The organism is Kitasatospora sp. NPDC094028 (genome assembly GCF_049543595.1).
In the GTDB taxonomy this organism is placed as follows: domain Bacteria; phylum Actinomycetota; class Actinomycetes; order Streptomycetales; family Streptomycetaceae; genus Kitasatospora.
The window spans coordinates 1-56,189 of the sequence record NZ_JBMVFA010000040.1 but is presented as its reverse complement, the minus strand read 5'-3'; the positions used below and the strand labels follow the sequence as shown (position 1 = coordinate 56,189).

General features: G+C 74.8%; 52 protein-coding genes (1 of these 52 running past the window's edge). 32 read left to right on the top strand and 20 right to left on the bottom strand.

The genetic code is table 11. The features are described 5' to 3' along the window. Positions 1–554, top strand: partial view of a uridine kinase family protein gene (locus ACPC54_RS36535; protein ID WP_498971040.1) — the 3' portion only. 7 nt of this gene lie to the left of the window's left edge; 554 of the gene's 561 nt are visible here — the last part of the coding sequence; the start codon falls outside the window, past its left edge; its stop codon occupies positions 552–554. A 202-nt stretch (positions 555–756) separates the two neighbouring features. Continuing rightward, complete coding sequence (locus ACPC54_RS36530; RefSeq protein WP_498971070.1) at positions 757–3,489, top strand: ATP-binding protein; 2,733 nt, start codon at positions 757–759, stop codon at positions 3,487–3,489. 512 nt (positions 3,490–4,001) lie between these two features. Here the strand turns inward: ACPC54_RS36530 and ACPC54_RS36525 are convergent. Then, complete coding sequence (locus ACPC54_RS36525; RefSeq protein ID WP_498971037.1) at positions 4,002–4,577, bottom strand: Rv1352/Rv1906c domain-containing protein; 576 nt, start codon at positions 4,575–4,577, stop codon at positions 4,002–4,004. 259 nt (positions 4,578–4,836) lie between these two features. On the opposite strand from ACPC54_RS36525, the gene ACPC54_RS36520 reads away from it, so the two are divergent. After that, positions 4,837–7,701, top strand: coding sequence for an AfsR/SARP family transcriptional regulator (locus ACPC54_RS36520; RefSeq protein ID WP_498971035.1), 2,865 nt, complete (start codon positions 4,837–4,839; stop codon positions 7,699–7,701). A 52-nt stretch (positions 7,702–7,753) separates the two neighbouring features. Here ACPC54_RS36520 and ACPC54_RS36515 read toward each other — a convergent pair whose 3' ends face one another. Together ACPC54_RS36515 and ACPC54_RS36510 are read right to left on the bottom strand one after the other, a co-directional pair. Next, on the bottom strand, positions 7,754–9,328 hold the full coding sequence (locus ACPC54_RS36515; RefSeq protein ID WP_498971033.1) for an FG-GAP-like repeat-containing protein: 1,575 nt from the start codon (positions 9,326–9,328) through the stop codon (positions 7,754–7,756). Positions 9,329–9,415: 87 nt separating this feature from the next. After that, positions 9,416–10,714, bottom strand: coding sequence for an FG-GAP-like repeat-containing protein (locus ACPC54_RS36510; RefSeq protein WP_498971031.1), 1,299 nt, complete (start codon positions 10,712–10,714; stop codon positions 9,416–9,418). Positions 10,715–11,001: 287 nt separating this feature from the next. Here ACPC54_RS36510 and ACPC54_RS36505 point away from each other — a divergent pair, with 287 nt between their 5' ends. Further along, positions 11,002–11,655 carry a hypothetical protein gene (locus tag ACPC54_RS36505; protein ID WP_498971029.1) on the top strand — a complete coding sequence of 218 codons (654 nt, stop codon included), beginning with the start codon at positions 11,002–11,004 and terminating at the stop codon, positions 11,653–11,655. Between the two features lie 37 nt (positions 11,656–11,692). On the opposite strand, the gene ACPC54_RS36500 is transcribed toward ACPC54_RS36505, so the two are convergent. Further along, entirely contained in the window at positions 11,693–12,886 is a 1,194-nt protein-coding gene (locus tag ACPC54_RS36500; RefSeq protein WP_498971027.1) for an alpha/beta hydrolase family protein, read from the bottom strand. Positions 12,887–13,139: 253 nt separating this feature from the next. Here ACPC54_RS36500 and ACPC54_RS36495 point away from each other — a divergent pair, with 253 nt between their 5' ends. Further along, on the top strand, positions 13,140–14,648 hold the full coding sequence (locus tag ACPC54_RS36495; protein WP_498971025.1) for an HNH endonuclease: 1,509 nt from the start codon (positions 13,140–13,142) through the stop codon (positions 14,646–14,648). 29 nt (positions 14,649–14,677) lie between these two features. Here the strand turns inward: ACPC54_RS36495 and ACPC54_RS36490 are convergent, their stop codons facing one another. After that, a complete protein-coding gene (locus tag ACPC54_RS36490; RefSeq protein WP_498971023.1) occupies positions 14,678–15,064 on the bottom strand; it encodes a VOC family protein in 387 nt (128 codons plus the stop codon). 101 nt (positions 15,065–15,165) lie between these two features. Between ACPC54_RS36490 and ACPC54_RS36485 the strand changes: the two genes are divergently transcribed. Further along, positions 15,166–16,155, top strand: coding sequence for a helix-turn-helix transcriptional regulator (locus ACPC54_RS36485; protein ID WP_498971021.1), 990 nt, complete (start codon positions 15,166–15,168; stop codon positions 16,153–16,155). Positions 16,156–16,219: 64 nt separating this feature from the next. Here ACPC54_RS36485 and ACPC54_RS36480 read toward each other — a convergent pair whose 3' ends face one another. After that, positions 16,220–17,188 (bottom strand): GlxA family transcriptional regulator, encoded by a 969-nt coding sequence (locus tag ACPC54_RS36480; RefSeq protein WP_498971019.1) that lies wholly within the window; start codon positions 17,186–17,188, stop codon positions 16,220–16,222. A 137-nt stretch (positions 17,189–17,325) separates the two neighbouring features. Between ACPC54_RS36480 and ACPC54_RS36475 the strand changes: the two genes are divergently transcribed. Then, positions 17,326–18,282: a proline dehydrogenase family protein gene (locus tag ACPC54_RS36475; RefSeq protein ID WP_498971017.1), complete on the top strand. Its 957-nt coding sequence runs from the start codon at positions 17,326–17,328 to the stop codon at positions 18,280–18,282. Positions 18,283–18,372: 90 nt separating this feature from the next. On the opposite strand, the gene ACPC54_RS36470 is transcribed toward ACPC54_RS36475, so the two are convergent. Both ACPC54_RS36470 and ACPC54_RS36465 read right to left on the bottom strand, forming a co-directional pair. Continuing rightward, positions 18,373–18,543 (bottom strand): hypothetical protein, encoded by a 171-nt coding sequence (locus tag ACPC54_RS36470; RefSeq protein WP_498971015.1) that lies wholly within the window; start codon positions 18,541–18,543, stop codon positions 18,373–18,375. Further along, the gene (locus ACPC54_RS36465) at positions 18,540–20,090 is read right to left on the bottom strand and encodes an MFS transporter (RefSeq protein ID WP_498971013.1); all 1,551 of its coding nucleotides are present in this window, start codon (positions 20,088–20,090) and stop codon (positions 18,540–18,542) included. Before ACPC54_RS36465 ends, ACPC54_RS36470 begins: the two co-directional genes overlap by 4 nt. 145 nt (positions 20,091–20,235) lie before the next feature. Here ACPC54_RS36465 and ACPC54_RS36460 point away from each other — a divergent pair, with 145 nt between their 5' ends. From ACPC54_RS36460 to ACPC54_RS36415, 10 genes are all read left to right on the top strand, one after another. Further along, a complete protein-coding gene (locus tag ACPC54_RS36460; RefSeq protein WP_498971011.1) occupies positions 20,236–20,913 on the top strand; it encodes a TetR/AcrR family transcriptional regulator in 678 nt (225 codons plus the stop codon). 121 nt (positions 20,914–21,034) lie between these two features. After that, positions 21,035–21,661, top strand: a complete 627-nt coding sequence (locus ACPC54_RS36455; protein ID WP_498971009.1) for a hypothetical protein — start codon at positions 21,035–21,037, stop codon at positions 21,659–21,661. A gap of 218 nt (positions 21,662–21,879) precedes the next feature. After that, positions 21,880–22,506: an ECF RNA polymerase sigma factor SigK gene (gene sigK, locus ACPC54_RS36450; protein ID WP_498971068.1), complete on the top strand. Its 627-nt coding sequence runs from the start codon at positions 21,880–21,882 to the stop codon at positions 22,504–22,506. A gap of 183 nt (positions 22,507–22,689) precedes the next feature. Continuing rightward, positions 22,690–23,724 carry a MerR family transcriptional regulator gene (locus ACPC54_RS36445; RefSeq protein ID WP_498971007.1) on the top strand — a complete coding sequence of 345 codons (1,035 nt, stop codon included), beginning with the start codon at positions 22,690–22,692 and terminating at the stop codon, positions 23,722–23,724. A gap of 278 nt (positions 23,725–24,002) precedes the next feature. Next, positions 24,003–25,265 (top strand): NAD(P)/FAD-dependent oxidoreductase, encoded by a 1,263-nt coding sequence (locus tag ACPC54_RS36440; protein ID WP_498971066.1) that lies wholly within the window; start codon positions 24,003–24,005, stop codon positions 25,263–25,265. 5 nt (positions 25,266–25,270) lie between these two features. Then, a complete protein-coding gene (locus ACPC54_RS36435) occupies positions 25,271–26,107 on the top strand; it encodes a DUF1365 domain-containing protein (protein ID WP_498971064.1) in 837 nt (278 codons plus the stop codon). Beyond that, positions 26,104–27,396, top strand: coding sequence for a class I SAM-dependent methyltransferase (locus tag ACPC54_RS36430; RefSeq protein ID WP_498971005.1), 1,293 nt, complete (start codon positions 26,104–26,106; stop codon positions 27,394–27,396). Before ACPC54_RS36435 ends, ACPC54_RS36430 begins: the two co-directional genes overlap by 4 nt. Beyond that, positions 27,393–28,232: a DUF1295 domain-containing protein gene (locus ACPC54_RS36425; RefSeq protein WP_498971003.1), complete on the top strand. Its 840-nt coding sequence runs from the start codon at positions 27,393–27,395 to the stop codon at positions 28,230–28,232. The genes ACPC54_RS36430 and ACPC54_RS36425 overlap by 4 nt, the downstream gene beginning before the upstream one ends. Then, positions 28,229–29,542 carry a cryptochrome/photolyase family protein gene (locus ACPC54_RS36420; RefSeq protein ID WP_498971001.1) on the top strand — a complete coding sequence of 438 codons (1,314 nt, stop codon included), beginning with the start codon at positions 28,229–28,231 and terminating at the stop codon, positions 29,540–29,542. The genes ACPC54_RS36425 and ACPC54_RS36420 overlap by 4 nt, the downstream gene beginning before the upstream one ends. Before the next feature lie 29 nt (positions 29,543–29,571). Further along, complete coding sequence (locus tag ACPC54_RS36415; protein ID WP_498970999.1) at positions 29,572–31,074, top strand: SDR family oxidoreductase; 1,503 nt, start codon at positions 29,572–29,574, stop codon at positions 31,072–31,074. On the opposite strand, the gene ACPC54_RS36410 is transcribed toward ACPC54_RS36415, so the two are convergent. Next, complete coding sequence (locus ACPC54_RS36410) at positions 31,037–32,026, bottom strand: SDR family NAD(P)-dependent oxidoreductase (protein ID WP_498970997.1); 990 nt, start codon at positions 32,024–32,026, stop codon at positions 31,037–31,039. The two genes, ACPC54_RS36415 and ACPC54_RS36410, sit on opposite strands and share 38 nt — an antisense overlap. Before the next feature lie 193 nt (positions 32,027–32,219). On the opposite strand from ACPC54_RS36410, the gene ACPC54_RS36405 reads away from it, so the two are divergent. Continuing rightward, positions 32,220–32,987, top strand: coding sequence for a hypothetical protein (locus tag ACPC54_RS36405; RefSeq protein ID WP_498970995.1), 768 nt, complete (start codon positions 32,220–32,222; stop codon positions 32,985–32,987). Positions 32,988–33,188: 201 nt separating this feature from the next. Further along, complete coding sequence (locus ACPC54_RS36400; RefSeq protein WP_498970993.1) at positions 33,189–33,623, top strand: CBS domain-containing protein; 435 nt, start codon at positions 33,189–33,191, stop codon at positions 33,621–33,623. A gap of 114 nt (positions 33,624–33,737) precedes the next feature. Here the strand turns inward: ACPC54_RS36400 and ACPC54_RS36395 are convergent, their stop codons facing one another. Beyond that, a complete protein-coding gene (locus ACPC54_RS36395; protein WP_498970991.1) occupies positions 33,738–34,697 on the bottom strand; it encodes a ketopantoate reductase family protein in 960 nt (319 codons plus the stop codon). A gap of 276 nt (positions 34,698–34,973) precedes the next feature. Between ACPC54_RS36395 and ACPC54_RS36390 the strand changes: the two genes are divergently transcribed. Continuing rightward, entirely contained in the window at positions 34,974–35,645 is a 672-nt protein-coding gene (locus ACPC54_RS36390; protein WP_498970989.1) for a GOLPH3/VPS74 family protein, read from the top strand. 64 nt (positions 35,646–35,709) lie between these two features. On the opposite strand, the gene ACPC54_RS36385 is transcribed toward ACPC54_RS36390, so the two are convergent. Together ACPC54_RS36385 and ACPC54_RS36380 are read right to left on the bottom strand one after the other, a co-directional pair. Next, positions 35,710–36,894 carry an alanine--tRNA ligase-related protein gene (locus ACPC54_RS36385; RefSeq protein WP_498970987.1) on the bottom strand — a complete coding sequence of 395 codons (1,185 nt, stop codon included), beginning with the start codon at positions 36,892–36,894 and terminating at the stop codon, positions 35,710–35,712. A gap of 300 nt (positions 36,895–37,194) precedes the next feature. Next, on the bottom strand, positions 37,195–38,025 hold the full coding sequence (locus tag ACPC54_RS36380; protein WP_498970985.1) for an MBL fold metallo-hydrolase: 831 nt from the start codon (positions 38,023–38,025) through the stop codon (positions 37,195–37,197). Positions 38,026–38,438: 413 nt separating this feature from the next. On the opposite strand from ACPC54_RS36380, the gene ACPC54_RS36375 reads away from it, so the two are divergent. From ACPC54_RS36375 to ACPC54_RS36365, 3 genes are all read left to right on the top strand, one after another. Continuing rightward, entirely contained in the window at positions 38,439–39,023 is a 585-nt protein-coding gene (locus ACPC54_RS36375) for a sigma-70 family RNA polymerase sigma factor (protein ID WP_498970983.1), read from the top strand. Continuing rightward, positions 39,020–39,763, top strand: a complete 744-nt coding sequence (locus tag ACPC54_RS36370; RefSeq protein ID WP_498970981.1) for an anti-sigma factor — start codon at positions 39,020–39,022, stop codon at positions 39,761–39,763. Before ACPC54_RS36375 ends, ACPC54_RS36370 begins: the two co-directional genes overlap by 4 nt. A 220-nt stretch (positions 39,764–39,983) precedes the next feature. Further along, positions 39,984–40,934 carry a molybdopterin-dependent oxidoreductase gene (locus tag ACPC54_RS36365; RefSeq protein WP_498970979.1) on the top strand — a complete coding sequence of 317 codons (951 nt, stop codon included), beginning with the start codon at positions 39,984–39,986 and terminating at the stop codon, positions 40,932–40,934. 77 nt (positions 40,935–41,011) lie between these two features. Here the strand turns inward: ACPC54_RS36365 and ACPC54_RS36360 are convergent, their stop codons facing one another. Genes ACPC54_RS36360 through ACPC54_RS36350 form a run of 3 tightly spaced genes read right to left on the bottom strand, consistent with a single transcriptional unit; the run spans position 41,012 to position 43,697 of the window. Continuing rightward, entirely contained in the window at positions 41,012–41,491 is a 480-nt protein-coding gene (locus ACPC54_RS36360; protein ID WP_498970977.1) for a GerMN domain-containing protein, read from the bottom strand. After that, positions 41,488–43,020, bottom strand: a complete 1,533-nt coding sequence (locus ACPC54_RS36355) for a sensor histidine kinase (RefSeq protein ID WP_498970975.1) — start codon at positions 43,018–43,020, stop codon at positions 41,488–41,490. The genes ACPC54_RS36360 and ACPC54_RS36355 overlap by 4 nt, the downstream gene beginning before the upstream one ends. After that, positions 43,017–43,697 carry a response regulator gene (locus tag ACPC54_RS36350; protein WP_498970973.1) on the bottom strand — a complete coding sequence of 227 codons (681 nt, stop codon included), beginning with the start codon at positions 43,695–43,697 and terminating at the stop codon, positions 43,017–43,019. Before ACPC54_RS36350 ends, ACPC54_RS36355 begins: the two co-directional genes overlap by 4 nt. A 158-nt stretch (positions 43,698–43,855) precedes the next feature. Here ACPC54_RS36350 and ACPC54_RS36345 point away from each other — a divergent pair, with 158 nt between their 5' ends. Next, positions 43,856–44,704 carry a polysaccharide deacetylase family protein gene (locus tag ACPC54_RS36345; protein ID WP_498970971.1) on the top strand — a complete coding sequence of 283 codons (849 nt, stop codon included), beginning with the start codon at positions 43,856–43,858 and terminating at the stop codon, positions 44,702–44,704. An 18-nt stretch (positions 44,705–44,722) separates the two neighbouring features. On the opposite strand, the gene ACPC54_RS36340 is transcribed toward ACPC54_RS36345, so the two are convergent. Next, positions 44,723–45,220, bottom strand: coding sequence for a hypothetical protein (locus tag ACPC54_RS36340; protein WP_498970969.1), 498 nt, complete (start codon positions 45,218–45,220; stop codon positions 44,723–44,725). A 227-nt stretch (positions 45,221–45,447) separates the two neighbouring features. Between ACPC54_RS36340 and ACPC54_RS36335 the strand changes: the two genes are divergently transcribed. The 3 genes from ACPC54_RS36335 to ACPC54_RS36325 all read left to right on the top strand — a co-directional run bounded on the left by ACPC54_RS36335 (position 45,448) and on the right by ACPC54_RS36325 (position 48,099). Next, the gene (locus ACPC54_RS36335; RefSeq protein ID WP_498970967.1) at positions 45,448–46,179 is read left to right on the top strand and encodes an SMI1/KNR4 family protein; all 732 of its coding nucleotides are present in this window, start codon (positions 45,448–45,450) and stop codon (positions 46,177–46,179) included. 124 nt (positions 46,180–46,303) lie between these two features. After that, positions 46,304–47,251, top strand: a complete 948-nt coding sequence (locus ACPC54_RS36330) for a GNAT family N-acetyltransferase (protein ID WP_498970965.1) — start codon at positions 46,304–46,306, stop codon at positions 47,249–47,251. 266 nt (positions 47,252–47,517) lie between these two features. After that, positions 47,518–48,099, top strand: coding sequence for a potassium channel family protein (locus ACPC54_RS36325; RefSeq protein ID WP_498970963.1), 582 nt, complete (start codon positions 47,518–47,520; stop codon positions 48,097–48,099). A 63-nt stretch (positions 48,100–48,162) separates the two neighbouring features. Here the strand turns inward: ACPC54_RS36325 and ACPC54_RS36320 are convergent, their stop codons facing one another. Next, positions 48,163–49,005, bottom strand: a complete 843-nt coding sequence (locus ACPC54_RS36320) for a universal stress protein (RefSeq protein ID WP_498970961.1) — start codon at positions 49,003–49,005, stop codon at positions 48,163–48,165. 10 nt (positions 49,006–49,015) lie between these two features. Continuing rightward, positions 49,016–49,408, bottom strand: coding sequence for a DUF302 domain-containing protein (locus tag ACPC54_RS36315; RefSeq protein ID WP_498970959.1), 393 nt, complete (start codon positions 49,406–49,408; stop codon positions 49,016–49,018). A gap of 186 nt (positions 49,409–49,594) precedes the next feature. Between ACPC54_RS36315 and ACPC54_RS36310 the strand changes: the two genes are divergently transcribed. From ACPC54_RS36310 to ACPC54_RS36300, 3 genes are all read left to right on the top strand, one after another. Beyond that, positions 49,595–50,227: an Rv1733c family protein gene (locus ACPC54_RS36310; protein ID WP_498970958.1), complete on the top strand. Its 633-nt coding sequence runs from the start codon at positions 49,595–49,597 to the stop codon at positions 50,225–50,227. A 176-nt stretch (positions 50,228–50,403) separates the two neighbouring features. Beyond that, positions 50,404–51,642 carry a hypothetical protein gene (locus tag ACPC54_RS36305; RefSeq protein WP_498970956.1) on the top strand — a complete coding sequence of 413 codons (1,239 nt, stop codon included), beginning with the start codon at positions 50,404–50,406 and terminating at the stop codon, positions 51,640–51,642. Beyond that, a complete protein-coding gene (locus tag ACPC54_RS36300) occupies positions 51,626–52,426 on the top strand; it encodes an alpha-ketoglutarate-dependent dioxygenase AlkB family protein (RefSeq protein WP_498970954.1) in 801 nt (266 codons plus the stop codon). Before ACPC54_RS36305 ends, ACPC54_RS36300 begins: the two co-directional genes overlap by 17 nt. A gap of 84 nt (positions 52,427–52,510) precedes the next feature. On the opposite strand, the gene ACPC54_RS36295 is transcribed toward ACPC54_RS36300, so the two are convergent. Continuing rightward, on the bottom strand, positions 52,511–52,945 hold the full coding sequence (locus ACPC54_RS36295; RefSeq protein WP_498970953.1) for a hypothetical protein: 435 nt from the start codon (positions 52,943–52,945) through the stop codon (positions 52,511–52,513). A gap of 218 nt (positions 52,946–53,163) precedes the next feature. Between ACPC54_RS36295 and ACPC54_RS36290 the strand changes: the two genes are divergently transcribed. Further along, the gene (locus ACPC54_RS36290) at positions 53,164–54,846 is read left to right on the top strand and encodes a GAF domain-containing sensor histidine kinase (RefSeq protein ID WP_498970951.1); all 1,683 of its coding nucleotides are present in this window, start codon (positions 53,164–53,166) and stop codon (positions 54,844–54,846) included. Between the two features lie 12 nt (positions 54,847–54,858). Here the strand turns inward: ACPC54_RS36290 and ACPC54_RS36285 are convergent, their stop codons facing one another. Beyond that, a complete protein-coding gene (locus ACPC54_RS36285) occupies positions 54,859–55,560 on the bottom strand; it encodes a response regulator (RefSeq protein ID WP_498970949.1) in 702 nt (233 codons plus the stop codon). A 318-nt stretch (positions 55,561–55,878) separates the two neighbouring features. On the opposite strand from ACPC54_RS36285, the gene ACPC54_RS36280 reads away from it, so the two are divergent. Continuing rightward, on the top strand, positions 55,879–56,189 hold a 311-nt coding region (locus ACPC54_RS36280), incomplete at its 3' end, for an amino acid permease (RefSeq protein WP_498970947.1).

The window sequence follows — 56,189 nt, the reverse complement described above, 5'->3', positions numbered from 1 at the left end:
TGACGCTGACCGGTGGTGCGGGGGCGGGCAAGACGACACTGGCCGATGCGCTCGTGTCGTTCGCTGCGGAGGGCCCGGCAAGCGTGCTGCACGGCGACGACTACTACTTCACTGCTCCGGGGCGAGGAATCTGGACGCGCGACGAGGCCGGGATTCCGCGCCTGGACGTCGGGGACCCGCGCTCGGTCGACATCGAGCGGCTCGACGCGGACACCGACGCCGCGCTCGCCGTCGCCCCCGTCGTGATCGTCGACGGCCTCTTCGCCCGCCGGGTCGCCCCGCGGCGGCCTTGTGGCCGGCTCGACGTCTTCATCGATCTCGCGGCGGACCTCCGGCTGGCCCGCAAGATCGACCGGAAATGCGTCAGGGGCGGCTTCCCGCTGGAGGTTCTCCTGCGGAACTACGTGGAGCACCGGCGGGCCGCCCACGAGCGGCACATCGAGCCGCTGCGGGACGAATGCGACGTGATCGTCGACGGCACACTGCCCCCGGAGACCTTGGCCGCGCAGATCTGGTCGGCGGTCGCCGCTCGTGAACTCGGCCACAGCTCCTGACAGTTGCTCACGGGTTCGGCCCGCTGCCGGGTCCGAGGGCGAGGCCGGGGGCGGCGGTCGGGCCGTCGATTTCCGCGCGTGGTGGCCGTCATGCCGGGCGGGTTTGTCAAGTCCGTTCCGGAGCAGGCTGATCGGCAGTAGCCTCGGGCCCTCTGCGACAACGGCCCTGGCGGGCGAAGGGGAGGCGGCGGTGGCCGAGGGGATGGCCGGGGGCGGCGGTGGGGCCGGGCGGGGCGAGGAGCCGCTGCACGAGCGCGAGGCCGAACTCCGGTCCGCGGCACAGGCGATCGGGGCGCTCACCCGGCCCGCCGGCACCGGGGTGGGGGAGCTGCTGCTGTACACCGGGGCGGCCGGGCTGGGCAAGACGGCGATGCTGACCGAGGTGCGGCGGGCGGCGAAACGCGCGGGCTGCACGGTGCTGTTCGCCCGGGGCGGGCAGCGGCAGTGCCACGAGCCGTTCCACGTGGTGCGCCAGCTGGTGCGGCCGGTGCTGTCGGCCCTGCCCGACGACGAGCGGGCCCGGGTCTTCGGGCCCTGGGAGGACGTCGTCGGCCCCGCGGCGGGCCTGCGGCCGCCCGGCGGGCAGCTCGACCCGCAAGGGGTGCGCGACGGGCTGGACTTCGTCCTGACCCGTCTCGTGCAGCTGCGCTCGCCGCTGGCCGTGCTGGTCGACGACCTGCACTGGGCCGACCCGGAGTCGCTCGGCTGGCTGGCCGGCTTCGCGGTGCGCGCCCGGGAGCTGCCGGCCCTGCTGGTGCTCGCCTGCCGCGACGAGTTCCCCGACGACGCGCTGGAGCTGCAGCGCGGCCTCGCCGACCGGGCCGACCGCCGGCACGACCTGCGCCCGCTCCAGCCCGCCTCGGTCGCGCACCTGGTCCGCGCCGCCCTGGGGGCGGAGGCCGAGGACGCGTTCTGCCGCCACGTCTGGGCGGTCACCGCCGGGAACCCGTACGAGACCGCCGCCCTGCTGCGTGAGGTGGCCGACCAGCGGCTCGATCCCGTCGAGGAGAGCACCGGGCTGCTGCGCGAGATCGCCGCCACCGCCCGGGGGATGACGCTGCGGCACTGGCTGGACCGGGTGGGGCCCACCGCGCTGCGCTTCGCCTGGGCGGCGTCGGTGCTGGACACCGACATCCGCCCCGAACTCGCCGCCGCCATCTGCGCGCAGGGGCCGGAGGCCGCCGCCCAGTCGGTCCGGGAGCTGCGCCGGCACCGGGTGCTGACCGGCACCTCGGCGGGCCGGCTGGAGTTCGTCCACCCGCTGGTCGCCACCTCCGTCTACCAGTCGATGCCGCCCGCCGCCCGCACCGGGATGCACGGGGTGGCCGCCGTCGAGATCGAGAACGCCGGCCTCGGTCTGCTCGCGGCCTCCCGGCACCTGCTGGAGATCCTGCCCGAAGGGGACGGCGGGATCGTCGCCAAGCTGCGCCTGGCGGCCCGCGAACACCTGGCCATCGGCGCGCCCGAGGCCGCGCAGCGGTGCCTGCGCCGGGCCATCAGCGAACCGCCCGCCGACCAGGACCGGGCCTCGGTGCTCTACGAGCTCGGCTGCTCGGCCCTGCTCACCGACCCGGCGACCACGGTCAACCAGTTGCGCCTGGCGCTCGCCGACCCGTACGGGCTGGACCCGGGGCTGCGGGTGGACGCGACCTTCCGGCTCGCCCAGGCCCTCGCCCACAGCAACCGGCTCGACGAGGCCGCCGCGCTGTGCGCCGAGGAGGCCGCGCTCGTCCCGCCCGGCCCGGGCCGGCTGCGGCTGGAGGTCGCCCACTTCATGTTCGCCGCGTTCCAGTCCGAGGACGCGGACGGCCCCGGCCGCTCCCGGCGGCTCGCGGAGTTCCACCGGATGCTGGACACCGTGGGCCTGGCCTTCACCGACGTCGACACGGACGCGGCCCCGGGCGAGGCCGTGTTCCAACGCGACGGCCTGGCCCACGCGGTGGCCGTGCTGCGCTGCTGGGACCTCACGCTGCGCGGCGCCGACCGCGAACGGGCACTCGCGCTGGCCGAGTCCGCGCTGCCGGGCGGCCGGCTGCACCCCAGCCTCGGCTGGACCAACACCACCTGGGGCTTCGAGCTCCCGGGGATCCTGGGCCTCAGCTACCTGTACGCCGACCGCGTCGACCGGGCGGAGGAGCTGTTCACCGAGGCGGTGCGCGCCTACGAGGTCGCCGGGTGGAGCGGCGGCCACCTCGGCTTCGCCTACTTGCTGACCGGCATGCTGCGGTTCCGCTGCGGCGCGCTGGCCGAGGCGGAGGACTACCTGCGCCGCGCCCTGCGCAGCGCGGCCCGGATAGGGCCGGGCACCCCGCTGCACTGGGACGCGGTCGGGGCGCTGGCCGAGACCCTGGCCGCGCGCGGCCGACTGGCGGAGGCCCTGGAGCTCGCCCGCGAACACGCCTTCGGCCCGCCGTTCCCGACCGTGATGGTGCTGCCCGACGCCCCCACGCTGTACGGCCGGCTGCTGCTGGCCCGGGGCGACGCGCCGGGTGCGGCCGAGGTGCTGACCGCCGCCGGAGCGGCCCTGGACGCGCGCGGGTGGCGCAACACGGTGTGGGCGCCGTGGCCGGGGCACCTGGCCCGCGCGGTGGCCGGCGACCAGCCGGAGCGGGCCCGTGAGCTCGCCGAGGAGGGGGTGCGCCGGGCCCGCGAGTCCGGGACCGACTCGGCGGTCGGCAGCGCCCTGCGGCTGTGCGCCGCCGTCCACGAGCCACCGCGTGCGGTCGGGCTGCTGACGGAGGCGGTCCGGCACCTGGAGCGCTCGCCGGCCCGCTACGAGCACGCCCTGGCCCTGGTCGACCTCGGCGCGGCGCTGGGCCCCGCCGCGGCCGGCCGCACCGCGCTCACCCGGGGCCTGGAGCTGGCCGTCCACTGCGGCGCGGACGGCCTGGCCGCCCGGGCCCGCGACCTCCTGCACCGGCCGTCGGGGAGCTGAGGCGCGGATCGGCCACTCCTCGCCGCGACGCGAGGCCCCGAACATGGTCGGCGCCGTCAACTCCGTTCTCCAGTACCCGCTCTGGCGCGGCAACTCGAACCGGACTTCGTCCGCGCCGTCGCCGCCGACCCGGGCCTGGCCCACTCGCTGGCCGACTTCGCGATCAAGCACAAGGACCTGATCGGCGGGCCCGACCAGATCCTCGACACCAACGCCGGCACCGCCCAGTCCCTCAACGTCACCAACCAGACGGCCGGCTACCACTACCTCGGCCTGTACGCCGTGACCGACTTCAGCGGAGTCACGGTCAGCACCGAGTTCTGAGCCCCGGGCCCACCGGAGGACGGCACGGCATGCGCTCGGCCGGGGTTTCCCGGCCGAGCGTCGTGCGTCGGCGGCAGCGACACACCGTCCCGCCCCGGCCGTGAGGGCGATCCGCGACGGTCCGGGCCGCGAATCAAGGCGCTACGACCGACTGCGAAGGCCGGGATCACCGCAGCGGGAACGGTCGATCAGCCGGTCTTGACCCAGGCCTGGCAGCCGCTGGACTTGAAGATCTTGTCGCCGGCCTTGATGGTGACGACGCCGGGGCCCTGCAGGTTGTCGTTGGCGATGATCGAGCCGACGCCGTCACCGCCGTTGTTGCGCTCCCAGTAGCACAGGCCCATGGCGCCAGGACCCTTGGTCTTGTAGGTGCCGGGCTGGACGTCCGTGCCGACCTCGTAGGTGCCGTCGCCGCCGATGGTGTTCTGCGGCTGAGCGGTGGTCGCGGCGGCCTGCGGGACGGCCGGCGGGGCAGCCTGCTGCGGCGTGGCCGGCGCGGCGGCCTGCTGCGGGGCCTGGGCGGTGACCGTCGCCGTCGCACTGACGGTGACCGTGGCGGCGGGCTTGGCCGCCGCATCCGAGCCGGCGGTCGAGGTCTTGCCGTTGTTGTTGCCGTTGCCGGAGGCCCCGATGCCGGCGCCGATGATCAGAGCGACGGGGACGAGGACGCGGTTCTTCCGGTACCAAGGGCGCTTGGGAGCCTGCTGCGCAGCGTGGGGCGGCTGGGGCTGGGGCTGAGGCGCGGCGAAGGAGGGGGTGGTCACGCGGGCTCCTAGGGAGAGCGGCTGATGGTGCAGATGCACGCGGCAGCAACTCTGGTGGATGACGTGCGGTGGCACCGGGCGTTATGGGTGTCTCGTGATCAGATTGTGTCGATCGGTCGGGCTCGGTGCGGTGACCGCGCCGGAGAACCGGCTGGGACGGGTGAACCTTCCTGTACATCCCATCCCCGCCTCCCCTACGGTGGTCGGTGATCATCTCGCTCGAACGAGTGGAGCGAGGTGAGGGATCGGGGGATCAAACATGAACTTCGGCCTACTCGGCCCGCTCGTCGTCACCACAGGCCCGACCGGGCGACTCGTCGAACGACCCGTCGGCGGCGCCAAGGTACGCACCCTGCTCGCCGTCCTCCTCCTGGAGGCCAACCGGCCCGTCCCGCCGGAGCGGCTCAAGGCCGCGCTCTGGGGCGACCGCCCGCCGGCCTCGGCGAACGCCTCGCTGCACAACATGCTGGCCCGCCTGCGGGCACAGCTCACCGAGGAGCACGACGAGCACGACGAGCACGACGAACGCGATGAACGCGACGAGCGCGCCGACCGCCTGCGTTCCACGCCGCTCGGCTACGTGCTGAAGGTGACGGACGGCGAGCTGGACGCCCGGCTCTTCGACCTGGGCGTCCAGCGGGCCCGGGACGCCCTGCGGCGCGAGGACTGGACATCGGTACGGCAGGAGTCGGCGGCGGCCCTCGCACGCTGGCGCGGTGTCCCGCTGGCCGAGTTCCCGGACCTGCCGCAGGCGCAGACGCCACGCCGGCAGTGGCAGGAGGCCCGCCTGCAGGCCCTGGAGTGGCGCATCGAGTCCGACCTGCGCCTCGGGCAGGTCGACGGCCTGATACCCGAGTTGACGGCCCTGACCGCCGAGCACCCGCTCCACGAGGCCTTCCACGCCCAGCTGATGCTGGCCCTGCACCGCCTCGGGCAGCGCTCCGAAGCCCTGGCCGTCCACCAGCGGCTGCGCCGCACCCTGGTCGAGGAACTCGGCGTCGACCCGGGGCCCGGAGTCCGGGAGGCCCACCGGCAGGTCCTGCGCGACACGACCGGTGCCGTGCGGCGGTCCGCCCCGGCGCGAGTCCGCCCGCAGTCCCAACTCCCTTCCGCCCTCGTCGACTTCACCGGCCGTCAGGCCGACCTGCAGAGCCTGACCGACCTCCTCACCAGCCCGCCCGCGGACGGCGTCCCCCGGGTCGTGGTGGTCTCCGGCATGGGCGGCATCGGCAAGACCGCCCTCGCCGTCCAGGCCGCCCACGCCGTCAAGCACCACTACCCGGACGGCCAGCTGTACGCCGACCTGCGCGGCTTCGGCGCCGTCCCCGCCCGCGATCCGCACGAGCTGCTCGCGGCCTTCCTGACGGCCCTGAACCAGCAGGAGGACCACGGCGGCCCGAGGCCCCTCCCCGAGCACACCGACGACCGGGCCGCCCTGCTGCGCACCGTCCTCGCCGACCGCCGCGTCCTGCTGGTGCTCGACAACGCCCGCGACGCCGCCCAGGTGGAGCCCCTGCTGCCGGGCGGCTGTCGCAGCGCGGTGATCGTCACCTCGCGCAACACCCTCCCCGACCTCCCCGCGAGCGCCCGGTTCTCCCTCGCACCGCTCGACGTCGAGGAGCAGCGCGCCCTGCTCTCCCGCCTCTGCGGCCCCGAGCGGGTTCGGCAGGACCCGGACGGCGCCCTGCGCCTGCTGGCCGCCTGCGCGGGCCTGCCGCTGGCGCTGCGGATCACCGGGGCCCGGCTCTCCTCCCGCCCGGCCTGGACGCCGGGCGCCCTGGCCGAGCGCCTGGAGGACAGCCGGGGGCGGCTGCGGTCCCTGTCGGTGGGGCGGCTCGCCGTCGACACCACGTTCGCCACCAGCTACCTCGCGATCCGCGACAGCGCGGACCCGGTGGAACGCGAAGCCGCCCGCGCCTTCAGGCTGCTGGGCCTGTGGGCGGGCCACACGCTGGGGGTGGACGCCGCGGCCGCGCTGCTGGGCCGCCCCCGGGAGCACGCCGCGGACCTGCTCGAACTGCTGGCGGACGTCCACCTGGTGCAGACGCCGGAGCCGTGGCGGTACCGGTTCCACGACCTGCTGGGGGAGTTCGCGGCGGAGCGCGTCCGCGAGGAGGAACCGGCCGAGGCGCGCGAGGCCGCCGCCCTGCGTCTGGGCGTCTGGTACACGGTCGCCCTGGAGTCGGCCGGCATGGCCATCAATGCATCGGGAGCTCCGCGCCTCGCCGACGTCCCCGCGGTACCGGTGCCCGTCTTCGCCGACCCCCAGCAGGCCCTGGAGTGGTGCGGGCAGGAGCTGCCCGTCGTCAAGGAGGTGATCCGCAGGGCCGCGGACTCCTCCCGGCCCGATCTCACCTGGCGGCTCGCGATCTGGCTCATGGGGTACGCGCACACTTTCTGGTGGACCGGCGAGTGGGACGCGTGCCTGGCCCTCGCCCTGAAGTCCGCCCAGGAGCACGGCGACCTGCGCGGCCAGGCCTGGACGCTGCGCCGGCTCGGCGCGTCCCACGGCATGGCCTACCGCAACGCCGAGGCGATCGAGGCCCTGGAAGCCGCACTGGCCCTCTTCGAGCAGGACGGCGACGGGGTCTGCAAGGCCGTCATCCTCGGGAACCTGTCCGTGGCCCACAGCCAGCAGGGCAGGTACGGGCAGGCTCTGGCGTACGCGGAGGTGGCCTGGGAGATCCACCAGCGGGCCGGAGTGGATGAGGGCGGGGTCGGCCTGCTCGCGGCCCTGGCCCAGGCGTACCTCTACAACGAGGACTTCGAAGCCGCGCTCACGTACTACCGGTCGCTCCTCGAACGCTGCCGGAGCCACGGCAACCTGACGCACACCGCCGTGGCCCTGGCCAACCTCGGTGACTGCCTGCGCGGACTCGGCCGGGAGGAGGAGGCCTTCGCCGCGCTCGACGAGTCCCTGGCGATCCGCCGGCGGCTGGGGGACATGAGCGGCATCGCCGACACCCTGGTCATCAGCGGCCGCGCCCACGCCCACTTCGGCCGGCCGTCGCGGGCCCGCGCCTGCTACGAAGAGGCGGCCGGGATCGGCCGTGACCACGACATCCCCGCCCTGCTCCAGCAGGGCCTCGACGGGCTGGAACGGCTCCGGAACCTCCAGCAGTGAACGCGTCTGCACCGCCCGGCGGTTGACATCCGGGCGGTGCAGACGTGCGGGATCAGCCGGTGGGCACTCCGCCCGCCACCTGGCCGAGACCGGTCCAGCCGCCGTGTCCGTCGCCGCCGTTCCAGGTGTAGACGGTGGCGGCGTTGGACGGCGGGTCGGTGCGGATGTAGTCCGCGTTGCCGCCGCCGTCGAAGTCGGCGAACTGCACCCGGCTCTGGTCCGTCGTGAGCCCGGTGGCGGCCTGGCCGAGGAACAGCCAGCCGCCGCCGGTGTCGCCGCCCCGGTTCAGGTAGACGCGCACGGCGCCGCTCGGGTCGATGACGGCGTAGTCGGCCTTGCCGTCGCCGTCGAAGTCGGCGAGGCGGACCCGGCTCTGGTCGGTGGTCAGGCCGCTCGCGACGGTCCCGAGGTCCTGCCAGTCGCCGTGCCCGTCGACGAACTTGTTGAGGTAGGTGTGCACCGAGCCGTCCGGGTTGATCACTTCGTAGTCGGCCCTGCCGTCGCCGTCGAAGTCGGCGAGGCGGACCCGGCTCGGGTCCGTGGTCAGACCGGTCGCGACGGTCCCGAGGTCCTGCCAGCCGCCGTGCCCGTCGCCGCCCTTGTTCAGGTAGACGTGCACGGAGCCGTCCGGGTTGATCACTTCGTAGTCGGCCTTGCCGTCGCCGTCGAAGTCGGCGAAGCGCACCCGGGCGGGGTCCGTGGTGAGGCCGGTGGCCACCTGGCCGAGGGGCTGCCAACCGCCGCGCCCGTCGCCGCCCTTGTTCAGCCAGACGTTCACCGAGCCGTTCTGGTTGATGGTGAGGTAGTCGGCCTTGCCGTCGCCGTCGAAGTCCGCGTACCTGACCCGCCCGAGGCCGCCCGACTCACTGGCGGTGTTCGAGGCTACGGAAGCCCGCGCGGCGCCGGCGGAGTAGGCCTGGTCCAGCCCGCCGTAGAAGGCCTGCGCGATCCGCCGGTAGCCGCTGTCGTTCGGGTGCAGGCGGTCGGACATCTCGGCGGGTGCCAGGGCGGGCGGCTCCACGAACCGGAAGCTGTTCCCGGCCTCAGCCTCGACCGCCTGCAACTGCCTTGCCCCGTCGTTGTATTCGGGCGGTGGGAGCTGGAGCCCCTGGGTGTTCGGGAGCACGCCCTCCATGACCACCGCGACCCCGGGCCGGTCCTCGTAGATCCGGTCGAGGAGGGTCTTGAGGCGGTCGGGCGCGTGGGCGGGGTCGGCGCCCCGGTCGAGGTCGTTGACCCCGATGTGTAGAAGCACGACGTCCGGGTGCGCGGAGGCCAGCCACTGGTCGATCCCGGCGCGGATGTCGTCGATCATGTAGCCGGAGTGGCCCTCGTGGGCGAGGTCGGGCAGTTGCCCGCCGGCCTGGGAGCCCACGAACCGTACGGTGTAACGGGATTGGCCGGCGACCAGGTTCCACAGCGGGGCGCGGTAGGACGAGCCGGTCGCGCTGCCGGCGCCCGCGGTGATCGAGTCGCCGAGCGGCATGACGCGCAGCGAGGGTGCGGCGACGGCCGGGGTGACGGCGGGCGCGCCCTGGGCGGCTCGGGCGGACGGCGGGTTCGGCGCGGCGGCGACACCGGCCACGCCCAGCGCGGCGCTCAGGCCGAACAGCAGGATGCGTTTCAAGGTTCCCCCCTTGACGTGAGGTGGTGTGGGTCGGGCGCGGGGGCCTCGGCTGACGGACCGAGGCCCCCGGGTGGCGGAGGGCGGCGATCAGGCGCCGGTGGCGATCTGACCGAGGTTGGTCCAGTTGCTGCCGCCGTCGTAGCGGTAGACGTTGACCTTGCCGTACGGGTCGGTGGTGATGTAGTCGGCCCGGTTGTCGCCGGTGAAGTCGCCGAAGGCGACGGCGTTCTGGTTGGTGGTGATGCCGGTGGCGATCTGCCCCATGGGGTCCCACTGGCCGTGGTAGATGTCGTTGTTGCGGTAGGCGGTGACCGAGCCGTTCGGGTTGATCGCCACGTAGTCGGCCTTGCCGTCGCCGTCGAGGTCGGCGAGGCGGACCCGGCTCTGGTCGGTGGTCAGGCCGGTGGCGGTCTTGCCGAGGTTCTGCCAGCCGCCGCCGGTGTCGCCGCCCCGGTTGAGGTAGGTGGTGACGGAGCCGTCCGGGTTGATCGCGTTGTAGTCCGCCCGGCCGTCGCCGTCCATGTCGGCGAAGCGCACCCGGCTGAGGTCGGTGGTCAGACCGGAGGCGACGATGCCGAGGTCCTGCCAGCCGCCGCCGGTGTCGCCGCCCCGGTTGAGGTAGACGTGCACCGAGCCGTCCGGGTTGATGGCGATGTAGTCGGGCAGCCCGTCGCCGTCGAAGTCGGCGAAGCGCACCCGGTCGGGGTCCGCGGTGATGCCGGTGGCGACCTGGACGGGCTGGCCCCAACCGCCGTGGCCGTCACCGCCGTTGTTCGGCCAGACCGTGACCGCTCCGGTGGAGCCGATGGTGATGTAGTCGTCGCCCTTGCCCCGGCCCCAGAAGTCCGCCCACTTCACCCGGCCGTTGCCCGCCTCGGTGCCCCGGTGGTGGTCCGACCGCCCCCGGATCATGCGCCACTGGGCGTTGTCGCCCTGGAAGCCCGGCATGCAGGCGGGCAGCTTGTTGTTGAGGAGCTTGAGGTAGCAGCCGTTGGGGTTGCTGATGGTCGTCCAGGCGCCGTTGTCGGAGCCGCGGATCCAGTGGGGGTTGTAGCTGTCGCTGTCGCAGGCCACGGACACGGCGTCGCCGTACGGGTCCGCCGCCAGGCAGGAGCGGTAGGAGGCGGTGTCGATGAACGTGTCGTGGTCCGTGACGACGAACCGCTGATCGGGGCTGGTGTCGCAGGGGGCGACCGTGAGGTCCGCCCGGTCGGAGCTGGACACGGCCTGGAGACACAGGCCGGTCGCCTTGTTCTGGATCTGGAAATCCAAGGGGTTGTCGAGGGCCGACGCCTGCCCCGCGGAGACCGTCAGACCGGTCACCAGCATGGCGACGACGGTCAGGGTGGCCCTGATCCGGCGGAACCGGGGAATTCTGGGTTTCACGTGTGCTGCCTCCGGCTTGTGGTGCGCGCGCCCGCCCTCGACTTCGCTGCGGAGGACGGGTCACGCGGAGAGGACACGAGGCTGACAGGGCTCCCCAACAGCGGCCCAACAATCCACCAACAGCCCGCCGACGGCGGCGCACCCGAGGGCCCCGGTGGGGCCGTTCCGGCGGGCTCCCGAGGTCGACGGCCGCGAACATCGCCGCGTACCCGAGAAGTTCGAAAGCCGGGGCGCCCCGGTGGACCGGCGTGGCAGGATGCGGCGTAGTCACGTTGAGGGAGGAACCTGTGACCCTGAGTCCGGGTGAGTGGTCGATGCTGGAGGCCCTCGTCGCCGAGAGCCCGGGCTGGCTGACCGGGGCCCTGCCGCTGGAACGCCGGGTCGCCGGCCACTGGATCGTCCGCCGCCTCGTGGGAGCGGCGCTGTGCGAGGCCGCCGGCCCCGAGGTGCTGGACGCCCTCACCACGGCCTCCTCCCGTCCGGCGTGGGCCGTGCGGGCCACCGAGCTGGGGCAGGACCTCCTGCGCTACCGCGGGCTGCGGGAACGCCCGGCCGAGCAGGCCCCGGCGCCCCCGCCCGACTGCGGGCCGGACACGACGATCAGCGTGCGCGGCATCGACCTGCCCCTGCTCCGCACCGTCTGCGCCGACGCCGAGGCCGGTGCCCTGACCGGTGTGGACACCGCCGCGCTGGGCGCGGCGATCGCCAGGGCGCGTCCGGTGGGCGGCTCCCGGCGGCACACCGTGGACGTCACCAGGGCCGAACTCGCCGCGATCCTGCGGGTGTTGTACCTGGAGTGCCTGCGCGGCGACGCCGCGGGGTACCACCACGTCCTGCGCTCGTCGCCCCTGGCCGACGATGTCCGGCCCGACCCGGTGCGCCACCCACCGGCGGCCGTCGTACGGGCGCGCATCGGCGCCTCCACCGCGAAGTCCCGCTGAACCGGCCGGCCCGGAGTTCGGGACGCCCCGCCCTGGTTCACCCCTGGAAGACCATCTCCGGATCGGTCGGCGAGGGGTCGTCGAGCAGCGGCTGCGGGATGCCCTTCAGCTGCTCGTCGAAGAAGGCCGCGACGTAGTCGCGGGTGAGCTGCTCGGCGCGCGCGGACGGGATCGAGCCGTCCACGCCGGTGACGCCCGCCTCGTCGGCGAGGACGGGGACGTCCGTGAAGCTGACGTGGTTGGATCCGGTGACGGTCAGCCAGCGCTTCCAGCCGTCGAGGTTCGCCCAGTTCGCGGCCCAGCTCGGCTCGTCGCCGGTCGCGCCGTGGTTGACCGGGTTGCCGAGCAGCAGCACCGGGCGGTGGCCGAGACCCTCGGCCGGGACGGGGAGGAAGAACCTGCCGTCCAGGTCGGCGCCGGCCCGCACCCGCTGGTCGGCGGCCATCGTCGCGATGGCCGCGTTGCCGCCGAGCGAGTGCCCGGCCGTGCCGATCCGGCGCCGGTCGATCAGCTGCGCGTGCTGCCAGGCCGGACGGCGGCCGGTCAGCTGGTCCAGGACGAACGAGAGGTCCGCGGCGCGGCTCCGCACGTTGTCGGCGTCCTTCACGTCGGGCAGGCTGCACAGCGCGCAGCCGAGGGTCCGTCCGTCGGGGAACGTCGTTCCGGAGTCCTCGTAGGTGTGGTTGACGAGTGCGACCACGTAGCCGCGGCTGGCCAGGTCCACGGCGAGGCCGGTGAGCGTCTGGCGCGGCAGTCCGAAGCCGGGCGAGAGCACCACCAGCGGGTACCTGCCGTGCTCCGGGCGGGCGTCGGCGGACGCGTGGGTGCGGGCTTCGGCGAGTGCGCGGGCCGGGAACGCGCCGCCGCTGCCCTCCATGGTCAGGAAGTTCGTCGCCTCGTCGGTGGTCATGAAGGGCGCGGGCCGGCCGGTGCCGGAGCGGGCGGGGTAGTACACCGACACCATCAGCTGCCGTGGCCCGGCGCTCGGCACCCATGGGTCCGGGCGGTCCCGCTCGACCAGGTGCAGTGTGTCGACGCCGACCGCGTGCGGGCCGCTCGGGCGGGGCAGCGCCAGCTGAACTCCCGGGCCGGGCGGGGCCGGGACGGCGGTGGAGAGGGTGACGGCGGGGGCGGCGGCGGGGGCGGCGAAGGCCGTACCGGCTGCGCCGATCGGCAGTGGCAGGACGATCGCGAGGGCGACGGCGACGGCGGTGCGGCGGATGCGGGTCATGCCACCGAGGTTAGGAACCGACCGTCCCGCCGGGCGTCGACCCGGCGGCGGAGCCGGCCCCGGGCCCGACCCGGACCGGGGCCCCGGCTGATCCCGGGGACGCGGCGGGCCGCCACCCTTAAGGACAAGGCCGTTGCGCTGCCGGGGGCAGGGCCGCGATGGCGCGGGCACCCGCGGGCACTGCGCGGGCGGCTCCTGTCAGTGGGGTGATGGATGATCACCGAGGCACGATGGCAGAGCAGGGGAGGGCGCGGTGTCCGGTGTGGTGATACGCGGTCCGCTGGGCGATGTCGCCCGGCTGGCAACGCTGCGGGACGGTGTCCACGCCGAGGACGCCTACGCGGCGGCCCTGTGCTGGTGGTCCGCGGCGGCGGCCCCCGCGGCGGTCATGCCCGCGTGGCGGTCCTGCGTGGTCTGGGCGGCGTTCCTGACGACGGAGGACCGACGCCCGCTCGCCGCGGCCCTGCGCAACGCGGGCCTGGAGCCGCACCGCTTTCCGCACTTCGGCCTCCACCCGGACGTCACCACCGAAACCCGCCTGCGGGCGGCCCGCGCCGCGACCACCCGGCGCACCCCGCCCGGCACCGCGTTCTCCATGCTGCTCACCGGCAGCCCGATCAAGCACGGCAGCGCCAGGAAGTCCTCCGACGAGTTCCTCGCAAGCACCCTCAGGGTCGCCTGGGACGGCGGCGAGTACCGCCCGTACGGCGAGTTGCGTGCTCTGCGCGGCTCCGGCCCTACGGGGAAGCCGCCGAGGATCGGCGTGTTGTGGGAGATGCCAGAGCACGACTGGCGGTACGACGCGCAGACCTCCCCGGCCTCCGCCAACCGGCTCCTGATCTTCCGCCGTCAGCAGGCAGGATCCCGCAGGGCGTCCGCCGCCCGCCGGGAGATCACGGCGGCGGCGGAAGCGGTCGAGGAACTCGCCCGCATTTCCCGCCGCCTGCCGGTCGGCCGACTGGATTTCCGGATGACCGGCGAGGCGGCCGAGAAGTTCTGGCCCGTTCGGCTCACCGAAGACCTCTTCGACAGTCAACCGGTCCTGCCGGAGGGGCAGTTCTTTCGCCTGCCCGACCACACGCACCGGATCGCCGCGGCCCTCGCCCTCGCCGAGGACACGCAGGTCATCACCGGTAGCCACATCGAGGCCGCATGGTCGCTCGTGGCCCGCTCGTGCCGGGACCGGGCCCGGCTGCTCAGCCCCGCCGATCCGGACCTCGTCGAAGGCATTCTCGCCGACACCGACGTGCGGGTCTCTTCCGCCACCGGTTCCCCGGAAGCGGGGTCGCCCGGGGCGCTCTCCTCGTTCGGCGACGGCGACGGCGCCGATGACGCCGACGCCGGCGCCCCGGCCGCCGTACCGGCCGGGGCAGTGCGAAGCCGCAAAGGCAAGGTGAAGCGGGACAGCGCGGTGGTTCGGGACGTCAAGGGCTGGCACGGCAACCGCTGCCAGATGTGCGCGAGCGTCCTGAGGATCCCCGGACCACGCCACGCGGCCAGCGAAGGCGCCCACATCCGCCCGCTGGGGGAGGGCGGCCACGACTACACCGGCAACGTCCTCTGCCTGTGCCCGAACTGCCACACGCAGTTCGACCTGGGCGGCCTCTACCTGACCGACGACCTGCACGTCGTGGAAACGGTCACCGGAACAGTCCGCCGGCGTCTCGCGACCGACCCCCGCCACGATGTCGACCTTGAGTGCGTCCGCTGGCACCGCGCTCGCTGGGCACGGTTCGCCCCGCCTCCGCCCCCGGGCCGGTAGGCCCACCGCGCAGGGGACTGCGCGTGGCGTCAGCGGGCGAACTTTTCGATGGCCTCCGGGGTGACGGGGGTGAAGAAGTTGACGAGGTTGCCGTCCGGGTCGCGGAACAGCAGTGACCGGTTGCCCCAGGGCATCGTGGTGGGCTCGGTGACGAAGCCGGTCAGGTTCCGGTGGACGCGGTCCACGTCGTCGACGAGGAACTCGGTGATGACGCTGTGGTTGTCCGCCGGGCGGGCGGAGCCCGCGGCGAACAGCGGGACGGTGCGGGTGCCGGCGATCGCGAGGGTGGCGCCGCCGGTCCTGAGCTCGGCGAAGTCCTCGGTGAACCGGATCGCCCGCGCCCCCGTCGCCCGCTCGTAGAACTCGACGAGGCGCGCCACGTCGCCGGTGATGATGCGGATCGAGACGAAGTCCATGGGAATCTCCTTGGCCCTTGGCCGTACTGGTGGGGTGCACGTCGCAGGCTAGGAGAAATAGTGGACAGAACCGGTCCGGTATTCGCGTTAGGCTGCGAAACATGCCACGACCCACCGGCCGCGTCCTGACACTCCTGGAACTGCTGCAGTCGGGCGGCACCCGGACCGCGGCCGAACTCGCCGACCGCCTCGGCGTCGAAGAGCGCACCGTGCGCCGGTACGTGGACCAGCTGATCGACCTCGACGTGCCCGTGGAGTCGCTGCGCGGCCGCTACGGCGGGTACCGGCTCGCCCCCGGCTACCGCCTGCCTCCGCTCATGCTCAGCGACGACGAGGCGCTGGCCGTGCTGCTCGGCCTGCTCGCCGGCCGCCGCACAGGGCTGACGACGGCGGAACGCACGGCGAACGAGACGGCGTCGGCGAAGATCCGGCGGGTCCTGCCCCGGCACATCGCCCGCCGGCTCGACACCCTGCTGGACGCACTCGCCTTCACGGACCAGCCCGGCGAATTCGACACCCCGGACGCCGGGCTGCTGCTGACCATCGCCGATGCGGTGCGTCACCACCGGCCGGTCTCGATCCGCTACACCGACCGCGACGGACGGCGCAGCGAACGCACCCTGCACCCGTACGGGATCGTCGCCCACGCGGGCCGGTGGTACGTCACGGGCGAGGACCCGCGCATCGGTGAGGGCCGGACCTTCCGGCTCGACCGCATCGCGGACGCGCGGACGCTGCCCGGCTCCTTCGACACGCCCGTGGGGCCCGGTCCGGCCCAGCGCGTGCTGTCGGGATTCGCCACGGCCGAGTACCGCCATGAGGTGACCTTGCGGATCCACGGGACGGCCGAGCAGATCCGCGCGCACCTCCCCGCCGCCGTCGCGACCCTGGAGGAGCAGGAGCCCGCGGCCGGCCGGGACCCGGCGTCCGAGCGCTGGCTGCGGGTCGAGCTGCGGGTTCAGCAGCTCGACTGGCTGCCCCGGACACTCGCCGCACTCGACCGGCCGTTCGTCATCGAGCGCCCCGACGAACTGCGCCACCTCGTCACCGCGCTCGCCGACCGCCTCACGTCCCACGCCCGCCGGACCTGACGGCGAGGAACCGGGGCCATGGCCTGACGGCCGCTTTCGGCACGCTGGTGCCCGTGTCCCGGGGTCAGCCGGTGGTGGGCGGGGTTCCGAAGGTGCGGCGGTAGGCCTGGGGTGTGGTGCCGAGGCGGCGGGCGAAGTGGTGGCGGAGGGTGTCGATGCTGCCGAAGCCGGTGCGGTGGGCGATGACGGTGACGGGCTCGTCCGTGGTCTCCAGGTGCTGCTGGGCGAGCAGGACGCGTTGTCCGGTGAGCCACTGCAGGGGGGTGGTACCGGTCTCCTGGCGGAAGCGGCGGGCGAAGGTGCGTGCGGAGAGGTGGGCGTGGCGGGCCATGGCCTCGACGGTGAGGTCCTGGTCGAGGTTGGCCTCGATCCAGGCGAGGACGGGGGCGAGGGAGCCGGTCCCGGGGCGGGGGAGGGGGCGTTCGCGGTACTGGTGCTGGCCGCCGTCGCGGTGCGGGGGTGCGACCATGCGGCGGGCGATGGCGTTGGCGACGGCGCTGCCGTGTTCCTTGCGGATCAGGTGGAGGCAGGTGTCGACGCCGGCGGCGGTGCCGGCGCCGGTGATGACCGGGTCCTCGTCGACGTAGAGGACGTCCGATTCGACGAGGGCGCGTGGGTGGCGGCGGGCGAGTTCGTCGGTGTATCGCCAGTGGGTGGTGCAGCGCCGGCCGTCCAGCAGGCCGGCCTCGCCGAGCAGGAAGGCGCCGGTGCAGATGCTCAGGACGCGGGCGCCGCGATCGACGGCGGCGCGCAGTTCCTCGGCCAGCCGGTCCGACTGCCGCAGCCGCGGGTCGTAGGCCGGGACGCAGATGAGGTCCGCCGAGGCCAGGCGCTCGGGGCCGTGCCCGGTCCGCACCTCGAAGCCGTGCCGGGTCGGGACGCTGTCGCCGGTGCCGGAGAGTCCTGAGACGAGGGCGAAGTCGTAGACGGGGAGCGCGTCGTCGCCGCGGTCGATGCCGAAGACCTCGCAGAAGACGCCCAACTCGAAGGCGTGGGCGCCCGGGAGGGCCAGGACGGCGACATCGCGGAGCACGGGCCCCGATCTCCTCTCACGACGGTGGCAGGAATTTCAGCCTATCCGTCGTTTCCGCCACTCCTCGCGGGTGCCCCGCCCTGGAAGGCTCGCAGGCGTCACCCCCCACCACGCGAACAGCCAGGTACCGAATGTCCATGCACACGCACACGCACATCGCCGACGCCGACCTCACGGCACGGACGGCCCAGGTCCTGCGCACCCTGGCGCTCGACGAGGAGCTGAAGTGGCGCATCCCCGGCGACCCCGTGCTGGGCCCCCTGGCCCGCAAGGTCGCCCGGCGGTACGTGGCCGGTGAAACCCTCCCCGACGCCCTGGACCGCGCGCGGCAGATCCTGGCCGCCGGCCACCGGGTGAGCGTCGAGTACATGGGTGAGAGCTGCCGCGACCCGCAGCGGGCCGTCGAGGAGACCGACACGTTCCTCGCCGCCGCCCGGCTCCTGCCGCCCGGGTGCTCGATCTCCCTCGACCTGTCGCACGTCGGGCTCGCCGTCGACGCGGAGCTCGCGCTGGCGAACGCCTCCCGCATCGCCCGGGCCACCGCCGCCACCGGGCGGGAGATGATGATCTCGGCCGAGGGCTCCGACCGCACCGACGCGGCGCTGGCCGTGCACCGCGCGCTGTGCGCGCGTTTCGACCACGTGGGCATCACCGTCCAGGCGCGTCTGCACCGCACCGCGGACGACCTGCCGGAGCTGCTCACCCGGCCCGGCCGGATCCGGCTGGTCAAGGGCGCCTTCCTCGAACCCGAGAGCATCGCCCATCGGCGGGAGGCCCCGGCGCTGGCCGCCGCCTACCTGACGTACGCCGAGCAGCTGGCCGACTCGGGCCACCTGTGCTCCTTCGCCACCCACGACCGGGAGCTGATCGACCGCATCGACCGCCACCTCGGCGGGCGGAACCGGGGCGGCGCCCCCTGGGAGTTCGAGACCCTCCTCGGCCTCGGGCCCGACCGCCTCGACGCCATGGCCGAGCGCGGCCACCCCACCCGCGAGTACGTCGTGTTCGGCACGGAATGGTGGCTCTACGTCTGCAACCGGCTCGCCGAAGACCCCCAGCGGCTGCTCCGGGCGCTCGTCGACGCGGCCGCCTGAACCCGCTCCGCCGCGCGGCCGGCGTCCTGGGCGGACCTCGCCGGACCTCGCCGGACCTCGCCGGATCCCGGTAGCGACCGCGTCCGCCGGTCACGGCAGCAGCACCTCGCGGTGCTGCCAGGCGAGTTGGAGCAGCGCGGCACCGGCCGGCTGCATCGGCTCGCGACCGGTCAGGCGCTCGACCTGCACCTGCTGACCGGCCGCCCACGGGGAGTCGCCACCGCCCGCAGACCGCGGCGCGAGCCGCAGGGCTCGGCTCACCGCCGCAGCGGGGCCGGCGTCCGCGCCCGGCGAGGTGCCACGGGCGCCGAGCGGGGGCCGGGGAGCGCCAGGGCCAGGACGGCGCCGAGCAGGCAGACGCCCGCGCCGACGGTGCAGGCGGTGTGGAATCCGGCCATGAAGGAGTCCCGCACCGCTGCCCGGAGCGCCGGAGCCCCGCCCGGGCCGGCGGCTTCCGCCGTGTGCAGCGCCGCGGCCACCGAGCCCCTGGCGGTGGCGAGCGTCGCGCCCGGGAGGGCGGCGAAGCCGGTCGCGGAGAGGTGGGAGGCGTAGAGGGAGGTGAAGACGCTGCCGACGATGGCGACCCCGAGGGTTCCGCCGGTCTCGCGGGTCGCGTCGTTGACGGCCGATCCGACCCCGGCCTTGGCCGGGGGCAGGACGCTGAGGATCGACTCGGTGGCCGGTGCGGTCGTCAGGCCGAGGCCCAGGCCGATGAGGACCATCTGGCCGACGACCAGGCCGTAGGACTGGAACGCGGGGGAGAGGGCGATCCAGCCGAAGGAGGCCCCGAGCATCAGGAGGCCGGTGGTCACGATCGTGCGGGTGCCCGCCCTGGCGGCGAGTGCCACACCGCCGAGCGAGCCGAGGGCGATCGTGAGTGCGACCGGCAGGATCCGCACACCGGTGGCCAGGGCGCCGTAGCCGCGGATGAACTGGAAGTACTGCGTCACCAGGAAGATGAAGCCGAAGAGTGCGAAGAACGCGACGGTGACCGCGCCGCTGGCGGCGGAGAAGGCCGGGGTCCGGAACAGGGTGAGGTCCACCATCGGGTGCCCGCGCCCGCGTTCGATCACCAGGAAGACCGTGGTGAGCGCGGTTGCGGCGGCGAAACCGGCGAGCGTGGCGGGCTGGTCCCAGCCCCGGGTCGGCGCCTCGATGATCGTGTACACCAGGACGCCGATGGCGGCCGAGGCGGTGAGCAGTCCGGGTGGATCCAGGCGGGCGTTCGACGGGTCCTTGGACTCGGGCACCCAGAGCCAGGTGGCGGCCAGGGCGATCAGCGCCACCGGTACGAGGGCGAGGAAGACCGACGGCCAGGCGAAGTGGGCCAGCAGGAGTCCGCCGACCACCGGGCCGACCGCGACGCCGAGACCGGTGACCGCGCCCCACAGCCCGACCGCCTTGGCGCGCTCGCGGCGCTCCGGGAAGCAGTTGGTGATGACCGACAGGGTGGTGGGGAAGATGATCGCCGCGCAGGCCCCCATGGCGAAGCGGACCGCGATCAGGGCTCCCGAGGAGCCGGCGGCGGCGCCCAGCGCGCTGGTGAGCGCGAAGCCGACGAGTCCGGTGAGGAGTGCGGGCCGCCGCCCGAACCGGTCGCCGAGCGATCCGGCGGTCAGGACGAGGGCGGCGAAGGAGAGGTTGTAGCCGTCGACGATCCACTGGAGGTCGCGCGTCGTCGCGTGGAGCTCGCGCCCGAGATCGGGGAGGGCGACGTTGACGATCGTGGTGTCCAGGTTGATGGCGAAGGCCGCGAGGCAGACGGACGCGAGGGCGAGCGAGCGCCGGGGCACGGTTCGGTGGGGCATGGCCGCCTCCGACCAGGGGGAACGGGGGGACGGGTGGAATGGAGCGGGTACTGCGGTCGCCTCGATGTTGACGGTGGGAACATGTGGATATTTGCTACATTCCACCTCAAAGTGGACATTGTCAACATCGGAGAGAGAAGCCGACATGACCCGGCCGTATCACCACGGGAGCCTCCGGGAGGCGCTGGTCGCCAGCGGTTTCGACCTCGCCAGGACGGGAGGTCCCGCCGCCGTCGTCCTGCGCGAGGTCAGCAGGCAGGTGGGCGTCTCGCACAACGCCGCGTACCGGCACTTCGCCGGCCAGGAGGACCTGCTGGCGGCGGTAGCGGCGCGCTGCATGGACCGGCTGGGGCGGCTGATGATCAGCCGGTCGGCGGCCGTCGACCTCCCCGACGAGGTCGCGGCGGCCAGGGCGCGGCTGGAGGCGATCGGGCGGGCGTACATCGACTTCGCCCTGGCCGAGCCCGGCTGGTTCCGGACCGCCTTCTGCGGCACCGGTCCGGCCTCCGACGACCGGCCGGCCTCCGGCGACGGCCCGGCCTCCGACGACGGCCCGGCCTCCGCAGGCGGGCCGGCCGGAGTGTCGGCAGCGGACGGCGAACCCTCCGCGCACCCGTACGCCATCCTGTCGGCTCACCTGGACGACCTGGTCCGGCTCGGCGCCTTCCCTGCCGCCCGCCGCCCCGGCGCCGAGTACGCCGCCTGGTCGGCGGTTCACGGCCTGTCGGACCTGCTCGTGGAGGGCCCGCTCCGGGGACTGCCCGACGCCGAAGTCCGGGCCGCGGTCGCGGCGGTGCTGTCGACCGTTGCCCGAGGCCTCTGACGGAACCCGGGCGGCCTGTCCACGGGCCGCGGGGCGGAGCCGGTGCACCGGCGGGGCGGCGGGCTGCCACACTGGGCGGCGGTGATTCCCCGTCACCCCTTGCCGAGCCCCCGGAGGCAGAGTGGATCGCGAGCGGTACGTCCCGGATCCCGACCAGCTCCTGCACCCTGGGCAGGGGTCGACGGAGTACTACAACGACGCCAACGGCGCCGTCCACAGCCGCAAGACGCACGACGGGCACGGCAACACCTACACGCACAACGAACAGCTCGGCCCGCAGGAGCGGTACGGCTACCAGTACTACCCGGGCCCGCCTCCCACCGCCGCCCCCGGATCGCGGGCGTCCACCGACCAGGTGGCCGGCCCTGCTCCGCACCCCGCACCGGCCGAGCCCCTCGCCTCGGGGCCGGCACCGTCGCGGGTCGGTCCGGCAGGCCGGTCCGATCAGGGCACGGACGGGGACGGCGAAGGTGCCGCCGTCGCCCTGGCGCTGTTGTCGGTGGGGATAGCCCTGCCCGCCGTCGTGGGGTACGTCCTGCGTCGTCGGGCGCTGGCCCGACGCGCGAACACCGATCCGGGCTGGGCGTTCATCGCCCTCGAACCCGCGTGGCTGGCCTGGCTGTGGATCTGGCTGATCGCCGACGACGTCGAGGCGCTCACGGTGTGGCGCGCCGCGCTGCTCACGATCGCCCCGCCCCTCTGGCTGGCGCTGCGCAGCCGCCGGCGCCGAGCCGGCCTCCTCGGATAAGCGGTTGCCCCACGGCGGTTTCCTCGCCCCGGTTGCCCGGTGACCACACCAGACCTGCGCTGGCCGGTCGGACCGTGGACCCCGGCGAAGTCGCTCGCGGTACGGGCGAAACGCTGCACAAACGGTTCGACTGGCTGATGTGCCGTGCGTCGCTGCACGGTGAGGGCGTGACTTCGCGAACGTGGACCGAGAGTGGCGCGGGCTTCGCCGGTGGCTCCGTGCCGGTGGCCGAGGAGCTGCCTGGTCTGTTGCGGCGGGCGGCCCGCGGTGACCAGGCGGCCTTCGAGGCGCTGTACCGCGCGGTGGCCGGGCCGGTGTACGGGGTCGCGCTGCGGACGCTGCGCAGTCCGGCGCAGGCCGAGGAGGTCGCGCAGGAGGTGCTGCTGGAGGTGTGGCGGACGGCCGCCGCCTACCGGGCCGAGCGCGGCTCGGTGATGGCGTGGGTGCTGACGATCGCGCACCACCGGGCGGTGGACCGGGTGCGGGCCGTGCGGGCGTCCACCGAGCGCGACGAGCGGGCCGGGTTCCGCGAGCTGGTGGCGAGCGATCCGCCGGAGGAGCAGGCGGTCCGCTCGCTGGACCGGCAGCGGGTCCGGTCCGCGCTCGCGCAGCTGAGCGCGGCGCAGCGCGAGGCCGTGGTGCTGGCCTACTACGGCGGGTACACGCAGCGGGAGATCGCGCACCGGGTCGGTGTGCCGCTGGGCACCGTCAAGACCCGGATCCGCGACGGTCTGATCCGGCTCCGGGGCGCGATCATGCCCGACGAGGTTCGTCCCGGGCCGCGCGAGCGGCCGGCCGGGGAGCCGGTCCTCGGATCGGGCCGCGTGGCGGCGGCATCGCGGTGACGGCGGCGGGCCTGCTCCGGAACCGGAGCGCAACCCCGGTAGGATTCCCCGGACTTCCCGGCTCCGGGAGGACGTCATGACGCTCGGCCGGCGGATCCCCGGCCGCGAGTGGCCCGGGCCCGCGGGCCTGCGGCGCCGGAGTCGGTCGGGCCGCGCGGGGGCCGCCGCAGGGAGGAACGCGGGATGGTCGGTTCGTCCGCTGCGGGCGGTGCCGGGCCACGGCGGGGCGGCGGCTCGTCCGCTGCCTCGGACCCGTTGCGCGACGTGGGTCTGCCGACCGGTGGCGTGGCCCAGCGGCTCGGGGTGTCCCCGGCCACCGTCCGTTCCTGGGAACGCCGTTACGGCATCGGCCCCGCCCACCGGGAGGCCGGGCACCACCGCCGCTGGAGCCGGCAGGACATCGCCGTGCTGGAGGCGATGTGCCGCCTGACCGCCCGCGGGGTGCCGCCGGGCGAGGCCGCCCGCGCGGCCCTGGCCGAGCGCGCCGCCGACGACGACGGGGCCCGACGCCCCGAGCCGCGCCGGGCGGACGGGCAGCCGGGCCCCGGCCCGGGCGGGAGCCGGGCGCTGCGGGTGGGAACGGTGCGCCCCGAGTGCCGAGGCCTGGCCCGGGCGGCGGTGCGCCTGGACGCGCCGGAGGTCGTCAGGATCCTGGACGAGGCGGTCGACACGCTCGGGGTGATCGACGCGTGGACGGAGGTCATGATGCCCGCGCTGCGCGCCGCGGGCCGCAAGTGGGCGGCGGACGGCGAGCAGTACGTCGAGGTCGAGCACCTGCTGTCCTGGCACGTCTCCACCGCGCTGCGGGGCGCGGCGGTGGGTACGGTCGGCACCCGGCCCGCACCGCCCGTCCTGCTGGCCGCGACACCCACGGAGCTGCACACCCTCCCGCTGGAGGCGACGGCCGCGGCGCTGACCGAGCGCGGGCTTCCGTTCCGCATGCTGGGCGCGGCCGTCCCGCCCCGGGCGCTGCTCGACGCCGTCCACCGGCTGGGCCCGGGGGCGGTGATGATCTGGTCCCAGGACCAGCGCAGCGCGGACCGCGAGCTGGTGCGGCGGGTCGGCGCCAGCGCGTGGGGGGCCCGCGGCTCCCGCGCGGGGGCGGTCGTGGTCGCCGCCGGGCCCGGCTGGGGGCGCGGCACGTCCCCGGCCGGCGCCGCGATTCCCCGTACGCTCGCGGACGCCGTCGACCTCCTCGAACAGGCGATCACGGGCTGAAGCCGGGCCGCCCCCCTTCCGTTGCCGCCTTCTCCGGCGCGCCTGGGATGTCCGTGCCCGCTCGGGTGCCCGTCGCGGTGAAGTCACCCCAATCCGGGCCGGGGCCGGCTCCGAAGACCTGATGCAAGGAAAGTGCGGGCCGCGACGCGGCCGCGTCAGGAGGGGCTCCCGTGACCACGTTCGACACCGTCTCCGACACTCGGGCCGCCGACCGGGCCACCGCCGCTCCGCCCGCCGCTCCGCCCGCCGCCACGGCCGGTGGCGCGCGTCCGCGGCGGGTGGCGGTGGTCGGTTCCGGCGTCGCCGGGCTCACCGCGGCGTACGAGCTCTGCCGCGCCGGGGTGGAGGTGGAACTGTTCGAGGCGGACGGCCGGCTCGGCGGCCACGCCCACACACAGGACGCCACCGGGCGCGACGGGCGCCCGGTGGCGCTGGACACCGCGTTCCTGGTCCACAACGAGCGGACCTACCCGCACCTGGTCCGGCTCTTCGGCGAACTCGGCGTCCGCACCCAGGACAGCGAGATGAGCATGTCCGTGCGCTGCGACGGCTGCGGCCTGGAGTACGCCGGGGCGAGGGGGCCGGCCGGTCTGCTCGCCCGGCCCGGCGCCCTCGTCCGCGGCCGGTACCTGCGCATGCTCGCCGAGGTGCCGCGATTCCACCGGCGGGCCCGCCGCCTGCTCGCCGACCCTGCAGCGGGAGACCCGAGCCTGCGGGACTTCCTCGCCGCCGAGGGCTTCTCGCCGTACTTCGTCAGCCACTTCATGACCCCGGTGGTGTCCGCCGTCTGGTCCTGCGCCCCCGACCTCGCGGGCGACTACCCGGCCCGCTACCTCTTCGCCTTCCTCGACAACCACGGCATGCTCGCGGTGACCGGATCGCCGACCTGGCGCACCGTCGTCGGCGGCTCGCGCACCTACGTCGAGAGGATCGCCGAGCGGCTGACCGCCGTCCACCGGTCCACCCCCGTACGCGCGGTGCGCCGGTACCCGGACGGCGTCACGGTGATCTCCCCGGACGGGCGCCGCACCGAGGCCGACGCCGTGGTGATCGCCACCCACGCCGACCAGGCCCTGCGCCTCCTCGCCGACCCGACCGAGGCCGAGCGCGAGGACCTCGGCGCCTTCGGCTACTCGCGCAACCCCACCGTGCTGCACCGCGACCAGACGGTGCTGCCCGCCGCCCGGTCGGCGCGCGGATCGTGGAACTACCGGATGCCGCACTGCACCGCCCCCGCGGACCGGGTGCGGGTCAGTTACCACCTCAACCGGCTGCTGCGGCTGGACACCGCCGAGGACTACCTGGTCACGCTCAACGAGGACCGCCAGCACCCGATCCCCGAGGAACTCGTGGTCTCCCGCACCGTCTACGAGCACCCCGTCTACACCGCGCGCACGGTCGCCGCCCAGCGCCGGCTGCCCCGACTCACCACCGCCAGAACGGCGTTCGCCGGCGCCTACCACGGCTGGGGCTTCCACGAGGACGGCTGCCGCTCCGGTGTCGAGGCCGCCCGCGCCCTGCTCGGGGTGAGCGCGCCGTGACCACGCTGCCCGGGCCCTGGGGCGCCGTGCTCTACGACACCCTCACCACCCACGTGCGCACCGCCCCCCGGCCACGGACCTTCCGGCACCGCGGCTACCTGTGGCTGGTGGACCTCGACCGCCTGCCGGTCCTGCCCCGGCCCCTGCGGCCGCTGGCCCGGTTCCTGCCGCGCGACCACGTCCTCGGCCCGGCCGGCGCCGGCCGCGCCCCGCACCCGGCCGGCGGCCCGCACGCCACCGACCCGGCCGGCCGGGCCCTGACGGTCCGCCAGGACCTGGAGCGCTACCTGGCCGGCCACGGCGTCCGGCTCGGCGACGGGCAGGCGCTGATGCTCACCCAGGCCCGCTCCCTGGGGTACGTGTTCAACCCGATGACCGTGTACTGGTGCCGCGACGGGGCCGGGCGCCCGCTGTGCACCGTCGTCGAGGTCCACAACACCTACGGCGGCCGGCACCGCTACCTGCTGCCCCCCGACCCCGAAGGCCGCGCCGAGAGCGCCAAGGACTTCTACGTCTCCCCGTTCTTCCCCGTCGACGGCCGCTACCGGATGGTGCTGCCCGAGCCGGGCCGGCGCCTGCGCCTGACGGTCCACCTGGAACGCCGGGGCGGCCGCGCCTTCACCGCCACCGTCCGCGGCACCGGGCGCCCGGCCGGCCCCGCCGCCCTGGTGCGCGCGGTGCTCGCCCACCCGTTCGCCACCTGGGCCGTCAGCCTGCACATCCGCTACCGGGGCATCCGCCTGTGGCTCAGCGGACTGCCCGTCCACCCGCGCCCGAGCGCCGGCCCGCCCCCGCCCGTCCCGGAGCACGCGCCGCCCACCACCGAGGTGCCCACCCCATGACTACCACGCTTCCCCCGACACCCCCGGTGCCCCCGGCGCCCGTCGTCGATCCCGCCCGCTGGCCCGACGTCGCCCGGGTGCCGAACGCGCCGCTGCGGGCGGCCGTCGCCGCGCGCCTGCTGCGCCGGGTGGCCGCGCGGCGCGGCCTGCGCGTCGAACTCCCCGGCGGCCGGACCCTGCAGCCGGCCCCGCCCGGCGCGCCGGTGCTGCGCCTGCACCGTCCCCGGGCCTTCCTCCACCGCCTCGGCGAGAGCGGCCTGATCGGCTTCGGCGAGGCCTACCAGGCCGGCGACTGGGACAGCCCCGACCTGCCCGCCCTCCTCACCGCCCTCGCCAGCGCGCCCGAGACCCTGGTGCCGGCCGGCGCGCAGTGGCTGCGCCGGCTGTACGTCCGGCGCCCGCCCACGGCGGAGCTGTCCACCGCGGCGAACGCCCGGCGCAACATCCACCGGCACTACGACCTGTCCAACGACCTGTTCGCGCTGTTCCTCGACCGGACGATGACCTACTCCTCGGCCGTCTTCCCGACCGGCCCCGGCCGCGAGCCGCTCGCCACCTGGACCGGCCTGCCCGCCGCCCAGCACCGCAAGATCGACCGGCTGCTCGACCTCGCCCGGGTCGGCCCCGACACCCGGCTGCTGGAGATCGGCACCGGCTGGGGCGAACTCGCCCTGCGCGCCGCCGCCCGCGGCGCCCGGGTCGTCAGCCTCACGCTCTCCGAGGAACAACTCGCGCTCGCCCGGCGCCGGATCGCCGACGCCGGCCACGCGGAGCGGGCCGAGGTCCGGCTGTGCGACTACCGCGCCGCCGAAGGCCGGTACGACGCCGTGGTCAGCGTCGAGATGATCGAGGCCGTGGGGCGGCCCTTCTGGCCCGACTACTTCGCCACCCTCGACCGCGTCCTGGCACCCGGCGGGCGCGCCGCCCTGCAGGCGATCACCATGCCGCACGACCGGATGCTCGCCAGCAGCCGCACCTACACCTGGATCCTCAAGTACGTGTTCCCCGGCGGCCTCATCCCGTCCCTGCGGGCGATCGAGGAGGCCGCCGCCCGCCACACCCGGCTCCGGATGACCCGCGCCGACGCCTACGGGCCGCACTACGCCGAGACCCTCCGGCTGTGGCGCGAACGCTTCACGGAGCAGTCGGCGCAGATCGCGGCCCTCGGCTTCGACGAGGTCTTCCGGCGCATGTGGGAGCTCTACCTCGCCTACTCCGAAGCCGGCTTCCGCACCGGCTACCTGGACGTCCACCAGGTGCTGCTCACCCGCGAGGAGGAGCGGCCGTGAACGCCGGTGCCTTCGCCGCCGGCCTCGCGGTCACCGCCGCCGTCGCCCTCGCCGTCCTGCTCGCCGCCTTCGCCGTCGGTGCGCGCACCGGCCGCCACCGCGGCGTGGACGTCGCCTGGGGGCTCGCCTTCACCGCCGTCGCGCTCAGCGGCTACGCGCTCTCCGACGGCCACGGCGACCCCGGGCGCCGGCTGCTGCCCACCGTGCTCGTCGCCGTCTGGGGCCTGCGGCTGTCCGCCCACCTCTGGTGGCGGGCCCGGGGCGCACCCGAAGACCCGCGCTACGCCCGGATGCTGTCCCGCGCCCCCGAGGGCCCGCCCCGCACCCGGTACGCGCTGCGCACGGTCTACCTGCTGCAGGCCGCCCTGGTCTGGTTCGTCTCCCTGCCGGTCCAGGCCGCCCAGTACGACCCCCGCCCGCCCGGCGCACTCGCCTGGGCGGGCACCGCCCTGTGGGCGGTCGGCCTGTTCTTCGAGGCGGTCGGGGACCGGCAGCTCGCCCGCTTCAAGGCCGACCCGGTCAACCACGGCCGGATCATGGACCGCGGCCTGTGGCGCTACACCCGCCACCCCAACTACTTCGGCGACGCGTGCGTCTGGTGGGGCCTGTTCCTGCTCGGCGCGGACACACCGGTCGGCTGGGCCTTCGTCCTCAGCCCGGTCCTGATGACCTGGCTGCTCGCCTTCGGCAGCGGCAAACCGATGCTGGAACGCCACCTGGGCACGCAACGGCCGGGATGGGCCGCGTACGCCGCCCGGACCAGCGGCTTCGTGCCCCTACCGCCCCGCCGACACCCGAGAACCCGCACCGCACCACCCCGAAGGGCCGACCCGTGACCGTCTCCATCGCCCTGTTCACCCAGGACCTGCGCCTGCACGACAACCCCGTGCTCCACGCGGCGCGCACCGCCGCCGACCAGGTCGTGCCGCTGTTCGTCCTCGACCCCGCCGTGGCGGCCGCGGGCTTCGCCGCCCCCAACCGGCAGGCGTTCCTGGCCGAGTGCCTGGAGGACCTGGACGCCTCGCTGCGCCGGATCGGCTCGCGGCTGACCGTACGGCGCGGCGAGCCCGCGGCGGAAACGGCCCGGGTGGCCGCCGAGACCGGCGCCGGCTCGGTGCACGTCGCCGCGGGCGTCAGCGCGTTCGCGCACCGCCGGGAGGCACGGCTGCGGGCCGTGTTCGGCGACCGGCTGCGCGTCCACGACGCCTCGCTCACCGTGGTCCCGGCCGGGCGGATCACCCCGGCCGGCCGCGACCACTACGCCGTCTTCACCCCCTACCACCGCGCCTGGCGGCAGGCACCCCGCCGAACGGTGCTGGCCGCGCCCCGCACGCTCGCCACGCCGGACGGCGTCGGCAGCGCCACCCTCGTGGTCGAAGCCCCGTTCTCGCCCGCCCTGCCGCGCGGCGGCGAGCAGGCGGCCCGGCAGCGCTGGCGGGCCTGGGACGTGGACGGGTACGCCGACATCCACGACGACCTCGCCGCCGACTCCACCTCCCGGCTCTCCCCGTACCTGCACTTCGGCTGCCTGTCCCCGACCGAACTCACCGCGCACGCCCTGCGGCACGAGAGCGCCGGCGCGGAGGCCTTCGTCCGCCAACTCGCCTGGCGCGACTTCCACCACCAGGTCCTCGCCGCCCGCCCCGACGCCGCGCGCCACGACTACCGCACCAAGGCCGACCACTGGCACCACGACGAGGAGGAGGCCGAGGCCTGGCGCCGGGGCCGCACCGGCTACCCGATCATCGACGCCGGCATGCGCCAACTCGCCCACGAGGGCTGGATGCACAACCGCGCCCGGCTGCTCACGGCCGGCTTCCTCGCCAAGACCCTCTACCTGGACTGGCGGATCGGCGCCGCCCACTTCCTCGCCCTGCTCGTCGACGGCGACGTGGCCAACAACCAGCTCAACTGGCAGTGGGTCGCCGGCACCGGCACCGACACCCGCCCCAACCGCGTCCTCAACCCGCTGCGCCAGGCCGACCGTTACGACCCCACCGGCGACTACGTGCGCCGCTGGGTGCCCGAACTCGCCCACCTGCCCGGCCCCGCCGTGCACCGGCCCTGGCTCCTCGCCGGCGACTACCCGCCGCCGATCGTCGAGCCCGAGCACCTGACCACGCGCTTCCGGCGCGGACGGCCTTGACGGGAGCCCGGACGAGGAGAGGAGTGGACATGAACGCACCGCGACCCGGACCGAAGCGCTGCCTGGTGACCGGCGCGAGCGGCTACCTCGGCGGCCGCCTGGTGCCGGAGCTGATCGCCCGGGGGCACCCCGTGCGCTGCCTGGTGCGCCGCCCGGACCGGCTGCGGGACCAGCCGTGGCGCGCGGACGCCGACATCGCCGCCGGTGACGTGAGCCGCCCCGAGAGCCTCGCAGGGGTCTTCGACGGCATCGACGTCGCCTACTACCTCGTGCACTCGCTGGGCACCGGGCCGGCCTTCGAAGCCACCGACCGCGCGGCCGCGCGCGCCTTCGGGGCCGCCGCCGCGGCCGCGGGCGTCACCCGGATCGTCTACCTCGGCGGCCTCGTCCCCGCCGGGGTGGACGAAGCGGACCTCTCGCCCCACCTCCGCTCCCGGGCCGAGGTCGGCCGGATCCTGCGCGACAGCGGCGTTCCCACGGCCGAACTGCGGGCCGCCGTGATCATCGGCTCCGGCAGCGCCTCGTTCGAGATGCTCCGCCACCTCACCGAACGCCTGCCCGTGATGGTCACGCCGCGCTGGGTCTCCACCCGGATCCAGCCGATCGCCGTCCGGGACGTCCTGCACTGCCTGGCCGGCGCCGCCGACCTGCCGCCCGAGGTGAACCGCACCTTCGACATCGGCGGGCCCGACGTCCTGACCTACGCGCAGATGATGCACCGCTACGCCCGGATCGCCGGACTGCGCCGGCGCCTCATCGTCCCCGTGCCGGTCCTCACCCCCGGCCTGTCCGGCCACTGGGTCGGCCTGGTGACCCCGGTGCCCAACGCCATCGCCCGTCCGCTCGTCGAGTCCCTGCGCCACGAGGTCGTCCGCGGCGAACACGACCTCGCCCGGTGGGTGCCCGACCCGCCGGAGGGTCTGACCGGCTTCGACCAGGCCGTGACCCTCGCCCTGCGCCGGATCAAGGACGCCGACGTCGCCACCCGCTGGTCCTCCGCCTCGGTGCCCGGCGTCCCCAGCGATCCGCTGCCCACCGACCCCGACTGGGCCGGCGGCAGCCTCTACCAGGACCTCCGGGAACGCACCGTGACCGCGCCACCCGCCGCCGTCTGGCAGGTGATCGAAGGCATCGGCGGCGACAACGGGTGGTACTCCTTCCCGCTCGCCTGGGCCCTACGCGGCCGGCTCGACCGCCTGATCGGCGGCGTCGGCCTGCGCCGGGGCCGGCGCGACCCCGCCCGGCTGCGGGTCGGCGACTCCCTCGACTTCTGGCGGGTCGAGGAGATCCGACCGGGCCGGCTGCTCCGGCTCCGCGCCGAGATGCGGCTGCCCGGCCTGGCCTGGCTCGAACTGTCCGTCACACCGGACGGCGACCACCGCACGCGGTACCGGCAACGGGCGCTCTTCCACCCGCACGGCCTGGCCGGCCACGCGTACTGGTGGTCCGTCGCGCCGTTCCACACCGTGGTCTTCGGAGGAATGGCCCGCAACATCACCGAACGTGCCCGCCGGGGCTCGTCGGTGCGGTGAACGTCGGCGCGGTGAACGTCGGGTCGGTGCCGGTCAGTTCGCGGCTGGCCGCCCAGAGGCGCGCCGCCGTCCGGGTGTCGGTCAGCTGCTCCCAGAGGGGCTCGGTCCCGGGCGTGCCACGCAGTCCGAACGCCCGCGGGCTCAACATCCGGCCGCCCCGCGCGCCCGGGTCGAGCGCGGCCCGGACGGCGGGCCAGGCGGCGGTGTCCTTGCCCTGGACGATCAGGCCGAGCGGCAGATGGCGCAGCCGTTCGCCGGTGGTGCGGACATGGACCGGTGGACGCGAGGGGGTGAGGGAGTCGAGGGCGCCACCGGGATGGACGAGCAGGCTCAGGGTCGTGCTGCCGGAGGCGCGAAGGCGGCGGTCGAGTTCGACGGCGAAGAGCATCTGGGCCAGCTTGGAGCGCGCGTAGGTGCGCTTGGGCCGGTAGTCGACCGTGCTCTGGAGGTCGTCGAGGTCCAGGCGCTCGGACTTGGCCGCGAAGCTCCCGGTGGTGATGATCCGGCTGCCCGGGGTCGCCATGAGCAGCGGGGCCAGGTGGTGGGTGAGAGCGAAGTGCCCCAGGTGATTGGTCGCGAACATGAGTTCGAGGCCGTCCCTGGTCTCGCGGCGCGGCGGGTGGTCGAGCGCCACCCCGGCGTTGTGGACGACCGCGTCGAGGCGGTCCAGCCCGAGCGCGGCCACGGACGCCTCCAGCGAGGCGGGATCGGCCAGGTCCAGCGGCACGTGCCGCACCCTGGCGCCCGGCACCCGCGAGCCGATGGAGCCGATCGCGGCCTCGGCCCTGGCCCGGTCGCGGCTGCCGATGACGACCGTCGCCCCGGCGCCGGCGAGCTGTTCGGCGACGAAGTACCCGATGCCCGCGTTGCCACCGGTGACCAGGAAACTCCTGCCGCGGGCATCGGGCAGCCGGCGGGCGTCCCAGCGTGGGGCGTGCGGGGAAGAGGACATGGGTGGCTCCCGGAGCTCGGAGGGTACGGAGGAGGGCGGGACGGCGCCGTCACGGCCGACCACGCCCGGTCCCCAGCGTCCCGGAGGCCGCTCACATCCCGCTGACAGGCCGCCGGCATCCGACCGTCATTCAGCGGCCCGCGCGGTACCATCCGAGCGGCACCGCCGGCTGTCGAGTCCAAGGGAGACGCCGTTGCGCATCGTCGACGCCCGTACCGGGGAGCGCGCCGAGCTCCGACCCCGCCGGGTCGGGCTCCTGCGAGTGACAGTGGCGGTGGGAGAGCAGGACCGCGGGTTCGATCCCGGGGATCTGCGGGCCCTGCTGGCCGGTGACGTGCTGGCCCGGACCTGCGAGGCGCAGGGGCTGCAGGTGTTCACCGGGCTCGCCGTCCCGGACGGCTCGGAGGAGCGGGTCGAGGCCCTGCTGAAGGCCGCCGGGCAGCTCGGCATCCACCCGCCCGCCCGGGTGGGCCCGCAGCGGGAGGCGGCGACGGCCGACCTGGCCGTCGCCGGCCGTCCGGACCTCGACGTCGCCGCCCCGGCGCTCCTGGTGACGGGACCGGTCACCGAGGACTCCCCGGACGGGGGTGTGCCGGGCGGGCGGCCGGGGCCCGAGCGCGATCCCTTCGCGCTGCGCCTGCTCCTCCTTGAGCACGCCGTCACCGACCCGGTCCGGATCACCGCGGCCGCGCTGGCGGACGCCGAGGCGAGGATCGCCCGCTGGCGGGCGCTGGTGGCCGACTTCGCCTGCGCGCCGTCCGGGCCGCCGGACGCGGACATGGTCCAGGCGGGCTTCGACGGGCTGAACGAGAACCTGGACGCCCGGGTCGCGCTGCGCGCCCTGCAGGCGCTGGACGAGCGCTCCGACCTGGCGGACGGCACCCGCTTCGAGACCTGCCTGCGCCTGGACCAGGTCCTCGCGCTCGAACTCGCCCGCGACATCGGCCGCGGGCCCCACTGAACCGCCCGGGTGCCACTGAACCGCCCGGGCGCCACTGAACCGCCCGGGCCCCGCTGAATCGCCCGAGTGCCGCGCCCACGTCCGGGAGCGGTCGCGGGCGGCCCCGGGGTCGCCTACGGTGAGGGCACGGTCACCCTGCGAGCGGCGCTGTGGACCGCTGGGGGAGGACCGGGCGGGGGGAACACCGACGAAGGAGTCCCCGTGACCACTGCCCGAGACATCATGCACACCGGCGCCCAGTGCATCGGCGCCCACCAGACGCTGGACGAGGCCGCGCGGATGATGCGCGACAAGATGGTCGGCGCGCTGCCGATCTGCGGCGACGACCAGAAGCTCCACGGCATCATCACCGACCGCGACATCGTGATCCGCTGTCTCGCCGAGGGCAAGGACCCGGCCGGCATGACGGCCATCGAGCTGGCCGGGCACCTGCACTGCGTGCGGGCCGACGACAGCCTGGACACCGTGCTCAAGAAGATGGAACAGCACCAGATCCGACGCATCCCGGTGATCGACGGCGACCGGCTGGTCGGCATGATCAGCGAGGCCGACCTGGCGATGGGCCACCGCGACGGCCACCAGGTGACGGACCAGCAGATCATCGAGTTCATGGACAGCGTCTACATGAAGCGGTGACGCCCGGCGCCGACCAGCGGGCGAGCCGCCCGGGCTGAGCGCGCGCCCGTCCAGGTCGTCCGGCAGCTGCCGGACGACCTGGACGCACGGTCGGTCGGCCCCGGGCCGCGGACTTCACGCCGGGTTGGGGCGGTCCCGGTGGGAAAGGCCGGCGGTGGCCGCGAGTTCGGTCACCAGCCGCGCGGTGAGCGGCACGCCGATGCCGTGCCGTTCGGCGGCGCGCAGGACGGCTCCGCCGATGGCGTCCAGCTCCAGGGCGTGGCCCGCCTCCGCGTCGCGCAGCATGGAGGACTTGCCGTCGGCGGGGAACGCGTCGTAGCGCTGGAGGATCTGGGCGACGACGGACTGCCCGCCGCAGGCGCGGCCGACCGCGACGGTCTCCTCGACCAGGGCCGTCAGTTCGTCCCTGTGCTCGGTGCGGATCGTGCCGATGGGCAGGCGGTGGCGGGTGGTGAGCAGGGCGAAGGGGGCGAGGAACGCCAGCTTCGCCCACAGGACCTGGTGCTCGTCCGGGAGGACGCGGGTGGTCACGCCGGCGCCGGTGAGGAGTCCGGCGAGCGGGGCGAGCCGGTCCTGCCGGCCGGCCAGGTCGATCTCGACGAACGAGCTGCCGTGCCGGATGACGCCCGGCGCGGTGCGGGCGGACTCGACGCGGACCACGGCCGGGACGACGCGCTCGTCGCCGTAGTGGGCCCGCAGGGCGTCCGCGTGCTCGACGCCGTTCAGCAGCGGCAGCAGCACACCGTGGGCGAGCCACTGGGGCGGGACGCGGTCGAGTGCCGCGTCGAGGGTGGTGTTCTTGACCGCCACCAGGCACAGGTCGACGGGCTCGCGCAGCACGGTGCCGGCCTCGACCGCCGCGGTGAAGTCGCCGAACTGCCTGCTGCTGACGCGGATTCCGTCCTGGCGCAGTGCGTCGACGGTCTCCTCCCGGGCGAGGCAGATCACGCGGTGTCCGGCGCGGGAGAGCAGTGCGGCGAGCAGGCCGCCGACGCCGCCGGGGCCGAGCACGGCCACGGTCGAACGGTCGGGGACCGGGACGGACGCGCTGACGGGCTGTCCGGATTCGGACATGGGTGGGTTCCTCTCGGTTGGCGGGTCGGCACCGGAAAGGTTGCCGCCCTGGGCCCGGCGTGATCATCCACTCGGAACGCGGGCGGAGTCAATGAGTGCGCTGCGGGCGGCCGTTCCCGGACGGGCCGTGCGCCGGAGCCGCGCACCCGCTCGGGAGCGGAGGGGAAACGGGGAACTGGGCCGCGCGAGCGGGCGTTGCTGGCTGAGGACACGTGGGTGCGGCGGCCGGCCGGCGCGTTGCGGCGTGGCCGGTCCGTACAGGGAAAGGAATGGCACATGCACGTCACCCTCGCCGAGGAGCTGATGCTGCTCTCGCTGGACGACGAGTCCGGTGTGGCGAAGGACGGTTCGAACGCCGGGTGGGCGGTGGCGGGCGGCTTTCTCGCCGATCTCGCGCTGGCCGGGCGGGTCGCGCTCGACGAAGGTCGGCTCAGCGTCACCGACCGTACCCCGACCGGCGATCCGCTGCTCGACGAGCGACTGGAGCGGCTCGCGGAGTGGGTAGCCGGCAAGGCTCCCGGCAAGGCGAAGGCGGCGGACTGGCTGGCCAAGGACCACGTCACGGCCGTCCGTGCCACCGTGCGGCGGCTGTGCGAGCGCGGCCTGGTCGTGGAGGAGCGCCACCGGGTCCTCGGCCTCTTCCCGGTCCGGCGCTATCCGGAGGCGGACGGCTCCGTCGAGCGTGAACTGCGCGCGCGGCTGGCCGCCGTGATCCGGCAGCACCGGACGCCCGACGTCCGTACCGCGACCCTGATCGCCCTCCTGCACGCGGCCCGGCTGCACGGGCTGGCGTTCTCCGACCTCCCGCGTGCGCGGGTCGAACTGCGGTTCGCGGAGATCGCCGCGGGCGACTGGGCGGGCGAGCCGGTCGGGCAGGCGATCCGGAACATGCGCGTCGCCGTCGCGGCGATCACGGCCGTGACGGTCGCCGCGGCGACCGCGGGCTGACGCGCGGTCGACGCGTGGTCGCCGGCCCCGGGCCCGCCTCGGGGTGAGCGGGCCCGGGCGACCGTCACTGCGACCGGAGGTCGAGGACCAGGTCGCGGGGCAGGCCGTGGGTGTCGTGGAGGTAGTGGAGGTCGTCCTCGGTGAGCGGGCCGCGGAAGCGGGGGCGGGAGAGCACCTGGCGGCCGCGGGCCAGGAGGCGGCCGAACCGCCGCTCCTCGTCGAGCAGCACCTGGCGGACCGTTTCGGGGTGCACGCCCTGGCGGAAGTGGTCCAGGGTGTGCCGGATCAACTCGTCCGGCAGCTCGCCGAGTCCGGGTCCCTGCCGGTGCCCCTGCTGCGGGTCGTCCCGGTGCAGCACGGTGAGCACCCGGCGCAGCAGGCGGCGCAGGACATACCCCTGGCCGGTGTTGGAGGGGCGGACGCCGTCGCCGATCACGACGACGGCCGAGCGCAGGTGGTCGCAGACCAGGCGCAGTGACGGTTCGTCCAGCCGCCACAGGGTCGGGACGAGGCGGCGCCAGGGGTCGAAGACCTCGCAGTCGAAGACGGACGAGTGGCCCTGCAGGAGGGAGGAGAGGCGTTCCAGGCCGAGGCCGGTGTCGATGTTGCGCTGGGGGAGCGGGGCGAGGGTGCCGTCGTCGAGGCGCCGGTGGCGCATCATCACGTGGTTCCACACCTCGACCCAGCGGTCGTCCCGGGTGGGGGTCGACTGCGGCGGGGTGTCGCCGGTCCACAGGAAGATCTCCGAGTCGGGGCCGCAGGGGCCGGTCGGCCCGTTGGACCACCAGTTGTCCTCGACGGTGAGCTCGACGGGGATGCCGCGGTCCTCCCACAGGTCCAGGGAGTCGGTGTCCGGGCCGACCTGGTCGTCGCCACCGAAGACGGTGACGTGGAGCAGGCCCGGGTCGATGCCGAACCCGTCGGTGAGCAGTCCGTGGCCCCAGTCGAGGCTCTGCGGTCCCTCGTAGTCGCCGAGGGACCAGGTGCCGAGCATCTCGAAGAGCGTGAGGTGGGTGCGGTCGCCGACCTCGTCGAGGTCCGTGGTGCGCAGGCAGCGCTGGACGTTGACCAGCCGGCGGCCGAGCGGGTGCGGACGTCCCTCCAGGTAGGGCGTGAGGGGGTGCATACCGGAGGTGGTGAACAGCACCGGGTCGCCGGGCGGGGGCAGCAGGGTCGAGCCGGTGATCCGGTGGTGGCCGCGGTCCTCGTAGTACTCGATGAAGGTGCGGACGAGCTGGTCGGTGTTCATGGGGTGGCTCCTTCGCGGGGGCGGGGGAGGCACCGGAATCGGGTCCACGCGATCATCGGAAGCGGGGCGCAGAACGCCCCGGAGCCACCACCGGCGGACCGTTTTCCGGTCGCCGTGGGGAGTGAGTGGGGTACGTCAGGCGGCGGCAACCGGCGAGCTGGTCGCTCGCGCGGTGGCGGTGATCGGGCCGGTGACGTTCATGGTGCCGAGGGTAACGCGGCGGGCACCCCGGGGCACGCGATTTATTGTGCGTGCCCCGGGCCGCCCGGGTGTTCGCCCCGGAGCCGGCCGGCCGGTCGGTCAGCCGATCGGCGGTGCGAGGTACTCCAGCGCGTAGCCGTCGCCGGTGCCGTCGCCGGCGGGGGTGACGCGGGCGATGCCGGGCGAGTCGAGGTGCGCGCCGGCGACGAAGTGGTCCGGACGGGCCAGCTGTTCGAGGAGGGCCGCTCGTGCGGCGCGGGCCCGGGCCTGGTCCCGGTCGAACTCCCAGGCCACGTCGGGCTGTTCGAACTGCAGGGTGGGGACGTGGACGGTGTCGCCCCAGACGAGGAGGCGGCCGGTGCCGCTCCTGACCTCGTACACGGTGTGGCCGGGAGTGTGGCCCGGTGTCGGGATCGCGGTGGTCCAGTCGTTGATCGCGACCCGCTCCGACACGGGCACGACCCGGTCGCGGACCGGTTCGAGCCGCCCCGTGAACACCGGGGCGTCGCCCGCGCCGATCCACACGCGTTCGAGTCCGGTGAAGGCCTCCGAACCGTCCGGCGCGATCAGGCCGCTCACGTGGTCCTGGTGGTCGTGGGTGATGGCCACGTCGGTGATGCGCGCCCGGTCGACCCCCGCTTCGTCGAGCGCGTCGTAGATCAACCCCATGGTGGGGTCGGGCCAGTTGTCGGACGCGCCGGTGTCGACGAGGACCGACCGCGTGCCATCGGTGACGAAGAAGGCGTTGACGGACAGCCGCAGGTTGTCACCGGCCAGCGGGACGGTGGGCGGCAGCACGTCGAGCGGGCGCCCGTCCTTGCCGCGGAGCCGGGTCGGCGGCATGTCGATGTACCCGTCCCGCAGCGAGACCACCTGCAGGTCGCCGAATTCGAACGTGGCATGGTGCCGGCCGGTCGAGATCAAACGCATGGAACCCCCTCGGTCGTGTCGGGCGAGCATCGCGTGTCCGCGGTGGAGGACGCAATCCTGTTCGGCGGAAACACCGGAGTCGCCGCGGGCCGGCGTCGTCCGCGGCGGGGCATCTCGGTCTGTGCTCGGGGTTCGCGGCCCGCGCCCGCGCCCGCGCCCGCGCGGTGCGCGGGCCGGCCGTCGCGCGGGCTTCCGCAGGATGCGGGAGGGTGGAGCGCCGGGGCGCCGCACAGTCTGGCCCGGTGAACGAACCGGGACCCATCCGGCGCCCGCCCGGCTCCGAAGAACACGTGTCAGCCAGTTCTGTTCACTCGACCGGGCCCTCGTTCCGGCCGTGGTCATGGGAGGCCCGTGATGCCCGCCGTTAGCCCGCGGGGCGCTTCGCCCGTCCGCCGAGTCGCCGGGGTGGCCGGATGAGCACCGTCGTCCACCTGACCGGGCCCGGGCGGCCGGGACCGGACCTGAAGGACGTGCTCGCCCGGGTCGCCCGCGGCGACCAGGACGCGTTCTCCCGGCTCTACGACGCGGTGGCCGCGCCGGTGCTCGGCCTGGTGCGCCGGGTGCTGCGCGACCCGGCGCAGTCCGAGGAGGTCGCCCAGGAGGTCCTGCTGGAGGTGTGGCGCACCGCCGCCCGCTACCGGGCCGAGCGCGGCGAGGTGATGACGTGGGTGCTCACCATTGCCCACCGCCGCGCGGTGGACCGGGTCCGCTCCGCCCAGGCCGCCGCCGACCGTGACCGGCGCGCGGCCGCCGCCGCCCACACCCCGGCGTTCGACGAGGTCGCGGAGCAGGTCGAGGGCCGGCTGGAACGCGAACAGGTCCGGCGGTGCCTGCGGGCGCTGACCGAGCTCCAGCGCGAGGCGCTGACGCTGGCGTACTACCGCGGCTACACCTACCCCCAGGTCGCCGAGGTGCTCGGCGCACCGCTGGGCACGATCAAGACCCGCATGCGCGACGGACTGATCCGCCTGCGCGACTGCCTGGGGGTGGGCGCATGAACACCGCCGACCTCCACGCCCTGACCGGTGCCTACGCCGCGCACGCCCTCGACCCCGAGGAGAGCGCCGCGTTCGAACGCCACCTCGCCGACTGCCCGGCCTGCGCGCAGGAGGTCGCCGAGTTCACCGCGACACTGGCCCGGCTCGGCGCCGCCCAGGCCGTCGCCCCTCCGCCGGCCATGAAGACCCGGGTGATGGCCGCGCTGCCGACGCTGCGCCAGGAGGCCCCGCGCACCGCGCCCGCCCCGGGGCGTCGGCGCGGCCGCCTCGCCAGGAACTGGCCGAAGCTCGCCCTCGCGGCCTGCCTGGCGCTGGCCGCCGGCGCCGGCGGCGTGGCCGTGCAGCAGCACCAGCAGGCCGGACAGGCCCGGGCCCGGGCCGCCGCGCTCCAGCAGCAGCGGGACCGCCTGGCCGCGCTGGTCACCGCGCCCGACGCCCGTACCGCCACCGGGGCGGCGGCCGGCGGGGGCGGCGTGGGCACGGTCGTGTGGTCGCACGGTCGCGGCGAGGCCGGCTTCCTGGCCTCGGGCCTGCCCGTGCCCGCCGCCGGGAGCACGTACGAGCTGTGGTTCGACGACTCCGGGACGATGCGCCCGGCCGGGCTGCTGCCCGGGGGCGACGGTGTGCTCCTGCTGACCGGGCCGCTGGACGGGGCGACCGGCGTCGGCGTCACCGTCGAACCGGCGGGCGGCTCCGCGCACCCCACCTCGGCGCCGATCCTGCTGCTGTCCTTCGGCTGAGCCCGGCCGTCCGGCGGCTCAACTCGCCGCGGACAGGCGGGGCCGGCCGGCGCGGCGGTGGCCGTGGCGATCGGCGGCCGGTTCCGGGCCCGGGTACGGGCCAGCTGACCAGGCGTCCCCCGGGCGCGCGGGCCGGGCCTCGGCGGCACCGATGTCAGACCCTTCTTGTACCGTCGACCACACGCATCATCAAGATCGACTTTCCACGGGGGCATGACCGATGATCAGGACCGATCCGGAGACACCCGACGTCTTCCTCACCCCGGTCGACGAGGTCTTCATCCGCAACCACCTCGGACCGCACCCGCGGCTCGACCTCGACACCTGGTCGCTCAGCGTCGAAGGCCTGGTGGAGCGGCCGCTGCGGCTGGACTTCGCCCGCATCCAGGGCCTGCCGCAGACCCGCTTCAACGCCGTCCACGAGTGCTTCGGCAACCCGCTGCACCCCACGGTGCCGACCCGCGCCGTCACCAACCTGGAGTGGGTCGGCGTCCCGCTCACCGCCGTCCTGGAGCTCGCCGGGCCGCTGCCGGAGGCCCGGCACGTCTGGCTGGAGGGTGCCGACGCGGGCGACTTCGCGGGGGAGAACGGGATCCACTTCGTCAAGGATCTGCCCCTCGACCAGGCGGGCACCGAGGTCTTCCTCGCGCACACCATGAACGGCGAACCGCTGCGCCCGGACCACGGCTTCCCGCTGCGGGCGGTGGCCCCCCGGATGTTCGGCACCAACTCGGTCAAGTGGCTGAGCCGGATCGTGCTGTCCGCCGACCGCGCCGACCACCTCTTCACCACCCGCCTCTACACCCGCGTCCTGCCCGGCGAGACCGAGGTCCGGCCGGTCCGCGAGAAGGACGTCTGCAGCAAGCTGCTCGCCCCGGGCGACGGGCGCACCGTCCCGGCCGGATCCTGCGAACTGGCGGGCTACGCCTGGAGCTCCACCGAGGTGACGGCCGTCGAGGTCGCCGTGGACGACGGCGACTGGCAGCTCGCCGCGCTGGACGGGCGCGGCCCGGACCCGACCTGGCAGCGCTTCCGGCTCCGGTACGACCTCACCCCGGGCCCGCACCGCGTCCGCTGCCGGGCCACCGACTCCGCCGGGCGCGTCCAGCCGCTCACCGGCGACCGGAACGCCGTCCACGAGATACACGTCGTCGCCGAGGCGGGCGCCTGACCGGCCGGGCCTGACCGGCCGGTCCTGGACGTCCGGGCCGGCCACGGCGCCCGGATCCGCGCCGGCGGACGTCCCGGTCAGCCGGCGCGGTGCAGGTCGCACTGCTGCTGGATGGCGGACGGTGCGTCACTGCTGACGATCGCGACCTTCGGCTCCGGCCCGGTGGTGGGGGCGTCCTCGGCGGTGCAGACCAGCTGCTGCACGGCGGGGGCGGACAACGACGCGGCCGGCCAGGACAGGTGCAGGGTGACGGTGCCCGGCGTCGTGCTGGCCTGGACCCGGCCGCCCGGGGGCAGTTCGCTGTACAGGCCGGTGCGCTGCTCGGCCCGGTCGGGCCCGGTGACCAGGGCGTCCAGGGTCTGCTGGAGGTCCTGGCGCTGGGTGCCCGGCCGGATGGCCAGGCGGATGCCGTGCTGGTCGAGGAAGTAGAGCCGGGTGCCGGGTTGGATCCCGGTGGCCGCCCGGCCGCTGCGCACCGGGCCGGTGGTGGCGATCGAGCAGCCGCCGGTCAGCAGCAGCGCGGCCGCGACGGCGCAGAGCCGCTGCCAGCTGGTCACGATTCCTCCGAGCCGGTGGTGACGATGCCCCGGGGCAGGACGAGGGTGAACACCGCGCCGCCGGACGGGGAGTTGGCGGCCTCGATGACGCCGCCGTGCAGCCGCGCGTTCTCCTGGGCGATGGCCAGGCCCAGCCCGCTGCCCTCGGAGCGGGCCCTCGCCTTGTCTGCCTTGTAGAACCGGTCGAACAGGTGCGGCAGTTCGGCGGGCGGGATGCCCGGCCCCCGGTCGGTGACGGTCAGCACGAGCTCGTCGTCCGAGCCGCGCAGGGCGACCCGGACGGGCGGGCGCCCGTGCCGCAGCGCGTTGCCGACGAGGTTGGCGACGATCACGTCGAAGCGCCGCGGATCGAGCCGGACGGGCAGCGCGGCCGGCAGGTCCAGGCCGACCCGGTCGTTCCAGCCGCGCAGGTCGAGCGTCTCGCGAACGGCGACCGCCGCGTCCACGTCCTCGGTGCGCAGCGGTGCGGCGCCCGCGTCGAGGCGGGAGATCTCGATGAGGTCGTTGACGAGCCGGGTCAGCCGCACCGTCTCGCTGCTGATCATGCGCAGGGCCGTGGCGGTGTCGGCGGGCAGGTGCTCGGCGTCCTCGTCGAGGATGTCGGTGACGGCGAGCATCGCGGCCAGCGGGGTGCGCAGTTCGTGCGAGACGTCGGCGGCGAACCGCCGGCCCTGGGACTCGACGGCGCGCAGCTCCTCGATGGTGCCCTGGAGGGTGCGGGCGGTGTGGTTGAAGGTCTTGGACAGCTGGGCGAGTTCGTCGTGCCCGGTGACGGTGAGCCGGGTGTCCAGCCGGCCCTGGGCCAGGGCGTGCGCGACCTCGCCGAGGGCCCGCACCGGCCGCAGCACCTGGCGGGCGGCCAGCAGCGCCAGCCCGGCGGCGAGGATCGCGGCGAACACGCCGGCCCCGGCCGCCCCGGCGAGCAGCGCGTCGGCGGCGCTCTGCTCGCGGTCGAGCGGGAGGACGGCGTAGACCGTCAGGCCGGACGGACTGCCGGCCGGGCCGGCGGGGCTCGTGGTGGCGTAGGCGACGGGGACGCCGGCGGCGAGCCAGGGGTGGTCGTCGGCGGTGAAGCGCTGGAAGGCGGCGTGGCCGCCGCCGGTGACGCGCTGCAGCGTCGGCGGGACGGCGACGGGCTGGGTCCACTGCGAGTGCGCGGTGCCGTAGGCGGCCAGCACGCGCCAGTCGCGGAAGCCGCCCGTCCCGGACAACTCGGCGGCCAGCCGGTCGAGTTCACCCTGCGTCGGCGGGAACGGCAGGGCCGGGGCGAGGACGTCGACGCGCCGGCGGAGCTCGTCCAGGGTGGTGTCCTGGGCCAGGTCGAGGGTGGAGTTGGTCGCGGCCCGGTAGGTGAGCGCGGCGGTGGCCGACGCGCTGAGGGCGGCGACGGCGACGAACGCGACCAGCAGCCGGGGCCGGAGCCCGGCGACGGCGCGGCGCAGCCGGATCAGCCGCGGCGGGCGGGCCGCGCGCGGGTCGTGGTCGTCGTGCGGCTGCGGCGGGGAAGGCGTCGGGGGTGGTGTGGTCACAACGGTCCGAAACGGTAGCCGAAGCCGCGCACGGTCTGGACGTAGCGCGGCGCGGAAGGGCTGTCCTCGATCTTGGCGCGCAGCCGGTTCACCCCGGCGTCGACCAGCCGGATGTCGTCCTCGCGGCCCAACCCCCAGACGGATTCGAGGAGTTGTTCGCGGCTGAAGACCCGCCCGGGCGCGGCCGCCAGCTCCAGCAGCAGACGCAGCTCGCTGGGCGCCAGCGGCAGCGGGGCGCCGCGCTTGGTGACGGTCAGCGCCGCCCGGTCCAGCACCAGGTCGCCGTGCGCCTCCCGCTCCGCCTCCGGCCCGGGCCCGCCCGCGCGGCGCAGGACGGCCCGGATCCGGGCGTCCAGGACGCGGGACTGCGCGGGCTTCACCACGTAGTCGTCGGCCCCGGCCTCCAGACCGAGCACCGTGTCCACGTCGTCCCCGCGTGCGGTCAGCATGATCACCGGGGTCGGCCCGGCCCGGCGGAGCCTGCGACAGACCTCGAAGCCGTCGATGCCGGGCAGCATCAGGTCCAGCACCACGATCTCCGGCGGCTCCTGCCGCGCCTGCTCCAGCCCCTCCTCGCCGGAGGCCGCGGCGCGCACCTCGTGGCCCTGGCGGCGCAGGCCCAGCGCCAGCGCCTCGCGTACGGAGTCGTCGTCCTCGATCAGCAGAACCCGTGGCATGCCAGCCAGTATCGGGCCCCGACCTGCGCGAACGCGCGTACGACGCGGGGCGGGGGCCGGTTGTTGCGAAACGCTCATACGCAGCTCACAGGCCCCGCAACCGGGCGACCGAGGGTGGTGGACACCGCGACACACCGAACCGCCCGAGGAGCACCGCCATGCGCGACCACCGCGAGCCCACCCCGACCGACGAGACCCCGGCCGGCTGGTACCCCCGGGTGGGCCGGCGGCCCGCCGGCCGGCGCACCACGCTGCTGCGCCTGGTGACGGCGGGCGCGGCCGTCGCCACCCTGCTGGGCGCCGCCGGAGTCGTGATGAAGGCTCCCGACCGCGCCCCCGGACTCGCCGCCGCACCGGCCCCGGACAGTCCGTCCACCCCCGACCCGAACCTGCCCGCGCCGCAGGTGGACATGAGCATCTCCCGGCTGTCCGAGGACGCGGGCCGGACCGTCAACCTCACCGTCGACGACGGCCCCGACCCGCAGTGGACTCCACGGATCCTCGACGTACTGGCCCGCAACGGCGCCAAGGCCGTCTTCTGCATGCTCGGCCCCAACGCCCGGGCCCACCCCGAGCTCGCCCGGCAGGTCGCCGCCGCCGGCCACCGCCTGTGCGACCACTCCGTGAGCCACGACACCGCCATGGACCACAAGGAGGTCGCCTACCAGCAACAGGAGATCGTCGACGGCCTGCGGATGATCCAGGAGTCCACCGGCGGCGCACCCGTGCCGTACTACCGCGCCCCCGGCGGGGCCTTCACCCCCGAGAGCCGCCAGGTCGCGGCCGCCCACGGCATGCGGCCGCTGGGCTGGAACGTCGACACCCGCGACTTCGAACGCCCCGGCGTGGAGAAGATCGTCGAGACCGCGAAGGACCAGCTCCGCCGCGGCCCCACCGTCCTGCTCCACGACGGCGGCGGCAACCGCGCCCAGACCCTGGAAGCCCTCGAACAGCTCCTCCCGTGGCTCAGGGCCAACGGCTACACCTTCAGCTTCCCGAGGCGCTGAGGCAGGGACCGGGTGCGACTACGGCAGGGAGGCCTCCAGGAACTCCTTGAGCTCCTTGATCACGTCGACCCCCGGGATGGCGCCGAGGCTGCCCAGCGCGGCGTCGAGGATCTTGAGGAACTTGTGAAAGGGCCTGCCGGCGATGCCGCCGCCACCCCCGCGGCCCCGGCCCGCCGTGGCCATCACGTCAGCGCGTCCGCCGGCCGCGAGGGCCTGCAGCTTGAAGGTCAGGAGTGCGCCGTCCCAACCGTTCTGCGCGAGGGCTTGGAGGACCTGGTCCATGGGGAACGCGGGGTTCGCGCCTCGGAGCGTCCGCAGGGCGAGGTCCCCGGCCCCGCCGGAGGTGAGCACCTGGTCGACGGCGGCGGCGAATCCGGGCCGTAGCTCGTCGCTCACCACGGGGACCGCCAGCCCGTCGTCGACGAGGGACGAGGCGTCGCCGGCGCTCCAGTCGAGGACTCTGAGCGCGTCGTCGACGATGGCTAGAACGGCGTTGACGTCCTGGGGTGTGGCCATAGGTCCTTCTCCTCACGGGCACGGGCGGTTGCTCCCGCGTGCGGGTGCCACACCGAGCCTTGCGGCCCGGTCGACGGCTGTCGCGCGGCGCCGGTCATCGGAGTGACGCGCGACCGCGATCGGGCTCGCGTCCGGGCCGGACGGGGCTGGGCGGGGCTGGACGGGGCTGGACGGGGCCGGAGGGGGCGTGCTCGGCTCGCGACGTCGGGGTCCTATCCTGGCCGGTCATGCGGAGGATCGAATGGGACGGTGTCCGGGAGCGGGTGGGCGCGCTGCGCGAGGAGCGGGCGTGGAGCGCGGCGCGGGCCGAGCTGGCCGCGCCGCTGGCCGAGGGCCAAGTGGCGGAGGCGGAGCGGCAGTTCGGGATCACCTTCCCGGCGGACTACCGGGAGTTCCTGCTCCGGGTGAGTGCGGGCGGGCGGTGGCCCAGGGAACTGCGGCGCGGGCCGGACGGGTGGCACTGGGCGGGGGACGCGGACACCCAGCTGGCACGGCTGGCCGTGCCGTTCCCCGATCATGACACGGCGCTGGCGGCGAGTGACGCGGCGTGGGAGCGGACCGTGCGGGAGGAGGACCACCCCGACCCCGCCGACTTCGAGGCGGCCCGGGCCGCCCGGGACGAGGCCGTGGAGGCGGCGGAGCGGGACCGGGTCACCGGCGCGGTGTTCCTGGCGGGCCACGGCCACAACTTCAGCACCCTGCTCGTCGTCAGCGGCCCGGACCGCGGCAGCATGTGGTTCGACGGGCGGCCGACCTGCGACCGGCTCAACCCGCTGCTGACGGATGCCGGGCGCCCGGCGAGCTTCGGCGAGTGGTACCTCGACTGGCTGGAGCACGAGGAGGCGCTGACGACCCCGGAGCTGGAGAAGGCCGCCGGCGACCGGTGGCACCGCGGCCTGGACACACCGGTCTGGCTCCGCTGGTTCGACGACTGGCAGGAGAACCGCCACGGCCGGTAGCCCGCAGCTCAGGGGCGGCGCGGAAAGCAGTGGCGGCAGGTCCGTTCGGTGGCGTACGTTCCGCCCGGCGGCCGCCGCGGGGTGGCTGCGACCTCTCGTAGAACCCTTGCCCCACGGAGACAGTGTGCGCTTTCGCTCGACCACCGAGACCGACCTCGACCTCGTCCTGGACTGGGACGTCGCCGAACCCGTCGCCTGGATCTCGGCCGCCCGCCATCGCGAGGAATCCGCCGCCCGCCGGCTGCGGCCCGAATGGACGTGGATCGCCGAGGAGGACGGACGGGTGCTGGGTCGTGCCCTGTGGTGGGGCCGCACCGACAGCGAGCACCCGATCGTCCTGGACTGCCTGTCCGTCCACCCGGCGGTCACCGACCCGGCCGCGCTGGCCGCCGACCTGCTGGCCGCCGCCCACCGGGCGTTCGCCGAGCAGGGGCTCACCGGCCTGCCCGAGTACAACATCATGCTGCCCCAGGACGACCCGTACGACGAGGACGCCCGGGCCGTCGCCGTCGCCTGGCGGGAGGACGCCGCCCGGCGCGCCGGCCTGACGGGGCGGATCGAGCGGCTGCGCTTCGAGTGGGCGCCCGCAGCCGGCACCCCCGAGCCGTCCGACCGGCTGGTCTTCACCGCCGAGCCCGACGACGAGGCGTTCGTCGAGGTCTTCCGGCAGGTGGCCCGCGGCAGCCTGGACGGCCAGACGATCGCCAACGTCGCCGCGCTGGGGGAGGAGGGCTCCGCCCGCGACGACCTGGAGTTCTACCTCGGCTGCCCGGGCGAGCGCGACTGGTGGCGGATCGCCCGCACCCCGGACGGGCAGCTCGCCGGCTTCGCCATCCCCTCCCGCACGCCCTCCGGCCCGAACGTCGGCTACCTCGGGGTCGTCCCGGAGATGCGGGGCCGGCGCTACATCGACGACATCCTCGCCGAGATCACCCGCTCCCACGCCGGGCGGGGCGCCACCCGGATCACCGCCACCACGGACACCACCAACGTTCCGATGGCCGCGGCCTTCCGGCGGGGCGGCTACCGGGTCAGCGAGACCCGCGTGATCCTGGCGGCCCCGGCGGCCTGAGGCGTTCACCGCGGCCCGGCGCCCCGTCCGGGCACCCCTCACCTCCCGTCGTCCGGCCCAACCTCGGGATGTCGGCCGGACACCGCCGCACGCGCGGTGTCCGGCCGGCCGGTCCGGTCCGGCGGTCGCCCGGCCGGGCGACCCGGGTTTCCCGGGTCGCCGGGCTGCCCCACCATGAAGGGGCCGGGCGCGCACCCGACCGGGCGGGCCACGACCGTGGCGGCCACGGAGGAGCACCGGTCGTGTCCTTCGAGGGAGGGCCCTGCATGAGCCGGCCGAGCGGAGCCCGTTCCGGGGCACGGCAGCACCGGCGCCGCACCGTGCTGACCGTCCTGCGGATCCTCCTCAGCAGCGCCGGCCTGGTGGCCGCGTACTTCCTGCTGCCGCTGGACCGGGAGTTCACCGCCGGCACCATCGTCACCCTGGTGGGCGGGCTCGTCGGGGTGGCCCTGCTGCTGGTCTGGCAGACCATCCGGATCGTGCGCTCGCCGTCTCCCCGGCTGCGCGCGGCCGAGGCGGTCGCCACCACCGTCCCGCTCTTCCTGTTGCTCTTCTCGTCCGTCTACTACCTGCTCGAACGCGACGACCCGGGCAGCTTCAGCGAGTCGATGTCCCGCACGGACGCGCTCTACTTCAGCGTCACGGTCTTCAGCACGGTCGGGTTCGGCGACATCACCGCCCGCACCGGCGAGGCGCGGTTACTGGCGACCGGGCAGATGATCGGCGACCTGCTGCTGATCGGCGTGGTCGCCCGGGTCATGCTGGGCGCCGTCCAGGAGGGGCTGCGCCGCCACCTGCCCGCCGAGCGGAGCCCCCACCCGGGGAGCGGCGGGGAGGGGGACGACTGACCCCGGCCCCGGCCCCGGCCCCGGGTGCGGGTGCGGCGTCGGGCGGGCGCCGAACGGCCCGGATCAGCCGTACGGGACGACGGCGACCGGGCAGTGCGCGCGGTGGATCGCGGCGCGGGCCACCGGGCCGAGGTGGTGGTGGAGGAACGGCAGGTGGCGGGTGCGGCGGCCGACGACGAGGAGCCGGGCCGTCACCGTCGCGTCGACGAGTTCGGTGGCAGCCCTGCCGGGGACCAGCTCGGCCGTCACGTCCACCCCGGGGTGGCGGGCCCGCCAGGGCTCCAGGGCCCCGGCGAGCCCGGCCCGCTCGGCGGCGGAGGCCTCGTCGCCGCCGGTGGTGCCGTGCGCCAGGTGCTCGCTGCCCGCCGGCGGCGCCCAGACGTGGACGACGCGCAGCGGCGCCGAGCGGAGCGCGGCGGCCTCGAAGGCGAAGGCGAGCACGTCCGCGGCCGGGTGGGCGAGGCCGAGGCCCACGGTCACCGGGCCGTCCGACTCCGCCCCGCCCGCCCGGACGAGCACCACCGGGCAGCCGGCCCGGCGCAGTACCTCCTGGCTCACCGAGCCGACCAGGGAACCGAGCACGGCGCCCAGCCCCCGCGAGCCGAGCACCAGCAGGGAGGCGCTCTGCGCGGCGGTCTCCAGCGCCTCGGCCGGGTCGGCGGACAGGGTCGAGGAGGAGACCGGGACGTCGGGCGTCAGGGTGCGCAACTCGGCTTCCTGGTCGGCGAGTTGCGCCAGCGCGTGGCGGTACGTCTCGTCGCTGCCGACCACGTCCCGCTTCGGCCAGGGCCAGGCCCGCAGGAGTTCGAGGCTCAGGCCCCGGCGCTGCGCCTCGCGGGCGGCCCACTCGGAGGCGGTCAGGCTCTCGGGCGAGCCGTCGAAACCGACGACGACCGGTCCGGTCATGGCGTGCTCCTCAGTCCCGTAGCGAGTCGAGCGCCGCGTTGAGGCGCCGGGCCGCCTCGTCGGCGACCTCGCCCAGCCCGCCGTCCGGCCCGGCCAGCGCGACGAGCGTCTGCGGATCGACGGCCTCGACCAGCGTGCCGTCGCCGTCCGTCCGGACGACCACGTTGCAGGGCAGCAGCAGCCCGATCCGGCGGTCGGCCCGCAGCGCGCGGTGGGCGAGGGCCGGGTTGCAGGCGCCGAGGATCAGGTAGTCCTCGATCTCCTCGCCGATCTTCTCGCGCAGGGTCGCCCGGACGTCGATGGTGGTGAGGACGCCGAAGCCCTGCTCCTGGAGTGCGGCGGTGACGGCGTCGACCGCTTGGCGGAACGGCTGCCGGAGCCGTACGCCGAGACCGTAGTCCATGGTTCCTCCTCGGGGCTGCGGCCCCAGTATCGGCAGGCACGGGGGGCGCCGCCTCCTGGAGGCGGCCAGCGGCGGGCGGAGCAGGGGCCGGATGGTCCCGGGGCCGGTGGCCCGGATGGCCCTGGGGCGGGCGCCGGGGCCGGGAAACACTGGTCGCAAGGCCCCGGGACCCGAGGAGACGCCGCCATGCCCGCCACCGCCACCACACACCGACAGCCGGTCTCGCACACGCCCCTGTTCCAGCACCTCCGCCGGGCCGCCGGCCGGGACCGCAACCCGGTCTGCCGGCCGGTCGACCGGGCGTACAGCCGCCTGGTGGTCGGCCAGTCCCTGGTGGTGCTGGCCGTGTTCGCCGTCGCGGCGGTGGCGGCGCTGCTGGTGTACCGGGCACAGGCGCAGGCCGTGGCGCGGCAGGCCCGGCACCGGCACACCGTCACCGCCGTGACCACGGGCCCGGCGCTGCCCGCCGATCCGTGGGCGGGCGATGTACTGGCGGGCGCTGGGCGGGCGCTGGCCCCTGCCCGCTGGACGTTCCCGTCCGGGCCAGGGGCCGGGAACGTCGCCGTCCCGGACGGCACGCCCGCCGGGACGGCGCTGCCGGTCGCGCTGGACGACGCCGGCCACCCGCTCGGTGCGGCGAAGGGCGGCGAGGAGATCGTCTCGGACGCCGTCGTGACGGGCCTCGGTACGGTCTTCGTCCTCGGGCTGGCCGCCGAGGCCGGCTACGCGCTGCGCCGCCGCGCGCTGGAGCGCCGGGCGGAGCAGGGGTGGGAAGCGGCCTGGGAACAGGTGGAGCCGCGCTGGTCGGGGCGGCGGTAGCGGGCGGGTGGCGCAGCGGAATTCGTTGGCCGCCGTCGAACTCCCGTGAGAGCATCGGGGCCCAACGGTCCGTCCCCTCTTGTTCGCGCTTCGCGGTGCGAAGGGGGAGTGCGGGCCGTCGCCGTGTCAACGGTTCGAGCCGTCCACCAAGGTCCGCGAAAGGCAGGTACCGCCCGATGTCCACGGCAGAGGCGGCAGAGGCGGCAGAGGCGGCAGAAGCCCGCATCGACGATGCCGGCAACGTCCTGGTCGCGCCCTCGGCGCTGCACGGCCACGACGCGGTCCGGGACTTCTTCGGGTCCGTCGTCACACCGGAGGACCTCGCCTCCGGCTCGCCCGAACCCGGGGGGAAGACCGTCTACCTGTGCGGCGACGTCTCCGGGTTCAGTGGCCGCCAACTGGAGTCCGCCGAGCGGGTGTTCGTCGTCCGGGAGCTGTCGGACGGTCACGGGGCGGGCAACTGGCCGGTCGTGGACCTCGGCCGGGTTCCCGTGCGCGTGCACGGCGTCGGCGTGTACTACCGCCGCTTCTTCGGGCCCGACGACGACCACTTCGGACGGGTCCGTGCGGAACACGAGTTCCAGTCCCTGACGGAGGCCACCAAACCCGGAAGCGCCCACCGCAGCGGCATCTATCTGACGCCCGTCACACGGAACGGCGACGAACTGCACTTCCGCCTGCTCCGCTGCTCCACGAACCTCTCCGGGCCGACCGAGGGCTTCGGCCCGACCGACACGGCCGTCGTCGACGCCCTGAACCGCGAGGCCGCCGCCACCTTCCAGCGCCACGCGCCGCTCAACCACGTGCTCGCCCAGATCTACCACAACACCGGTGCCACGCCCGAGCGCAAGCAGTCCAAGGCGAAGATCTCGGCCCATGCCGACAAGACCAAGGACATGCCCGCCAACGGCATCATGGCCTTCTGCACCTTCTACGACGGGCTCGACGGGCTGCGGCCGCTGGCCGAGGACGCCTTCGACCGCGGCCTCAAGGGCGCCAGCGGGCTGACCAGGCTGCGCTTCCGGCTCAAGGAGGGGGCCGAAGCCGGCGACGGGCGCGCGCTGCCCGCGCAGTTCACCCTGACCCTCTATCCCGGCTCCGTGTTCTTCATGCCGCTGTCCACCAACCGCCTGTACACGCACGAGATCCGGCCCGCGGCCCTGGACGCCGAGTCGCTCCCGACCCGGCTGGGGTACGTGGTGCGCTGTTCGAGCGCCGAGGCCGTCCACAAGGACGGTCGTACGTTCCTCAAGAAGGCCGAGGGCCTGGTCGAGCTGGGGCCGCCCACGGCGGCCGGCATGGACGAGCTGCGCCGGCTGTACGCCGAGGAGAACAGGACCTCGTCCTTCATCGACTACGGCGACGCATTCCTCTTCAGCATGAACACGGGAGACTACCGTGCCCCTCGGGCCTAGGATTTCGGACGCGATCGTCTCCTGCGAGCTGCCGGCCGAAGGAGACGTCTTCGCGGAGCTGGCCGCGTCGGCCCGGCTGGAGGAGCTGGGAAAGGGACGGCGAGGCACCGTCCTGGCCAGGGTCGACGAGACGGGCGGGGTGCCCCTCGTCCGCACCACCACGCGGTACGGCAGCCCGGCGCAGCGCTTCGGGGCGGTGCACGAGCGGCTGGCGGGGCGGATCCAGGAGCGTGCGGGGATCCCGGTCGGCTTCAACAACGCCCTCGTCGAGATCTACACGAACGCCTACACGCGCATGGGCGCCCACTCCGACCAGGCCCTCGATCTGGCGGACGACTCGTTCATCGCGGTCTTCTCCTGCTACCGGGATCCCGAGGCGGGCCCGCCTCGGAAGCTGATCTTCGAATCCAAGGGGTCCGAGGGCGAGAAGTCCGACGGCGAGAAGTCCGAGGGCGAGAGGTTCGAGATCCCCCTCGCCCACCGCAGCATCGTGGCGTTCTCCGTCGACGCGAACCGGCGGTTCAGGCACAGGATCGTCCTGGACGCCCCCGTCCCCGCGGCGGACAACGAATGGCTGGGCGTCACCTTCCGGACCTCGAAGACCGTCGTCCGCTTCCGCGACGGACACGCGTACCTCCCGCAGGGCGCGCGCCTCGCACCGGCCGACGAGGACCAGCGGCAGGAGTTCTACCGGCTGCGGCGCCGGGAGAACCGGGAAACGGACTTCGACTACCCGCCGCTGACGTACACCGTCAGTGAGAGCGACCTGCTGCCGCCGCCCTGACGGCCACGGTCGTTCGCCGGCGGGGAATCACGCCGTTCGGCCGGGGCGTTCACCGCGCGTGGCGGCCGGGACGCCGCCGCTCCCTCAGGCCGGGCCCGCGGAGGTGGAGGCGAGGCGAGCCTCGATCTCTTCGAGGATCGGCCGGTAGGCCTCCTCGTACGTCCGCATCCGGGCCCGGCACTCGGCGAACAGCCGCCGGGAGCGGGCCGCGCGGCCCGGCAGCAGGCCGTAGCGGCGCAGACGCACCGAGCGGTGGTCCACCATGAACCCGGCCTTGCAGCGCACGCCGTGGGCGTGGCGGACGACGTCCTCGGCCTCGCGCAGCAGCGAGAGGTAGGCGTCGTGGCCCGTCTTCCAGCGCGCGGCCTCCTCCGGGGTGCCGGGCACCTCGGTGCCGCGCTTCATCGGCTCGACGACGTCGTACAGGGTGAATTCGAGCCCCTCGGGCACCTGGGCCCACCGCATGGTGTTCCACGGCCAGGCGATCAGGGTGAAGGTCCGTTGCTGTACGCGTATCACGCGGTCCCCCCGGGTTGTGTGCGCGTCGGGCGGCCGCCCGGGGGACAGCGTAGAGGCAGTCGGCCGTGCGGACCGCCGGGTGGGCCCTGGCCTGGGCTCTTGCCTCCCGGGAAGGGTGGTGGGCTGGACGGGGGGCGGTCGGCTTCTGCGAGAATCGACCCGTCCGGGGACCAGGGTGGCAGGAGGCTCGTGTGGGCGGGGACGGAGTGCGGTCGCGGATGCCGCAGCTGCGGTTGGACGAGCTCCTGGAGGAGCTCCAGGCACGGATCGACGCGGCCCGGGGCACCCGGGACCGGGTGCACAGCCTGCTGGAGGCGGTGCTGTCGGTCGGCCGGGAGCTGGACCTCACCCAGGTGCTGCGACGGATCGTGGAGGCGGCCGCCGTGCTGGTGGACGCGCGGTACGCGGCGCTGGGCGTGATCGGGCCGGACGGTGAGACGCTGTCGCAGTTCCTCACGGTGGGCCTGACGGACGAGGAGATCGCCCGGATCGGCCCGTACCCGACCGGCCGGGGCCTGCTCGGCGAGCTGATCCACCACCCGGCTCCGCTGCGGCTGGAGGACCTCTCCGAGCACCCGTCCTCGGTGGGCTGCCCGGCGCACCACCCGGTGATGCGGACCTTCCTGGGCGTCCCGGTGCGGGTGCGCGAGGAGGTCTTCGGGAACCTGTACCTGACCGACAAGCAGGGCGGGGAGGAGTTCGACGCCGACGACGAGGCGGTGATCTCCACCCTGGCGGTCGCGGCGGGGGTGGCGATCGACAACGCCCGGTTGTACGAGGAGGCGCAGCGCCAGCAGCGCTGGCTGAGCGTCAGTGCGGAGATCACCCGGGCGCTGCTGTCCGGCGGCTCCCGCTCCGAGGTGCTGGAGCTGATCGCGCAGCGGGCCCGGGAGATCACCGGCGCCGACCTCGCCGACGTCTCCGTGCCGGTGGCCGGGACGGACACCGTGCGGGTGGAGCTGGCCCTCGGCGGGGACACGGCCGGCCGGGCCGGCCTGCTGGTGCCGCTGAAGGGATCGCTGTCGGGCGAGGCCTTCGCCTCGGGGGTGCCGGAGACCACGACGGACCTGGCCGGCGACCCGCGGCTGTCCGCCGGACCGCGCCGCTTCGACGGGCTCGGCGCCGCCGTCGCGGTGCCGCTGGGCCGGGCCGGGGGGCGGATCGACGGGGTGCTGCTGCTGGCCCGGGAGAAGGGCCGGCCCGAGTTCACCGACCGCGAGATCGGCCCGCTGCCGGGCTTCGCCGACCAGGCCGCGCTCGCCCTGGAGCTGGCGGAACGCCGCCGGGACGCCGAGCAGCTGGCGATGCTGGAGGACCGCGACCGGATCGCCCGCGATCTGCACGACCTGGCCATCCAGCGGCTCTTCGCGACCGGGATGACGTTGCAGAGCGCCGCCCGGTTCATCGAGCACGAGAGCGCCTCGGACCGGGTGCTGCGCGCGGTCGGCGACCTGGACGAGACCATCAAGATCATCCGGTCGACGATCTTCGGACTCCGCGCGCGCGAGGAACGCGCCGGGCAGGGCCTGCGGGCCCGGGCCATGCGGGCCGTCGAGCACGCCCAGGCGGTCCTGGGCTTCCCGCCCCGGCTGAGCATGGAGGGCCTGCTCGACACCGACGTCCCGGCCGAGGTCGCGGAGCACGTCGTGGCCGTCCTGGGGGAGGCGTTGAGCAACGCCGCCCGGCACGCCGAGGCGGACCGGGTGGAGGTCGTGCTGCAGGCCACCGGCACGCAGGTCGTGCTGACGGTGCAGGACAACGGCATCGGCGTCCCGGAGCAGGGCCGGCGCAGCGGTCTGCGCAACCTCGCCGAGCGGGCCGAGGGCCTCGGGGGCGTGTTCGAGGTGACGGCTCCGGCCGAGGGCGGCACCCGACTGCTCTGGTCGGCGCCGCTGGCCTGAGGGGGCGGGCCCTCAGGCGCCCCTGGCGCCCGCCTGGCGGCCCTGGCCCGCGAGCACCTCGGTCGCGATGACCGCCGCCTGCACCCGGCGCTCCACGCCGAGCTTGGCGAGCAGCCGGGAGATGTGGTTCTTGACGGTCTTCTCGGCCAGGTAGAGCCGCTGACCGATCTGCCGGTTGGTCAGGCCCTCGCCGACCAGGGCGAGGATCTCCCGCTCGCGCTCGGTGAGCCGGGGGAAGTCGGAGGACTGCGCGGCGGCGGCCTCGCCGCGCAGTCTGGCCATCAGCCGGGTGGCGGCGCCGGGGTCGAGCATCGACTGGCCGGAGGCCACCGTACGGACCGCCGAGACGAGGTCGGTGCCGCTGATCTGCTTGAGCACGTAACCGGCGGCACCGGCCATGATCGAGTCCAGCAGGGCCTCCTCGTCGTCGAAGGACGTGAGGATCAGACAGGCCAACTCCGGCATCCGGGACCGCAGTTCACGGCAGACCGTGACGCCGTCGCCGTCCGGCAGCCGCATGTCCAGGACCGCGACGTCCGGCCGCAGCGCCGGGACCCGGCTGAGCGCCTGCGCCACGGTCGCGGCCTCGCCGACCACCGTGAAACCGGGTTCCGCGTCCAGCAGGTCGTGCACACCCCGCCGGACCACCTCGTGGTCGTCGAGCAGGAACACCTTCACCGGGCCGTCCACACCGACCGCCGCGTCGTCCGCCATCACCGCTCCGAGCTCATGGCCTGCCCCGAGCGGCAGGCAGTACAGGTCTCACCGCAGTCTGCCGGATGCCGGGCCGAGCCGGTAGGGCCGGACGACCCCATTCGGGCCCGCCCGCCGGCCGCGCGGGGCGCCACCGGGCCCGCCCCTTCCCGCCGACGCCCGGGACCATCGGGCGGGTGCGACAGGGACCGCCGGCGGGGGTGACCGGGACGGTCGGCCCCTGGGGCGCGCCGTCCGCCGGGTCGAGGATCTTCAGCGACGGGCCACCGAGAGGACCGGCCCGTCCGAGTGATCCAGCAGCCGGCGAAGGAGCCCCTGATGTCCGTACACGACCGCGGAAGACCAGCGGAGAGCACGACCGAGGACGCGGCTCCCGGGCGGGGCGGAACCTTCGGGCTCCCGGGCGCCACCGCCCTGGTGGTCGGCAGCATCATCGGGACCGGGGTCTTCGCGCTGCCCTCGGCCCTCGCGCCCTACGGGCCGATCGCGCTGGTGGCCTTCGTCCTGGTCACCGTGGGCGCGCTGGCCCTCGCCGTGACCTTCGGGCGGCTGTCGGAGCGGGTGCCGGGCAGCGGTGGCCCGTACGTCTACGCCCGGGAGGCGTTCGGCGAGTTCGCCGGGTTTCTCAC

What these genes read in the sequence shown, in the direction of transcription:
- ACPC54_RS36490 (WP_498971023.1), bottom strand. Translation starts at nt 15,064, where the DNA reads ATGGACTTCGTCTCGATCCGCATCATCACCGGCGACGTGGCGCGCCTC.
- ACPC54_RS36430 (WP_498971005.1), top strand. Translation starts at nt 26,104, where the DNA reads ATGACTACCACGCTTCCCCCGACACCCCCGGTGCCCCCGGCGCCCGTC.
- ACPC54_RS36370 (WP_498970981.1), top strand. Translation starts at nt 39,020, where the DNA reads ATGAACACCGCCGACCTCCACGCCCTGACCGGTGCCTACGCCGCGCAC.
- ACPC54_RS36445 (WP_498971007.1), top strand. Translation starts at nt 22,690, where the DNA reads ATGGTCGGTTCGTCCGCTGCGGGCGGTGCCGGGCCACGGCGGGGCGGC.
- ACPC54_RS36350 (WP_498970973.1), bottom strand. Translation starts at nt 43,697, where the DNA reads ATGCCACGGGTTCTGCTGATCGAGGACGACGACTCCGTACGCGAGGCG.
- ACPC54_RS36385 (WP_498970987.1), bottom strand. Translation starts at nt 36,894, where the DNA reads ATGAACACCGACCAGCTCGTCCGCACCTTCATCGAGTACTACGAGGAC.
- ACPC54_RS36305 (WP_498970956.1), top strand. Translation starts at nt 50,404, where the DNA reads ATGTCCACGGCAGAGGCGGCAGAGGCGGCAGAGGCGGCAGAAGCCCGC.
- ACPC54_RS36500 (WP_498971027.1), bottom strand. Translation starts at nt 12,886, where the DNA reads ATGACCCGCATCCGCCGCACCGCCGTCGCCGTCGCCCTCGCGATCGTC.
- ACPC54_RS36475 (WP_498971017.1), top strand. Translation starts at nt 17,326, where the DNA reads ATGCACACGCACACGCACATCGCCGACGCCGACCTCACGGCACGGACG.
- ACPC54_RS36345 (WP_498970971.1), top strand. Translation starts at nt 43,856, where the DNA reads ATGCGCGACCACCGCGAGCCCACCCCGACCGACGAGACCCCGGCCGGC.
- ACPC54_RS36415 (WP_498970999.1), top strand. Translation starts at nt 29,572, where the DNA reads ATGAACGCACCGCGACCCGGACCGAAGCGCTGCCTGGTGACCGGCGCG.
- ACPC54_RS36375 (WP_498970983.1), top strand. Translation starts at nt 38,439, where the DNA reads ATGAGCACCGTCGTCCACCTGACCGGGCCCGGGCGGCCGGGACCGGAC.
- ACPC54_RS36325 (WP_498970963.1), top strand. Translation starts at nt 47,518, where the DNA reads ATGAGCCGGCCGAGCGGAGCCCGTTCCGGGGCACGGCAGCACCGGCGC.
- ACPC54_RS36335 (WP_498970967.1), top strand. Translation starts at nt 45,448, where the DNA reads ATGCGGAGGATCGAATGGGACGGTGTCCGGGAGCGGGTGGGCGCGCTG.
- ACPC54_RS36390 (WP_498970989.1), top strand. Translation starts at nt 34,974, where the DNA reads ATGCACGTCACCCTCGCCGAGGAGCTGATGCTGCTCTCGCTGGACGAC.
- ACPC54_RS36380 (WP_498970985.1), bottom strand. Translation starts at nt 38,025, where the DNA reads ATGCGTTTGATCTCGACCGGCCGGCACCATGCCACGTTCGAATTCGGC.
- ACPC54_RS36395 (WP_498970991.1), bottom strand. Translation starts at nt 34,697, where the DNA reads ATGTCCGAATCCGGACAGCCCGTCAGCGCGTCCGTCCCGGTCCCCGAC.
- ACPC54_RS36310 (WP_498970958.1), top strand. Translation starts at nt 49,595, where the DNA reads ATGCCCGCCACCGCCACCACACACCGACAGCCGGTCTCGCACACGCCC.
- ACPC54_RS36520 (WP_498971035.1), top strand. Translation starts at nt 4,837, where the DNA reads ATGAACTTCGGCCTACTCGGCCCGCTCGTCGTCACCACAGGCCCGACC.
- ACPC54_RS36290 (WP_498970951.1), top strand. Translation starts at nt 53,164, where the DNA reads ATGCCGCAGCTGCGGTTGGACGAGCTCCTGGAGGAGCTCCAGGCACGG.
- ACPC54_RS36465 (WP_498971013.1), bottom strand. Translation starts at nt 20,090, where the DNA reads ATGCCCCACCGAACCGTGCCCCGGCGCTCGCTCGCCCTCGCGTCCGTC.
- ACPC54_RS36285 (WP_498970949.1), bottom strand. Translation starts at nt 55,560, where the DNA reads ATGGCGGACGACGCGGCGGTCGGTGTGGACGGCCCGGTGAAGGTGTTC.
- ACPC54_RS36460 (WP_498971011.1), top strand. Translation starts at nt 20,236, where the DNA reads ATGACCCGGCCGTATCACCACGGGAGCCTCCGGGAGGCGCTGGTCGCC.
- ACPC54_RS36485 (WP_498971021.1), top strand. Translation starts at nt 15,166, where the DNA reads ATGCCACGACCCACCGGCCGCGTCCTGACACTCCTGGAACTGCTGCAG.
- ACPC54_RS36410 (WP_498970997.1), bottom strand. Translation starts at nt 32,026, where the DNA reads ATGTCCTCTTCCCCGCACGCCCCACGCTGGGACGCCCGCCGGCTGCCC.
- ACPC54_RS36340 (WP_498970969.1), bottom strand. Translation starts at nt 45,220, where the DNA reads ATGGCCACACCCCAGGACGTCAACGCCGTTCTAGCCATCGTCGACGAC.
- ACPC54_RS36530 (WP_498971070.1), top strand. Translation starts at nt 757, where the DNA reads ATGGCCGGGGGCGGCGGTGGGGCCGGGCGGGGCGAGGAGCCGCTGCAC.
- ACPC54_RS36315 (WP_498970959.1), bottom strand. Translation starts at nt 49,408, where the DNA reads ATGGACTACGGTCTCGGCGTACGGCTCCGGCAGCCGTTCCGCCAAGCG.
- ACPC54_RS36320 (WP_498970961.1), bottom strand. Translation starts at nt 49,005, where the DNA reads ATGACCGGACCGGTCGTCGTCGGTTTCGACGGCTCGCCCGAGAGCCTG.
- ACPC54_RS36365 (WP_498970979.1), top strand. Translation starts at nt 39,984, where the DNA reads ATGATCAGGACCGATCCGGAGACACCCGACGTCTTCCTCACCCCGGTC.